We start from the raw sequence: 57,445 nt of genomic DNA on the forward strand, positions 1-57,445 counted from the left end.
CACCACCCCTGGCCGATGAAGACGATCAGTCCCGCGGTCTGGCTGCTGTTCCCGATCGTCACCGGCAACCTGGTCCGTCTCCAGCGGGCCTACGTCGACGCCGTCCAGGCCCGCGCCGAGTACGCCGAGCAGGGCCGCGAGGAGGAGGCGCACCGCCGCGTCGTCGAGGAACGGGTGCGCATCGCCCGTGAACTGCACGACGTCGTCGCCCACCATCTGGCTCTCGCGAACGCCCAGGCGGGTACCGCGGCGCACCTCGCGCGCACCCATCCCGACCGCGCCCACGGCCTCCTCACCGACCTGGCGGGCACGACCTCCTCGGCGCTGCGCGAGCTCAAGGCCACGGTGAATCTGCTGCGTCGGTCGGACGAGGGCGACGCGCCGCTCGCCCCGAGCCCCGGTCTGGCGCAGCTGACCGAGCTGACCCGGACGTGCGCGGGCGCGGGCCTGGATGTGCGGGTCGCGACCGAGGGCACGGCACGGCCGCTCACCCCGGGCGTGGACCTGACGGCGTACCGCATCGTGCAGGAGGCGCTGACCAACGTCACCAAGCACACCGGCGCGCGAACGGCCCGGGTGCTGCTGTGCTTCGACCGCGACCGGCTGACGATCACCGTGACCGACGACGGAACCGACGGAACCGGCGGGCCCGCCGGGCCCGTCACGGTCGAGGACGGCCGCGGGTTCGGCCTGATCGGTATGCGCGAGCGCGCCGAGTCCGTGGGCGGTGCCCTCCGGGCCGGGCACCGCCCCGAGGGCGGCTTCCAGGTCACCACCCGGCTGCCCCTCTACCCCGACGCTCCCGCACCTCCCGCACCTCCCGCACCTCCCGCACCCACAGAACGGACGCCATGACCATCCGCGTGCTGCTCGCCGACGACCAGGCCCTGCTCCGGGCGACCTTCCGGATCCTCATCGACACCTGCGACGACATGGAGGTGGTGGGCGAGGCCGGCGACGGCGCCCAGGCGGTCGACCTCGCGCGGCTGCACCGCCCCGACGTGGTCCTGATGGACATCCGCATGCCCGGCACCGACGGCCTCGCCGCCACCGCCGACGTCTGCGCCGACCCGGGCCTGTCCGACACCCGGGTGCTGATCCTGACGACCTTCGAGATCGACGAGTACGTCGCCCGGGCGCTGCGGGCCGGCGCGAGCGGCTTCCTCGGCAAGGACGTCACCGCCGACGCCCTCCTCGACGGGATCCGCACCGTCGCCTCCGGCGAGTCGCTCCTCTCCCCGCTCGCCACCCGCTGTCTGATCGCCCGCTTCCTCGCCTCCCCCGCGGAGGGCGCCCGGCTCGGCTTCCCCGACGACCTCGCCGGGCTCACCGCCCGCGAGCGCGAGGTGACGGCCCGGGTCGCCGAGGGCCGCTCCAACGAGGAGATCGCCGAAGAGCTCTTCGTCAGCCCGCTGACGGTCCGCACCCATGTGCACCGCGCCATGACGAAACTCGGCGCCCGGGACCGCGCCCAGCTGGTCGTCATCGCCTACCAGTCGGGGCTCGTCCGGGCGCCCGAGCCGCTGCCCGGCGACCACTGAGCGCACGACCGGCACAGCGCCGTTCAGGCGAAACCGCGGCCTCTTCCGCGTGCTTCGGCCCGACCGCGTCCACAACTCACCCGTGACCCTCCCTCTCATCGCCCCCATGCTCGCCACCCCGGGCCGACTGCCGCCCGCCGCCCAGGACGCGCGCTGGGCCTACGAGACCAAGCAGGACGGGCAGCGGGCCGTGCTGTACCTCCCCGGAGACGGGAGCGTCACCCTGCGCGCCCGTTCGGGGGAGGACATCACCGGCGCCTATCCCGAGCTGCGGCCGCTGGCCGGAGCGCTCGGCGCCACGCCGGCCGTGCTGGACGGTGAGGTCCTCGCCCTGGACGGACAGGGCCGGGCCGACTTCCAGCTGCTCCAGTCCCGGATGGGCCTGGTCCAGGCGCCGGGCAAGGCCGCACGGCTGGCGGCGACGGCACCCGTGCACCTCGTGCTGTTCGACGTGCTGCATCTGGGCGGGCAGTCCCTCCTCCCGCTGTCGTACACGCGGCGCAGGGCCCGGCTGGAGGCGCTGGCGCTGGAGGGGCCGTTCTGGTCGACGCCGCGTGCCCTGGTCGGACACGGGCGGGAGGCCCTGGAGGCGACCCACGCCCACGGCCTGGAGGGACTGGTCTGCAAGCGGCTGGACTCGGTGTACGAGCCGGGGGTGCGCTCCCGCGCCTGGATCAAGATCCGGAACATGCGTGTCGCGGACGTCCTGGTCGGCGGCTGGCTGCCCGGCAAGGGACGGCTGACCGGGCTGCCCGGCGCCGTCCTGGTGGGGCAGCGGGCCGCGACGGGACTGCGGTACGTCGGCGGGGTGGGCACCGGCTGGAGCGAGGCCGAGCGGGTCGAACTCGCGGCCCTCCTGCGGGCCGCCGCGACCGACGAGTGCCCCTTCGATGCCGTACCGCAGGCGCCGGGCGCGCGCTGGGTCGTGCCCCGGCTGGTCGGAGAGGTCCGGTACAGCACACGGACCCGGGCGGGGCTGCTGCGCCAGCCGTCCTGGCTTCGGCTGCGGCCGGACCTGACGCCCGAGGAGTCGGCGGCGGATCTGCCGGACATTTCCGCCTGACCTCGCCTCAGCAGCCAAGTATTGGGCTGTGCTTCACCACTGATACGCCTGCGACCTCTTGGCGTGGAGGGGAAAACCGGGGAAGCTGAGCTGCTTTTCAACTCCCTCTCCCCACACAGCCGTTCGGCTGCGCCCGAAACCCCGAGGAGGACGCAGTGTCGTCATCGAAGTTCAAGGTCCACGGCAGGAGGTGGCTGACCGGGTTCGCCGGTGCCGCCGCACTCGTCGTCGCCCTCCCGTCGGTTGCCTTCGCCGCCCCGCCGACGGCCCTGCCGTCCAACGCCGAAGCCGCCGAACTGACGTATCAGCCCGCGTTCGACTACGACACGGACGGCTGCTACTCGACCCCCGCCATCGGCCCCGACGGCACGATCAACGGCGGGCTGAACCCGACCGGCGCCCTCAACGGCAGCTGCCGGGACGCCTCCGACCTGGACAACACCAACAGCTACTCGCGCTACAAGTGCAACAACGGCTGGTGCGCGTACCTGTACGGCCTCTACTTCGAGAAGGACCAGGCCATAGCGGGCAGCAGCATCGGCGGGCACCGGCACGACTGGGAGCACGTCGTGATCTGGGTGCAGAACGGCCAGGTCCAGTACGTCTCGACGTCCAACCACGGCTCGTTCACCGTGACCGCGGCCTCCGGGGTCCGCTTCGACGGCTCGCACGCGAAGATCGTCTACCACAAGGACGGCATCAGCACGCACTGCTTCCGGCTCGCGAACTCGAACGACGAGCCGCCGGAGAACCACAAGGGCACCTGGCAGTACCCGCCGCTGGTCGGCTGGAACGGCTACCCGGCGGGTCTGCGGGACAAGCTGAGCGCGTACGACTTCGGCAGCGCCAACTTCGGCCTGAAGGACGCCAACTTCAACAACCACCTCTCCTCGGCGAAGCCGTCCGGGATCGCCTTCGATCCCGCCGCGTGAGCCTCGGCCGCCGTCCGCGGGTCGGGGTGCGGACTCCCCGACCGTGGACGGCGGCGCACGCACGCCCCATGATGTCCGGATGGATCTTCACGACGAACTGCCGCCGGCCGTGCCGGCGAAGGAGCTGCTCGCCCTCGCCGAGGATCATCACGCCCGCACCGCCCGGCCGTTGGGTGCCCGAGAGGTCGCCGGGCACCTGGTCAAGGCGTACGCGCTCGAGGCGCCGGGGCGGACGGTGACGGAGCCCGCCGCCCGGGAGGCGCTGCGGGTCGCCGCCGGCCACCTGGAACTCGGGGCGCTGCGGGGATCGCTCGGCCTCGCCGTCGTGCTGGTGCACGCGGGCGGCGACGGGGACTATCTCCTGGTCCACACCTGGATCGAGGGCCATATGTCGGACCTCGCGGTGTTCACGGGTCCGGCCGGCCGGCCCGAGGACCTGCGGCCGGGGCGGGTGGGGCTGGCGCCATGTGTGTGGGAGGCGGCCGTCCTGGCCCATGAGCGCGACGCCTTCGTACGGCACGTCCTGGACGGCACCGGCCCCCTCGTGGAGCGGCTCGCCGCCTGGGGCGCGGACACGGTCGAGGGGGACGTCAGGTGAGCGCCGCAGCACGGGTCCGGCACGCCGAACGGTCCGATCTGCCGCGCGTCGCCGAACTCGCCGCCCAGCACGCGGAGTACGAGCGCGCCGCCCCGCCCGTGCCCGACCTCGCGAAGCGGCTGGCCGGGCTCCTCTTCGACGCCCCGACGCCCCGGCTGTACTGCCTGGTCGCCGAACTGCCCGACGGCGAGGTCGTCGGCTACGCGACCTGCGCGCCCGAGCTCTCCACCTGGGAGGCCCGCGAGTACCTCCACATGGACTGTCTGTTCCTCACCCCCGGCCACCGCGGCCTGGGTCTGGGCGCCCTGCTGATGAACGCCGTGGCTGCTCAGGCCCGGAGTCTGGGCATGAGCGAGGTGCAGTGGCAGACCCCCGCCTGGAACGAGGGGGCGATCCGCTTCTACGCCCGGCTCGGCGCCCTCGGCACCGACAAGCGGCGCTTCGTTCTCGACGTGACCTCGCGGACGTGACCTCCCGGACGTGACCTCCCGGACGTGACCTTCTGACGGCGCAGAACCGACGAGCGGCACGGCACGCGGTCCGCGAGGGTCTATCGTGTCCCGCATGTCCGTTCCGGAAATGATCCGCATCGTCTCCCGTGACTCGCCCATGGCGCTGGCCCAAGTGGAGCGCGTGCGCTCGGAGTTGGCCGTCCTGCATCCCGGTGTGCGCACCGAGGTCGTCCCGGTGAAGACGACCGGCGACAAATGGATGGGCGACCTGTCCAAGGTCGACGGCAAGGGTGCCTTCACCAAGGAGGTCGACGCGGCGCTGCTGGCCGGTGCGGCGGATCTCGCGGTGCACTGCGTCAAGGACGTGCCGGCGGACCGGCCGCTGCCCGCGGGCACGGTGTTCGCCGCGTTCCTGAAGCGGGACGACATCCGCGACGCCCTCGTGCACCCGGGTGGCCGCACCCTGGACGAGCTTCCGGCCGGGACGCGTATCGGCACCTCCTCGGTGCGCCGGGTCGCCCAGCTCGCCGCCACCCATCCCCACCTGGAGTGCGTGCCGTTCCGGGGCAACGCCAACCGGCGGCTGGAGAAGCTGGCGGCGGGCGAGGCGGACGCGCTGCTGCTCGCCGTGTCCGGCCTGGAGCGCATCGAGCGGCGGGACGTGATCACCGAGGTGCTGTCGCCGGAGACGATGATGCCGCCGATCGGCGCGGGCGTCCTCGCCCTCCAGTGCCGCGAGGGCGACACCGACGTCATCGACGTCGTCAGCGGGCTCGGCGATCCGGCCACCCATCGGGAGGCCACGGCGGAACGCATGTTCCTGCATGTGCTCCAGGGGCACTGCAACAGCCCGATCGCCGGCTTCGCGCGCGTGGACCGCAGTGGCGAACTGTCGCTGCGCGCCTGCGTGTTCACCCCGGACGGGAAGACCCGGCTGAACGCCCACGAGTGGGCCGGCCGGCTGGACCCGGCGACGCTCGGCACGTCGGTGGCGGTGTCGCTGCTGCGTCAGGGCGCACGCGAGATCATCGACGGCATCCCGCACTGACCGTCCGCCGCCCCGTCGACCCGTCGACGGGCGCGGCACCCCTCAGGCGCTGCCCTCTTCGGCCTGGTCGCGCAGGAAGTTGCTGACCTGGCGGGCCAGGCTGTCGCGTCCCGCGCCGGCCGGGGCCCCGCCGGATCCCTCGGCCAGGCCGATGCCGCCCGTCCACAGCCGGCGGTCGGCCCAGTCGTCGTCGACCCGCAGCTGGACCTGGACGTCCACCTGGGCGAGCGACGCCTCGGGTCCCGCCGCGTACAGCACGGCGGTGGCCCGGCGCAGCGGGTAGACGTCGAAGCCCTCGATGAACTGCGAGTTGCGCCAGTCGATGAACGCGCTCTCGCCCTCGGGCCCGAGCCGTACGTCGATCTGGCCGTCCTCGAGGTGGATCGTGGAGTGGTTGCCGCCCCGGTTCTCGACGGTCACCCGCAGGCAGAAGTACGTCAGCCCCTCGGCGGCGTCGTCGCGTCCCCTGGGCGGCTCACTCTGCTCCAGGCGGTGGACGCGGACCCGCAGACCGGCATGCTCGTCGTACTCCTGCCAGTCCCCGACCACGTTCGGCTCGTACACAGTCCACCTCTCGACTTCTACCGGCTGCTTCCTATCCGTGCGCCGATCGCACTGTCAAATGAGCAGAATGCGCTGTGGCCAGGGAATTCATCCCTTTTGATCGCTGATCAAGCCGTGCGCAGGCAGAATCCGCCGACAGGCCTGGAAAGGGCTTGTCGCGGGCGTGCCGCACATCACGTTCCCGGGCGGGCTCAGCGGGCCAGCCGGCCCAGGAGGGAGGAGGCCGCGGCGATGCCGAGCGCGGCGGCCACGATCAGCACCCCGAAGTCGAGGGCGAGGTGCGCGGGCGTGCCGAGGAGCAGCCCCCGCAGCGCGTCCACCTCGTAGCTGAGGGGGTTGACCTTGCTGACGGCCTGGAGCCAGCCCGGCATGATGTCGACCGGGTAGAGCGCGTTGGAGCCGAAGAACAGCGGCATGGTGATCGCCTGCCCGAAGCCCATGAGGCGGTCGCGGCTGAGGACGATGCCCGCGATGGTCATCGACAGGCAGGAGAAGAAGGCCGAGCCGAGGACGACGATCACGGCGACCCCGAGCAGCTTCAGCGGGTTCCAGGTCAGGGCGACGCCGAGCAGGGCGGCGATGACGACCACGACGACCGCCTGGATCACCGACTTCACCCCGGCCGCGAACGCCTTGCCGGTGATGAGCGCGGAGCGCGGGGTCGGCGTGACGAGCAGCTTGTTGAGAACGCCCGCGTCCCGCTCCCAGATGATCTGGATGCCGTAGAAGATCGCGATGAACATCGCGGACTGGGCGATGATGCCGGGCGCCAGATAGTCGATGTAGGGGATGCCGTCGGTCGGGATCGCCTTGATGCGGGTGAAGGTCTGACCGAAGATCAGCAGCCACAGGGCGGGCTGGACGGCCCGGGTGTACAGCTCGGTGCGGTCGTGGCGCAGTTTCTGTAGTTCGACGGCGCACAGGGCGGCGACCCGGGCCGGCAGCAGTCGCCAGCCGACGCGGGGCCGGGGCGGCCGCAGCAGCAGGTCGATGTTCTGCGGGCGGGCGCGGTCAGCCGACGCGCTGAGCGGTACGGCGGGTGCTTCGGACATCGCGGAAATCTCCTGCCTGCTCGTCGAGGCCGCTGCCGGCGACGTCCCGGAAGACGTCCTCCAGGGTCGGCAGCGGGGCCGTGGCCGGCGCGCCCTCGGCGCGTCGGCGTTCTCCGAGCCCCTGCCGGAGCTCGGCGGGTGTGCCGAGGGCGCGGATCCGGCCGTGGTGCATCAGGCCGACCCGGTCGCAGTACTGGTCGGCCTCGTCCATGTAGTGCGTGGTCACCAGGACGGTCATGCCGGTGGCCTCGCGTACGGCGGTGATGTGCTCCCAGACACCCGTTCGGGCGATCGGGTCGAGGCCGATCGTCGGCTCGTCGAGAATCAGCAGCCGGGGCGCGCTGACCAGGGCCTGGGCGAGTTCGAGACGCCGGACCATGCCGCCGGAGTAGGTGCCGGCGAGCCGGTCGGCGGCGTCCGTGAGACCGACGGCGCCCAGCGCCTGGTCGACGCGTTCGGCACGCTCGCGCCGGGACACGTCGAAGACGCGGGCGAAGAGGGAGACGTTCTCCCTGCCGGTGAGCCCCGAGTCGGCGGACAGCTGCTGCGGGACGTAGCCGAGCAGCCGTCGTACGGCCATGCGGTCGCCGGCGGCGTCGTGACCGAAGACGCGCACCATGCCGGACGGGACCGGCAGCAGGGTCGTGATGCAGCGGATGGCGGTGGTCTTGCCGGCGCCGTTGGGTCCGAGCAGGCCGAAGACCTCGCCCTCCCGGACGGTCAGCTCGAGCCCGTCGACCGCCTTCGTGTCACCGAAGGCGTAGGCGAGCCGGGTACAGGCGACGGCGTCCGTGCCAGTGTCGGTCGTCATGACTCCTCGGCCTCCTCGTGCAGGTTGACGGCGAGCGCGCGCAGGGCCGGGAGCGCCGCGCGCAGGGCCTCCCGGTCGGCGGGGTCGAGGCGGGCGACGTGCCGGCCGACGAGCGCGGCGCGCCGCTCCCGCCACGCCCGCAGCCGGGCCTCGGCCGCCTCGGTGAGCAGCAGTCGGGCGACGCGCCGGTCGGCGGGGTCGGTCTCGCGGACCAGGTAGCCGTCCTTGACCAGCTGGTTGACGAGGGTCGAGACGGAGTTGCCCGCCAGGTACAGCTCCCTGGCCGCGTCCGAGACGCCGATGCCGGGCCGCGTCTCGACCAGGCGCAGCAGCTCGACCTCGGCACCGCGCAGCCGCGGCACGGTCAGACCGGCCCGCAGCCGCCGCCTGAGCAGCCGCTGGACGCCGACGAGCGCGTCGGCGAGCTCTTCCGGGAACGTCTCCTGGTCCCACCGTTCCTGCTCCACGGGGACGAGATTACCTCTGTGTCAGAGGTAATCGACCCAAGGAAGAGTCAAGGGTGAGAGCCGAGGGTGAGAGTCAAGGAGCGGCACGGAACAAATAGGGAGAAACTGTTTCAAGAGGCTCAATGGCGGGCATTCGGACAAGAGTGCTTCGGACAGGAGGCACGTCCGTGGGATCCCGCCGTGCGGTCGGTCCCGGGTGTTCTCCCGTCAGCCCGAGTGCGCGGTTCCCACGGTGCCCGGCCCTCCATCGGCATCCTTCTGAGGAAGGCGCGCGTGATGCGTAGCACCGTCAGAACGAAGCAGCACCCCCACGACGACGCGCCGGACACCGGCGAGTCCTTCGTGCGGCTCACCGGTCTGCCCGACGGGCCGGAGCGCCAGGCGCTCAAGGACGAGCTGGTGCGCCTGTGGCTGCCCATGGCCGAACGTATCGCCGTCCGGTTCCGGGGGCGCGGCGAGAACCTCGAGGACCTGTACCAGGTCGCCGCCCTGGGACTCGTCAAGGCCGTCGACCACTACGACCCGGAACGCGGTCGCGCCTTCGAGGCGTACGCGGTCCCGACGATCACCGGTGAGATCAAGCGGCACTTCCGCGACCACATGTGGACGCTGCACGTGCCTCGCCGGGTCCAGGACCTGCGCAACCGGGTACGGAGCGCCGCGAAGGAGCTGTCGCAGACGACTCCGGGGCGCCCGCCCACCGTCGCCGAGATCGCCGCGTACGCGCAGCTCACCGAGGACGAGGTGCGCACCGGCACGGAGGCGCTGGAGTGCTTCTCCGCGCTGTCGCTGGAGGCGGAGCTGCCCGGCACCGACGGCTACGCGCTCGAGGACGCCCTGGGCGACCCCGATCCCGGTTACGACGCCGTCGTCGACCGGGTGGCCGTGGCGCCCTGTCTGCGGGCCCTGCCGGAGCGCGAACGGACGATCCTGTACATGCGGTTCTTCGCGGGCATGACCCAGAGCCGGATCGCCGAACAGCTGGGCATCTCGCAGATGCATGTCTCACGCCTGCTCAGTGGCTGCTTCGCGCGGCTGCGCGAGGAGATCGCCGCCGACGCGGACTGACTCTCGCCCCGAGGGGCCTCACCCCAAGGATCCAACGGCGGCGCGCCGGAAATCCTGGTGGGGCCGTCGTGGAGCGCCAAGATCCGGGCCGTTTCATCAGTCGTTCCCTGCGGTACTCGTGCCACCGCTCCATCGTGTCGGCGGGTCGCTCGGCAGGCGGCCGGGACGGTTCCGGCCGGACACTGGTGGTAGCCCCGCCCGCCGGCCGAGAGACCAGGAACGCGAGTGCCATGAACCGTCGCCCGACATCCGCCCCCGGTACGCGGGGATCCGTCTCCACGCACTCCGTGTTCGGTGCGCCCTGCTGGGTGAGCCTGACCAGCCGCGATCTGGATGCCACGCAGAAGTTCTACGGGGCCGTCCTGGGCTGGGAGTGGCGCCGGGGCGTGCTCGGCGACCACTTCAGGACGGCGCTGGTCGGCAGCGTCCCGGTCGCCGGTGTGGCCGCCGTCGCCTCGATGTGGCAGATGGCGGTCGCCTGGACGCCGTACTTCGCCGTCCCCAGCGCGGACGACGCCGCCTCCCGGACCCGGGAACGCGGCGGGACGGTGGCCGTGGGCCCGATCTCGCTGCCGCCGGGCCGTGCGGCACTGCTGGCCGACCGGGACGGCGCGACCTTCGGTGTCTGGGAGGGCGAGCTGCTCGGCAACTGGGAGGCCTGGCGGCAGGACGCGCCCGCCTTCATCAGGCTCCACACCCGCGACGCCTTCGACTCCGCCATCTTCTACGGCGAGATCCTCGACTGGGCCACGGACCACCCCGGCTGCGTCGAGGTCCACTACGAGCGCGGCGAGGTCGTGCTGCGCAGCCGGGGCGATGTCGTCGCCCGGATCGAGTCGGGCGCGCTGGAGGCGGCGCCCGACCCCACGATCCGTCCGCACTGGCAGATCCACTTCGCCGTCGCGGACGTGACGGCCTGTGCCCGGGCGGCCGAGAAACACGGCGGCAGCGTGCTGATCGAGACCGCCCACGAGGCCGTGCTGCGCGACCCGGACGGCGCCCAGTTCACGGTGACCTCGAGCCGGGGGCGCTGAGCGCCCCCGGTCTCAGTCGGAACGGCGCGGGGGCCGGGCCAGCACGATCAGGCCGCGATCCTCCAGCGTCACCTCCGCGCCGGCCTTGTACTCCGTCTCGTCCGGGCCGCCGTCGGGCTCCGTGGTGTCGGCGCACACCGTCCAGCGCTCGCCGTACGCGGCGTCGGGCAGCCGGAAGACGACGGGTTCCCAGTAGCTGTTGAACAGCAGCAGGAACGAGTCGTCCACGACGGGCCGGCCACGGGGGTCGGGTTCGGCGATGGCGTCGCCGTTGAGGAAGACAGCGACGCTGTGCGCGTCGGCGCGCTGCCAGTCGCGATCCGTCATCTCGCGCGCGTCCGGCAGCAGCCAGACGAGATCGGGCAGCGGCTGCCGGGCGTGCCTGACGGTCTCGCCCCGGAAGAAGCGGCGCCGCCGCAGCACGGGGTGGGCGGCGCGCAGGGCGACGAGGCGCCGGCAGAAGTCCGCCAGGCCCCGCTGCTCGTCGGTCAACCGCCAGTCGACCCAGGAGACTTCGCTGTCCTGGCAGTAGGCGTTGTTGTTGCCGCCCTGGGTGCGGCCGAGTTCGTCGCCGTGACCGATCATCGGGATGCCCTGCGACAGCAGCAGCGTGGCGAGCAGGTTGCGCTGTTGCCGGGCCCGCAGTTCGAGGACCGCCGGGCGCTCGGTGGGCCCCTCGGTCCCGCAGTTCCAGGAGCGGTTGGCGCTCTCGCCGTCCCGGTTGCCCTCACCGTTGGCCTCGTTGTGCTTGTCGTTGTACGAGACGAGGTCACGCAGGGTGAAACCGTCGTGCGCGGTGACGAAGTTGACGCCGGCGCGCGGCCGGCGTCTGCTGTGGGCGTAGAGGTCCGAGGAGCCGGTCAGCCGGGAGGCGAACTCGCCCAGCGAGCCGGGTTCCGCGCGCCAGAAGTCGCGTACGGCGTCGCGGTAGGGGCCGTTCCACTCCGACCACAGCGGCGGGAAGTTGCCCACCTGGTAGCCGCCCTCGCCGACGTCCCAGGGTTCGGCGATGAGCTTGACGCGGCTGATCACGGGGTCCTGCTGGATGAGGTCGAAGAACGCGGACAGCCGGTCCACCTCGTGGAACTGGCGGGCGAGGGTGGCCGCGAGGTCGAAGCGGAAGCCGTCGACATGCATCTCCGTCACCCAGTACCGCAGCGAGTCCATGATCAGCTGAAGGACGTACGGGTGCCTCATGAGCAGGCTGTTGCCGGTGCCGGTGGTGTCGTAGTAGTGCGACCAGTCGCCGTCCACGAGCCGGTAGTAGGAGGCGTTGTCGATGCCGCGGAAGGAGAGGGTGGGGCCCTTCTCGTTGCCCTCGGCGGTGTGGTTGTAGACGACGTCGAGGATCACTTCCAGGCCGGCCGCGTGCAGCGCCTTCACCATGGACTTGAACTCGGTGACCTGCTCGCCTCGGGTGCCGTGGGCGGCGTACGCGTTGTGCGGGGCGAAGAAGCCGATGGTGTTGTAGCCCCAGTAGTTGGACAGGCCCCGGTCCGTCAGCACACCGTCCTGCACGTACTGGTGCACGGGCATCAGCTCGATCGCCGTCACGCCCAGCGAGATGAGGTGCTCGGTCACCGCGGGGTGCGCGAGACCGGCGTAGGTGCCCCGCAGGTCGGGCGGAACCTCGGGATGGGTGCGGGTCAGGCCGCGTACATGGGCCTCGTAGATCACCGTGTCGGCGTAAGGGCGCCGGGGCGGCTCGTCCTCACCCCAGTCGAAGGCGGCGTCGGTGACCACGCCGAGCAGGGTGTGCCCGGCGCTGTCCGCCGGGTCGGGGCGGTCACCGGCGCGCTCGAAGAGGGAGGCGTGGTTGTCGATCTGGCCGTCGACGGCGCGCGCGTAGGGGTCGAGGAGCAGCTTGGCCGGGTTGCACCGGTGGCCGGAGCCGGGGTTCCACGGGCCGTGCACCCGGAAGCCGTAGCGCTGCCCGGGACCGATCCCGGGCAGGTACGCGTGCCAGACGAAGCCGTCGACCTCGGTCAGCGGGACACCGCGGGTGGCGCCGTCGTCGTCGACGAGGACGAGGTCGACGCGTTCGGCGACCTCGCTGAACAGCGCGAAGTTGGTGCCCTGTCCGTCGAAGTCGGCGCCCAGCGGGAAGGGATGCCCGCTCCAGGCGGGCACCCCGGCACTCCGGTCCGTCCGGTTCCTGCGGTCCTTGCGGTCCTTCCGGTTCGGCCGTGAGGTCACCGAGCGGCCTCCAGGACGCCGTGTGCCTCGCCCGCCGGGGCGGCCAGGGCCGCCACCGGCAGTTCGCGGGGCACTTGACGCACCTCGCGCAGGCTCGGCGCGGGCGCGGTCGGCACCAGCGGGACCCGTTCGCCGGAGCGGGCCCGCTGGGAGAACCAGATCACCTGGCTTCCGGTGCCGGTGGCGCAGCACCCCCAGCCGTCGCTCATCACGGCGATGCGCTCCAGACAGGCTCGCAGGTCCTGGTCGGGACGCAGCCCGTGGTCCTGACCCCCGATGGCCGTGATCAGGTGTTGTCCGTTCCACCACATCTCGATCGAGGTGTGCTTGTCCGTGGCGTGCTCGTCGATCGCGGTCAGCAGCATCTCGGCGCCGCGGCAGACGGTCTCGACGTGTGTCTCGAGCTCCCAGTAGGACAGATGGGCGGCCAATATGCGCCTGACCTGTCCGACCCGTTCCGGACAGACGTCCACATCGAGGTGGTAGTAGCAGGGGACTGCTGTCTTCATCGTCGTTCGCTCCTCACCGGCGAGGCTCCCACTCCTGCTCGGCCCGACGGGCCAGAGTTCCCCAATACGAAGCGTGAGCGGTAATCGCTTCAGAGTCACAACCACAGTGGGGCTGCTACGCCATTCGTGCAACACGAGCACACCACAACCAAGATCCAACAGGACGTTGGGTGATGCGCCGTGCACCATAAGTGAAGGCCTCACAAGGTCGGACACTTCGCGCCTCCGCGCAACGGGCCGACCCGGCCGCCTCGAGCGACCTCCCCTTGCTTGAACTCCCGGAAGGTGCACAGCGCGATGCTGCAACCAGCGAAGACAGAAGTCGCCAGGACCTTGCGCAATTACCGGGCCTGGGAGCGGGACATGCTGGCGCGACCCGACGACCGCACGGCGCGGGCCGCGTTCGAGGACTGCGGCTACACCCTCTGCGTGCTGATGGGCAAGCGCTGCGCACGGGAGGCCGCGGACGCCGCCGACCAGTATCTGCGGGCCGGTGTGGACGCCCTCCACCGGGAGCGCTGGGGCCTGAGCCGGAGAAACGGCGTCGCGCGGCTCTCCGTGACGCGGCCCCTCCCCTGCCTGCCCGCGGAGACGTAGCGCTCCACGCAGGTGCAGTCCGTTCGCCCAACACCGGGCGGACGAAGCCATTTTCGAGCTAGCGGAGGTGCAAGGGTGAAGTCCACCAGGGCGATCGGCCGTATCCCGGTGCGGGACGTCGAACCGCGCGTGGAGTGCGGTAGGCGGCCGGCGAAAGCCGTGACCGGGGAGACGGTGCGGATCTCCGCGACGGTGTTTCGCGAGGGCCACGACGCCATCGGCGCCAACGTGGTCCTCAAGAACCCGGACGGCGGCCGCGGGCCCTGGACGCCGATGCGCGAACTCACCCCCGGCAGCGACCGCTGGGGAGCCGATGTGACCCTGGAGGCCATGGGCCGCTGGACCTACACCGTGGAGGCCTGGAGCGACCCGATCGCCACCTGGCGCCACCATGCGGAGATCAAGATCCCGGCCGGGATCGACCCGGGTCTGGTTCTGGAGGAGGGCGGACAGCTCTACGAGCGAGCGGCCGCCCGGGCCCCGCGCGGACCGGAGCGCACCCTGCTGCGGGACGCGGCGAAGAAGCTGCTCGACGACTCCGCTGCGGTGGCCGAGCGCTACGCGGCGGCGCTTACGCCGCAGGTCGACGCCGTGCTCGGCCGGTATCCGCTGCGGGAGCTGGTCACCGCGTCCGAGCCGCTGCCGCTGCTGGTCGAGCGGGAACGCGCCCTGTACGGCGCCTGGTACGAGTTCTTCCCGCGCTCCGAGGGCACCGCCGAGCGCCCGCACGGCACCTTCCGCACCGCCGCGCGCAGGCTCCCCGCCATCGCCGCGATGGGCTTCGACGTCGTCTACCTCCCGCCCGTCCACCCCATCGGCACGACCTTCCGCAAGGGCCGCAACAACGCGTTGAACGCCGCGTCGGGCGATGTCGGGGTGCCCTGGGCGATCGGCTCGCCGGAGGGCGGTCACGACGCCGTCCACCCGGAGCTGGGCACGCTGGAGGACTTCGCCTGGTTCGTGGAGCGGGCGGCTGAGCTCGGCCTGGAGATCGCCCTCGACTTCGCCCTCCAGTGCTCCCCCGACCACCCCTGGGTGCACAAGCACACCGAGTGGTTCCACCACCGCCCCGACGGCACCATCGCGTACGCCGAGAACCCGCCGAAGAAGTACCAGGACATCTATCCGATCGCCTTCGACGCCGACATGAAGGGCCTGGTCTCCGAGACCGTGCGGGTCCTGCGGCACTGGATGTCGTACGGGGTGCGGATCTTCCGGGTCGACAACCCGCACACCAAGCCGGTCGTGTTCTGGGAGCGGGTCATCGCGGACATCAACCGCACCGACCCCGACGTGATCTTCCTCGCCGAGGCCTTCACCCGCCCCGCGATGATGCACACCCTCGCGCAGATCGGCTTCCAGCAGTCCTACACCTACTTCACCTGGCGCAACACCAAGGACGAGCTCACCGAGTACCTCACCGAGCTCTCGGGGGACGCCGCCTCCTACATGCGGCCCAACCTGTTCGCCAACACCCCCGACATCCTGCACCCCTACCTCCAGCACGGCGGCCGTCCCGCCTTCGAGATCCGCGCCGTCCTCGCCGCCACCCTCTCGCCGACCTGGGGCGTCTACAGCGGCTACGAACTCTGCGAGAACACGCCTCTGCGCGAGGGCGGCGAGGAGTACCTCGACTCGGAGAAGTACCAGCTCAAACCCCGTGACTGGGCGGCCGCCGAGCGCGCGGGCCACAGCCTCGCCCCGCTGCTCACCAGGCTCAACGAGATCCGGCGGGCGCACCCGGCCCTGCACTGGCTGCGGAACCTCCGATTCCACGGCACGGACAACCCGTCCGTCATCGCGTACAGCAAGCGCGCGGGTTCGAACACGGTTCTGGTGGTCGTCAACCTCGATCCCCACCACACCCAGGAGGCGACGGTCTCGTTGGACATGCCGCAACTCGGCCTGGACGACGGCGCGTCCCTGAGCGTGCACGACGAACTGACCGGCGAGACGTACGCCTGGGGCAGGACGAACTACGTGCGCCTGGAGCCCGGCCGGACACCTGCCCACGTGTTCCACGTCCGGTGACCCGCACCGCCGATCGGAGGCCCCAGACCGCCATGACCGTCAACTCCCCTGTCCCGGACACCTTCGAGGACACGCCCGCCAAGGACCGCGACCCCGAGTGGTTCAAACGCGCCGTGTTCTACGAGGTCCTCGTCCGTTCCTTCCAGGACAGCAACGGCGACGGCGTCGGCGACCTCAAAGGCATCACCGCCAAACTCGACTACCTCCAATGGCTGGGAGTCGACTGCCTCTGGCTGCCGCCCTTCTTCAAATCACCCCTACGGGACGGCGGATACGACGTATCCGACTACACCGCCGTCCTCCCCGAATTCGGCGACCTCGCCGACTTCGTCGAATTCGTCGACGCCGCCCACCAACGCGGCATGCGCGTCATCATCGACTTCGTGATGAACCACACCAGCGACCAGCACCCGTGGTTCCAGGAATCGAGGAAAGACCCCGACGGCCCCTACGGCGACTACTACATGTGGGCCGACGACGACAAACAGTACGGCGACGCCCGCATCATCTTCGTCGACACCGAAGTCTCCAACTGGACCTTCGACCCCGTCCGCAAGCAGTACTTCTTCCACCGCTTCTTCTCCCACCAGCCGGACCTCAACTACGAGAACCCGGCCGTGCAGGAGGAGATCCTGGCCGCCCTCCGCTTCTGGCTCGACCTCGGGATCGACGGCTTCCGACTGGACGCGGTGCCCTATCTCTACGCGGCCGAGGGCACCAACTGCGAGAACCTGCCGGCCACCCACGAGTTCCTCAAACGGGTCCGCCGCGACATCGACATCCACTACCCGGACACGGTGATCCTCGCCGAGGCCAACCAGTGGCCCGAGGACGTGGTCGACTACTTCGGCGACTACGCCTCCGGCGGCGACGAATGCCACATGGCGTTCCACTTCCCCGTCATGCCCCGCATCTTCATGGCGGTCCGCCGGGAATCCCGCTACCCGGTATCGGAAATCCTCGCCAAGACCCCCGCGATCCCCTCCCGCTGCCAGTGGGGCATCTTCCTGCGCAACCACGACGAGCTCACCCTCGAAATGGTCACCGACGAGGAACGCGACTACATGTACGCGGAATACGCGAAAGACCCGCGTATGCGCGCCAACATCGGCATCCGCCGCCGGCTCGCCCCCCTCCTCGACAACGACCGCAACCAGATCGAGCTCTTCACCGCCCTGCTGCTCTCCCTCCCCGGCTCGCCGATCCTCTACTACGGCGACGAGATCGGCATGGGCGACAACATCTGGCTCGGCGACCGCGACGCCGTCCGCACCCCCATGCAGTGGACACCGGACCGCAACGCGGGCTTCTCGTCCTGCGACCCGGGCCGGCTGTCCCTTCCCGTGATCATGGATCCTGTCTACGGATACCAGGTCACCAACGTCGAGGCGTCGATGTCGTCGCCCTCCTCACTGCTGCACTGGACCCGGCGAATGATCGAGATCCGCAAGCAGAACCCCGCCTTCGGCCTCGGCACCTACACCGAACTCCAGTCCTCCAACCCGGCCGTCCTCGCCTTCCTCCGGGAGGCACCCCTGACGGCCGACGGAGGGGACGACGTGGTGCTGTGCGTGCACAACTTCTCGCGCTCCGCGCAGCCCACCGAACTCGACCTGCGCCGGTTCGACGGCCGCCATCCCGTCGAGCTCTTCGGCGGGGTCCGCTTTCCGGCCATCGGGGAACTGCCCTACCTGCTCACCCTCGCGGGACACGGCTTCTATTGGTTCCGGCTCACCAGAGCCGCGTCCCGGATCGGCCGCCGCCCGTGAGCGAGCGCCGGGGAAAGGATGGGTCACCGTGACGAAGACCGCACCCCTGCGACCGAACAGCGCGAGCGGCGTCCGCTCCGTCGGGCCGCTCGCCGCGCTGCTGTGCGAGTGGCTGCCGCGGCAGCGCTGGTTCGCCGGCAAGGACCGGCCCCTCACCGACCTGCGCATGCTGTCGATGACCGAGCTGTACCCGGGCTGTCTGCATCTGCTCGTGCACGCCGATCAGTCGGGCGTCCCGACTCCCGGGGGCACCCCCCCGGCCGGCGACTGCTATCAGCTGCTCCTGGGCCTCCAGGAACACCTGTCGCCGCGCCTGGGACGGGCACTGATCGGCAGGGTGGAGGACGGGCCACTGGCCGGTCTGACGGTCCATGACGCGCTTCAGGACCCCCGGTCGGCGCATCTGCTCCTGGAGCGGATGAGGCACCCCGGCACGCTGGGCCCGCTGTGCTTCGAGTCCGACCCGTCCGTGTCGCTGCCCGCCGGGCTCGCCCCCCGGCTGCTGGAGGCCGAGCAGTCCAACACCTCGCTGGTGTACGGGGACGCGCTCATCCTGAAGATCTTCCGGCGTATCCAGCCCGGGGTGAACCCCGATCTGGAGGTACCGGTCGCGCTGGCCGGGCAGGGGTGCGGGCGGGTGCCCGCACCCGTGGCCTGGTTCCGCACGACACATCCGCAGGAGGCGACCCTCGGCGTGCTCCAGCCGTTCCTGCCCGACGCGTCGGACGGCTGGACGCTGGCTCTGCGGGCCCTCGCCCGCGGGGAGGACTTCACGGCGGAGGCCGAGGAACTGGGGCGGGCCACGGCGGACGTCCACCTCGCGCTGGCCGCGGCGCTGCCGGCCGGTCCGGACGCCGAGGACGGGCGGACGGCGGCGGCGATGACCGAGCGGCTGGAGGCGGCCGCGCACCACGTGCCGGCGCTGCGCCCGTTCGTGCCGGGCCTCACCACCGCCTTCGGCGCGCTCTCCGTGTGCGACGCCGGCCCGCCCGCCCAGCGCATCCACGGGGACCTGCACCTCGGGCAGGTCCTGCGCGCCGGACGCGACTGGTTCGTCATCGACTTCGAGGGCGAACCGTCCCGTCCGCTGGCCGAGCGCCGCAGTGCCCACTCCCCGGTCCGGGACATCGCCGGGATGCTGCGCTCGTTCGACTACGCCGCCCGCCAGCGCCGTCCGTGGCGGCCCGAGTGGGCGCGCCGCTGCCGGGAGGCATACTGCGCCGGCTACGCGGCCCGCGCGGGCTGGGACCCCCGCAAGAAGCATGCCCTGCTGCGTGCCTACGAGACGGACCGAGCCGTGTACGAAGTGCTGTACGAGGCCCGTAACCGTCCCGACTGGCTGCCCGTACCCATGGCGGCGATCGAACGACTCGCCGTCCGAGGAGGCTGACCCCTGTGGCCCTGCGTGACACCTCTCCGCCCGAGTCGGCCGGTCCCCGCGCGCGCACGGCGCCCGCGCTCGATCCGGCCGACCGTGGGCGCCTGCTCTCGGGCGCCCACCACGATCCGCACGCCCTGCTGGGCGCGCACCCGGTACCGGGCGGGATCGTCTTTCGGGCGTTGCGGCCCTTCGCGGACGCCGTGAGTGTCGTGATCGACGGCGATCCGACCCCGCTGGTCTCGGAGGGCGACGGTCTCTTCTCCGCCGTCCTGCCGCTCGACGCGGTGCCCGCGTACACGCTGCTGGTGTCGTACGAGGGCGCCGAGCACAAGGTGGACGACCCCTACCGTTTTCTGCCGGCCCTCGGCGACCTGGATCTGCATCTCATCCGTGAGGGGCGGCACGAGGAGCTGTGGAAGGCGCTCGGCGCGGAGCCCATGGCCCACCAGGGCGTGATCGGCACCCGGTTCACGGTGTGGGCGCCGAACGCCCAGGGGGTGCGCGTCGCCGGGGACTTCTGTTTCTGGGACGGGACCGCCTTCCCGATGCGGTCCCTCGGTTCGTCCGGGGTGTGGGAGCTGTTCCTGCCCGGGATCGGCGAGGGCGCCCGGTACAAGTTCGAGATCACCTCGCGTCACGGCCACCGCTTCCTCAAGGCCGACCCGATGGCCCGGCGCGCGGAGGTGCCGCCGGACACCGCCTCGATCGTGCACGCCTCGCGCTACGAGTGGGCGGACGAGGAGTGGATGGCGCACCGGGGCGACATCCCCGTGCATGTGGCGCCGTTCTCCGTCTACGAGGTCCATCTGCCCTCCTGGCGTCCGGGACTGACGTACCGTCAACTCGCCGAGGAGCTGCCGCCGTACGTCAGCGACCTCGGCTTCACGCATGTGGAGTTCATGCCGGTCGCCCAGCATCCATTCTCGGGTTCCTGGGGCTACCAGGTCACCGGGTTCTACGCGCCGGCCTCGCGTCTGGGCACGCCCGACGACCTCAAGTTCCTGGTGGACGCCCTGCACCGGGCCGGGATCGGGGTGATCGTGGACTGGGTGCCGGCGCACTTCCCCAAGGACGATTGGGCGCTGGGCCGGTTCGACGGGGACCCGCTGTACGAGCCGGGCGACTCGCGGCGGGCCGAGCATCCGGACTGGGGGACGTACGAGTTCGACTTCGGGCGCGTCGAGGTGCGCAACTTCCTCGTGGCGAACGCCACTTACTGGTGCGAGGAGTTCCACGTCGACGGGCTGCGGGTGGACGCCGTCGCCTCCATGCTCTACCTCGACTACTCGCGGGACTCCGGACAGTGGTCGCCCAACGTGTTCGGCGGCCGGGAGGACCTGGACGCGATGGCGTTCCTCCAGGAGATGAACGCGACGGTCTATCGCCGCAACCCGGGGGTGGTGACGATCGCGGAGGAGTCCACCGCGTGGGAAGGGGTGACCCGGCCGACCGACAGCGGCGGTCTGGGGTTCGGGCTGAAGTGGAACATGGGCTGGATGCACGACTCGCTGGAGTACATCGCCAAGGAGCCGGTGCACCGCAAGTACCACCACAACGAGATGACCTTCTCGATGGTGTACGCCTGGAGCGAGAACTACGTGCTGCCCATCTCCCACGACGAGGTCGTCCACGGCAAGCAGGCGCTGGTCTCCAAGATGCCCGGCGACTGGTGGCAGCGGCGCGCCAACCACCGCGCGTACCTGGGGTTCATGTGGGCCCACCCCGGCAAGCAACTCCTCTTCATGGGGCAGGAGTTCGCCCAGGGCGCCGAGTGGTCCGAGGCCCACGGCCCCGAGTGGTGGCTGCTGGACCCGGGGTACGCGTCCGCGGGCGATCACCGGGGGGTGCGGGACCTGGTGCGTGATCTCAACACGGTCTACCGGGCCACCCCGGCCCTGTGGGAGCGGGACACCGATCCCGGCGGTTTCCGATGGGTGGTCGGCGACGCCGCGGAGGACAACGTCTTCGCGTTCCTGCGCCACGACGCCCACGGCGCTCCGCTCCTCGCCGTCAGCAACTTCTCCCCCGTCGTGCGCCACGACTACCGGCTCGCCGTGCCCGACGGGGTGCCGGCCTGGCGCGAGCTGCTCAACACCGACGCCGAGTGCTACGGCGGCAGCGGCGTCGTCCACCCCGCCCCCGTCGTGGCGCGGGACGGGGGGATCGCTCTCACACTGCCGCCCCTGGCCACGGTGTGGCTGGCGCCGTCGTCCGTGTGAACAGCCCCGGGCGGGGCATTCGGGTGCGTACCACCCGCCAGAGAGAGGCCGCATCCCGTGCGCACCGTCGGAGTGGAGGAAGAACTCCTCCTGGTCGACCCGGAGACCGGGGAGCCCCAGGCCCTGTCCTCGGCCGTCCTCGCCCGCGCCTCCCGGCGCGGGGCGGAGGAGGACGTCTTCGAGAAGGAACTGCACAGCCAGATGCTCGAGTTCAACACCCACCCGCAGTCGGGCATGGGCGAACTCGGTGCGGAGATCGTCCGCATACGCGGCGAGGCGGCCCGGCACGCGGGGGAGGCCGGGTGCGCGGTCGCCGCGCTCGCCACGTCCCCGTTGCCGGTGCGCCCGTCCATCAGCATGAACCGGCGCTACCAGTGGATGGCGGAGCAGTACGGCATCGCGACGCGTGAGCAGCTGGTGTGCGGCTGCCATGTCCATGTGTCCGTCGACTCGGACGAGGAGGGCGTGGCGGTCGTCGACCGGATCCGGCCCTGGCTGTCGGTGCTGACGGCGCTGAGTGCCAACTCGCCGTTCTGGCAGGGCCGGGAGACGGACTACAGCAGCTATCGCAGCCGGGTGTGGCAGCGCTGGCCGTCGGCCGGGCCGACCGAGCTGTTCGGATCGGCGGACCGCTACCACCAGCGGGTGGCGGACATGGTGGCCACCGGCGCGATCCTCGACGAGGGCATGGTCTACTTCGACGCCCGGCTGTCGGCGCGCTATCCGACGGTGGAGGTGCGGGTGGCGGACGTCTGTCTGCACGCGGACACCGCCCTGCTGATCGCCACGCTGGTCCGCGGCCTCGTCGAGACGGCCGCCCGGGACCGGGAGGCCGGGCGGGAGCCGCTGGACCACAGCGTGAGCCTGCTCCGGCTGGCCGGCTGGCGGGCCGCCCGCTCGGGGCTCACCGAGGACCTGCTGCACCCCGCGACCATGCGGCGCACGCCCGCCGAGACGGTCGTACGGGCTCTGCTGGAGCATGTCGAGGACGCGCTGGCGGACAGCGGCGACCTGGAGCGGGCCCGCACGTCCTGCGCCGAACTGCTGCGGCACGGCAACGGTTCCCATGTCCAGCGCGAGGTGTGGAAGCGCACCGGCAGCCTGCGCGAGGTGGTCACCACCTGCGTGCAGCACACCCAGGCCTGAGGCCACCCCCGTACCGCCGCTGACGTGGCTCGTGCTCTCCGAGTCCCCCCGGACCGCCTGCTTCACCGGTGGCGGGCCGTCGGAAGTGCCGGGCGCCGGCAGGCCGAGATCATCAACGCGGATTACTTATTCGTTCCAGGCCACAACCGGTCCCACCTGGGCTAGATTCGACCACCGTCGATAACGGTTCCCGTCGGCGGAGTCACAGCCCGTACACCTCAGGAGCAGCGCATGCGCGACTTCGCCCTCGCTCCCCCAGCCACCACGCCCCTGACCGGAGGGCTCGCCGACACCGTCTTCGAGACAGCCGCCCGCAGTCCCACACTCCCCGTGCTCTCCCGCCGTCCGGACGGCGCCTCCGCCGACTGGGAGGAGGTGACGGCCGTCGAGCTGCGGGACGAGGTGATCGACCTGGCGAAGGGGTTCGTGGCGTCCGGGATCTCGCCCGGCCACCGCGTCGCGATCATGGCGCGTACCCGGTACGAGTGGACGGTCCTCTCTCACGCGCTGTGGGCGGTGGGCGCCGAGGTCGTCCCCGTCTATCCGACGTCCTCGCGCGAGCAGGTCGAGTGGATCCTGCGGGACTCGAACTGTGTGGGCGTCGTCGTCGAGGACGAACAGAGCGTCATGACCGTGGGGTCGGTGTGCGCGGCCCTGCCCTCGCTGCGCAACGTCTGGCAGTTGGACGCCGGAGCGTTCGAACAGCTCGCGAAGCGCGGCGAGTTGGTGCCGCTCACCACGGTGGACTCGCTGCGCCGGATCGTGCTGCCCGACTCCACCGCGGTGATCGCCTACACCTCCGGGACCTCGGGCCGGCCGTTGGGCTGCGCGCTGAGCCATCGCAGCCTGGCCAGCCCCTGCGACACGCTGCTGGCGGGCTGGGGGCACACGGCCGCCCCCGTCGGCCGGCAGCCGAGCGTCCTCGCCTTCCTGCCGTTCTCCCACGTGTACGGGCTGATGATCCAGGGCCTGTGTCTGCGCGGCGGCATCCTGATGGGCCACGAACCCGATATCGGCGCGGAGGCGCTCGCGGAGTCGCTGCGCACCTTCCGTCCGACGTATCTGTACGCGGTGCCGTCGGTGTTCGAGAAGATCTACAAGAACTTCCTGCGGGCGGCCCAGGAGGCCGGCCGCGGCGCCCTGTTCGAGCGGGCGGCGGAGACGGCCCGGGACTTCGCGGCCGCCGTCGAGCGGCAGCGGCTGGGCCGCGGCTCGGGGCCCGGTTTCGACCTGCGGCTCCAGCACGCCCTGTTCGAACGGACGGTGTACCGCAGACTCCGGGCGGCGCTCGGCGGCCGCGTCCACCGCGCCACCTCGGGCGGCTCCCCCCTCCACCGCGATCTGTCCCTCTTCTACGAGGGCATCGGCATCTATGTGCACGACGGGTACGGCCTGACCGAGACCAGCGGCGGGATCACGATGCAGCCGCTCGGCCGGGAGAAGTCGGGCACCGTCGGACAGGCGCTGCCGGGCATGGACATCCGGGTGGCGGACGACGGGGAGATCCTGGTGCGCGGCCCGTCGGTGTTCCAGGGCTACGTCAACGACGACGCCGCGACACGGGCCGCGCTGTGGGGTGGCTGGCTGGCCACGGGTGACCTCGGGTTCCTGGACTCCGACGGCTACCTCACGATCACCGGCCGCAAGAAGGACGTCATCATCACCAGCAGCGGCAAGAGCGTGGCGCCGGCCTCGCTGGAGCAGCGGTTGCGGATGCATCCGCTCGTCCATCAGGCCGTGGTCGTGGGTGACAACCGGCCCTGCGTGGGCGCGCTGATCACCCTGGACCCCGACTTCCTGGCGCACTGGCGCGGAAACCTGATGCTGCACGGCGACACCCAGAGCCGGGAGGCGCGCGAGGAGAACGCCCTGCGGGAGGAGGTCGGGCGGGCGGTGGCCGCCGCGAACAGCACGGTGTCCCGCTCGGAGTCGATCCGTGCCTTCCGCATCCTGCCGCAGCCGTTCGACCAGACCAACGGCCTGCTGACGCCCTCGATGAAGCTGCGCCGCGACTCGATCGTGGCGCACTACGCGGCGGAGATCGAGGCGATGTACCAGGCCCGGGCGCGGCTGCCCCGGCAGAGCGCCCCGGAGGAGGTGCTGGGCTGGGACGACGCCGACGACGTGTTCCGGTGAGCCGGACGGCCGGTGGGCGGCGGGGGACGGCCGGGGCCGCACACGCTGCGTGGTCGGACAGCCGGCGATCGTGTTCCGCCGTGACCATATGCCGTCGGATGACGGACGCGTAGCCTGGGAGCCCTCGGGAACCCTGTAGGGGCGACGCCAGAGAGCCGTACGAGAAAGGACGACGGTCCCGGAGACTCAGGGGCCGCACTGACGACATGGCAACCGAGCCGCGTGGAAACGACGCACTGTCCGCCTGGGCGATTCCCAGCCGCACGGCCCGCTTCGCGGGCGAACCCCAGGACGTGACGGGTGCCCGGCTGGCCACGGAGGAGTTCCTCCATGAGCTGGCCCGCACCGTGCCGCCCACGGCACCGGAGTGCTGGCACGACATCGTGCTGATCGTGACGGAGCTGGCGGCCAACGCCGTCCAGTACGCGCCGGGCCCCTTCGAACTGTGCCTGCGCCCCACCTTCGACGGCGTGCACGTGACGCTGCACGACACCAACAGCACTCCGCCGTCCCCCCGGCCGTTCCACCCCGACAGCGGGGGTGGCGGCATCGGCTGGTACCTGGTGCACACCCTGTGCAGTCAGGTCAGCGTGGTGGCGAACGAGGCGGGCCAGGGCGAGGGGAAGGACGTGCACGTCTTCCTGCCGTGGTGACCCGCCGACGAGGGCGGGACGAAGGGTCCCGCCCGTCCCGTCAGGCCGGTCTGTCGGTGGTCCGGATCGGCACGAACACGCTGATCGTCTTCCCGCCCCCGGACCGTTTCTCGATGGCGATGTCCCGGGCCAGGCGGACGACCAGCGGCCAGCCGTAGCCACCCACCCGGTGGCCGGCCGGACCCGAGCCCGGCCCGCCCACCGCGGCGGGCACCGCGTCGCTGTGGTCGCGCACGGCCAGCCGGACCCCGTCCCGCACCGGCGTCATCTCGAACCCCGCCAGTCCGCCGCCGTGCCGGAGGGCGTTGGCCACCAGCTCCGAGACGACCAGCAGCAGGTCGATGACGTCCTGCTCGCACGCCGGCCGGGCGGAGCGGTTCCATCGGGCGTCCACCACCGCGCGGGCGTGGGCCCGGGCCGCCGCGGCGGTCTTCACCGGAGTCCCCGGCGCCCCCCGGACGGGCACCGGGCGCGCGGGCGCGAGTCCCTCTTCCCTCATACCGATGGCGTTCCCCGTGGTGTCAGCCGGCGATAGTGATCACCGACGGCGGTGAGGTACGCCGGGTCCGTCGTCTCGCTGTCGGTGTGGAAGCGGGGTGCCTCCTTGACCTCGTCCCCGGTACAGCCCAGGGTCACCTTGCGGTCCGCGTGGTCGACACCCGTCACGATGCCCACCGGGACGACGGCGCTTCTGCCGAACAGCCACACGCCCGTGTCGACGACCAGGTGCCGCATTCCGTGGGGGTCGGCCTCGCGTTCCACATGGCCGAGGGTGCCGTCGGCCGTCAGGACGGCGTAGTCGGTCAGGTCCTGTCCTTCGGCATGTCCACTGTCCGGCGTGTACGACCAGATTCCGTCGATGGTCACACTGCTCCCTTCTCGCGCTCCACAGCTGCCATTACCCGCCCGTGGCTGACGCATTCGGGGCGTGTCTGTCCGTTCCGGACCGAAGGGGGTGGGTATCTGCACCCGTTGGAAAAGTCTGTGCGAAACAACCGGCATGAGATGCGGAACCCGGGGCAGACGGACTCCGTCATCGACCGGCTCGACGAACGGAGTGAGCGGCATGAATGCCGTGACGGCACACGCAACGACGGCCACGGCAGTGCGGGCGGGCACGGAGAGCCCGCAAGGAGGGGTTCCGCTCATCGAGATGCCCACCCAGGTGAGCCCGAAGGACGCGCGCGAGCTCTCGCGCCGCTTCTTCGACCGGCTGGCCGTCGTGGAGGAGGGCACCCACGAGTACCAGTACGTACGCAACACCCTGATCGAGATGAACCTGTCCCTGGTGCGGTACGCGGCCTCCCGCTTCCGCGGCCGGGGCGATTCCATGGAGGACATCGTCCAGGTCGGCACGATCGGGCTGATCAAGGCCATCGACCGGTTCGAGCTGACCCGCGAGGTCGAGTTCACCTCGTTCGCCATTCCGTACATCGTCGGCGAGATCAAGCGGTTCTTCCGGGACACGAGCTGGGCCGTGCACGTGCCGCGCAGGCTCCAGGAGGCACGGGTCGAACTGGCCAAGGCCACGGAGGAGTTGCAGACGCGGCTGGGCCGGATGCCCACCACGCGTGAGTTGTCGCAGCTGATGTCGCTGTCGGAGGAGGAGGTCATCGAGGCGCGCAAGGCGTCCAACGGCTACACCTCCGCCTCCCTCGACGCGGCCCTGACCTCCGACGGCGGCGCGGACGGCGAGTCCGTGCTGGCCGACTTCCTCGGCGCCGAGGAGCCTGCGCTGGAACTGGTGGAGGACTTCCACTCGTTGGCCCCGCTCATCGCCGAACTCGACGAGCGGGAGCGGCGGATCATCCATATGCGGTTCGTCGAGGAGCGGACGCAGGCGGAGATCGGCAGGGAGCTCGGCATCTCCCAGATGCATGTGTCACGACTGATCAGCCGCATGGTGCAGCGGCTGCGGACCGGTCTGCTGGGATCCGAGGTCGCCTGACCCCGGAGAACCGGTCGTGACATTGCCCGGGACGGCTGTCGCCGTCCCGGGCAAAGCTGTCCGTGTACCCCGCTTCCGTTCGTGTATGCGTGGTGCCCGTCTTCTGGAATTCCTGTGTGCACGAAGTGACGTGAGGCTTTGTTGCACCGCGCTCCGGTGGGTTAGCCTGCGGCGGATTTCTCTCATCGCGCACATCTGTGAACTGCGGAAATCCACGCACGACATGCGGGGCCGTCCACCCGGGCGGCCCGGTTTCGAGCCCCCGCCCGGGGGCTCCTGGGGAGCGGAACGAGGGTAGGCATGACCAGCAACGCGACCGAGTCCCTGGACACGGTTCCCGGTGACCACGAGCTCAGGCAGCTCCTGGCCGGCCTGACGGCCGTACGCGACGGGGACTTCGGTACCCGGTTGCCCACCGACGGCGACGGCCTGCTGGGTGACATCGCCACCGTTTTCAACGGCATGGTCGACCAGCTGTCCGTCTTCACCTCCGAGGTCACCCGGGTGGCCCGGGAGGTGGGCACCGAGGGCACCCTGGGCGGCCAGGCGGAGGTGCCGGGGGTCTCCGGGACCTGGGCCGACCTGACGGACTCCGTGAACGCCATGGCGGGCAACCTGACGACCCAGGTGCGGGACATCGCCCAGGTGGCGACCGCGGTGGCCAAGGGCGACCTCTCACAGAAGATCGACGTGCCGGCCCGGGGCGAGATCCTTCAGCTGAAGGAGACCGTCAACACGATGGTCGACCAGCTCTCCGCCTTCGCCGACGAGGTCACCCGCGTCGCCCGCGAGGTCGGCACCGAAGGCCGCCTCGGCGGCCAGGCGCAGGTGCCCGGAGTCGCCGGGGTGTGGCGGGACCTCACCGATTCGGTCAACTTCATGGCCGGAAACCTCACCAACCAGGTCCGCAACGTCGCCCAGGTGACCACGGCGGTGGCCAAGGGCGACCTCTCCCAGAAGATCACCGTCGACGCCCGCGGCGAGATCCTCGAACTCAAGAACACCATCAACACGATGGTCGACCAGCTCTCCGCCTTCGCCGACGAGGTCACCCGCGTCGCCCGCGAGGTCGGCACCGAAGGCCGCCTCGGCGGCCAGGCCGACGTCAAGGGGGTCAAGGGCACCTGGCGGGACCTCACCGATTCGGTCAACTTCATGGCCGGAAACCTCACCAACCAGGTCCGCAACGTCGCCCAGGTGGCGACCGCGGTGGCCAAGGGCGACCTCTCCCAGAAGATCACCGTCGACGCCCGCGGCGAGATCCTCGAACTCAAGAACACCATCAACACGATGGTCGACCAGCTCTCCGCCTTCGCCGACGAGGTCACCCGCGTCGCCCGCGAGGTCGGCACGGCGGGCAACCTGGGTGGACAGGCCACGGTCCGCGGGGTCTCGGGCACCTGGAAGGACCTCACCGACAACGTCAACGTCATGGCGTCGAACCTGACGGGCCAGGTGCGCTCCATCGCCCAGGTCGCCACCGCCGTGGCCCGCGGCGACCTCTCGCAGAAGATCACCGTCGAGGCCAAGGGCGAGGTCGCCGCGCTGGCGGACGTCATCAACACGATGGTGGACACGCTGTCCGCGTTCGCCGACGAGGTGACCCGCGTGGCCCGCGAGGTCGGCACCGAGGGACGGCTCGGCGGTCAGGCGCAGGTGCCGAACGTGGCCGGCACCTGGAAGGACCTCACCGACAACGTCAACTCGATGGCCAACAACCTCACCGGCCAGGTCCGCAACATCGCGCTGGTGACCACGGCGGTGGCCAAGGGCGACCTGTCGAAGAAGATCGACGTGGACGCCCGCGGCGAGATCCTCGAGCTCAAGACGACCATCAACACCATGGTCGACCAGCTCTCCGCCTTCGCCGACGAGGTCACCCGCGTCGCCCGCGAGGTCGGCACCGAAGGCCGCCTCGGCGGTCAGGCCGAGGTGGAGGGCGTCTCGGGCACCTGGAAGCGCCTCACGGAGAACGTCAACGAGCTGGCCGGGAACCTGACCCGGCAGGTGCGCGCGATCGCGGGGGTCACGAGCGCCGTCGCGGAGGGCGATCTGACCCGGTCGATCACCGTGGTCGCCTCCGGCGAGGTCGCCGAGCTCAAGGACAACATCAACTCGATGGTGGAGTCCCTGCGCGAGACCACCCGGGCCAATCAGGAGCAGGACTGGCTCAAGACCAACCTGGCGCGTATCTCCGGCCTCATGCAGGGCCACCGCGACCTGCCCGTGGTCGCCGAGCTGATCATGGACGAGCTGGTGCCGCTGGTGTCGGCCCAGTTCGGTGCCTTCCATCTCGCCGAGGACGGCGAGCAAGGCCCGGAGCTGCGGCTCGTGGGCGCCTACGGCTACCCCGCCGACGACGACCGTCCCACCCGTATCCCGTTCGGCCGCTCGCTGGTCGGCCAGGCCGCGCGCAGCCGCCGGACGATCATCGTCGACGAGCTGCCGGCCGGTTACGTCACCATCTCCTCGGGCCTCGGCCAGGTGGAGCCCAGCGCCCTGGTCCTGCTGCCCATCGTCTTCGAGGGGCAGGTGCTCGGCGTCATCGAACTGGCGTCGGTCGGCTCGTTCACGCAGATCCACCGGGACTTCCTGGAACAGCTGAGGGTGACCATCGGCGTCAACGTCAACACGATCGTGGCGAACGCCCGCACGGACGAGCTGCTCGACGAGTCCCAGCGGCTGACCGCCGAACTCCAGGCCCGGTCCGCCGAGTTGCAGTCCCAGCAGGAGGAGCTCCAGCACTCCAACGCCGAACTGGAGGAGAAGGCCTCCCTGCTGGTCGCGCAGAACCGTGACATCGAGGCGAAGAACCTCCAGATCGAGCAGGCCCGGCAGGAGCTGGAGGCGCGGGCGCAGCAGCTGTCCCTGGCGTCGAAGTACAAGTCGGAGTTCCTGGCGAACATGAGCCACGAGCTGCGCACCCCGCTCAACAGCCTGCTCATCCTGGCCCAGTTGCTGGCCCAGAACCCCTCGCGCAACCTCACCCCGAAGCAGGTCGAGTACGCGGGCATCATCCACTCGGCCGGCTCGGACCTGCTCCAGCTGATCAACGACATCCTGGATCTGTCGAAGGTCGAGGCCGGCAAGATGGACGTCTCGCCGGAACAGGTGTCGCTGCGGCAGCTCATCGAGTACGTCGAGGCGACCTTCCGGCCCATGACGACGCAGAAGAGCCTCGAGTTCACGGTGAGCACGGCCACCGGCGCCCCCGCCGACCTGCTCACCGACGACTCCCGGCTGCGCCAGGTGCTGCGCAACCTGCTGTCCAACGCGGTGAAGTTCACCGAGCAGGGCAGTGTCGAGCTGCGCATCGAACCGGCCTCCGACGAGGAGGTGCCGAGCAGCGTGGTCCGCGGCAGCACCGTGGTGGCGTTCCGGGTGAAGGACACCGGCATCGGCATTCCGGAGCAGCAGCTGGAGACCATTTTCGGCGCCTTCCAGCAGGCGGACGGCACGACCAGCCGCAAGTACGGCGGCACGGGCCTGGGGCTGTCCATCACGCGGGAGATCGCGCATCTGCTCGGCGGCGCGGTCACCGTGGACAGCACACCGGGCCGGGGCAGCACCTTCACGCTCTACCTGCCGGTCGCGCGGCGGGACTTCCAGGAGGTCGTCGAAGGGGGCGGGCCGGTGGAGCGCGCCCTCGCCGGGCCGCCCGCGGCGATCCCCCTCGGCTCCCCCGGTACGCCCACGGTCACCGGAACGGCACGTCGGCCGCGTCGGCTGCTGGTGGTGGAGGAGCGGCCCCGCGGCCTGCTGACCCTGGTCGCCGAGAGCGTCGTGGCGGACATGGCACGCGGCCGGGAGGACGGCACGTCGGCCGCGCCGGTCGACATCGTCACCGCCGTCGGGGCGCACGAGGCCGCGGGCGCGCTGGCCGCCGAGCCCTGCCACTGCGTCGTCCTGGAACTGGGCATGCCCGACGCGGAGGCGTCCCGGTTCCTGGAGGCCCTCCACGACGACTCGGTGCTGACGGGCGTGCCGGTGCTCGTGCACAGCGGACACCGCGCGGACCTGGCCCAGGAGGAGAGTCTCCAGTCCCGGGCGGCCGGCAAGCCGATGGAGTTCCTGTCCAGCCTGGACGAGCTGCGCGAGCGCATCACTCTGCATCTCTCGGCCGAGCAGCCGGGGGACGTGCTCGCCCTGGTCCGTCCGGACGAGCCCCAGCACGTGGCGCCGCACCTCCCGGACGACGCCGTCGTGGGCCGGACGGTGCTGGTCGTCGACGACGACGCGCGCAACCTGTTCGCGCTCAGCGGGATCCTGGAACTGCACGGCATCCGGGTCCTGCACGCGGAGAACGGGCGCGAGGGGATCGACACACTGCGCAACAACCCGGACATCGCGCTGGTGCTGATGGACGTGATGATGCCCGAGATGGACGGGTACACCGCCACGGCCGAGATCCGCCGTATGTCCGAGTACGCCGACCTGCCCATCGTCGCGGTGACCGCGAAGGCCATGCCCGGGGACCGGGAGAAGAGCCTCGACTCGGGGGCCAGCGACTATGTCACCAAGCCCGTCGACACCCATGACCTCATGTCCTGCGTCCGACGCTGGCTGACCGTCTGAGGACGTTCGCCCCGCCCGAGCCACCAGGCGTCCCAGCCGAGGAGTCCGCACACCGTGAGCATTCCCGCACAGCCCACCAAACCCGGTGAGGGCCGACCCCTGCCCGCACCGACCGGAGAGCAGCCCGGGCCCGAGGAGGGCGTGAGCCCGCCGAAGCCGGAGGGCGCCGCCACGCCCTCACCCGTGGGCCGGCTCGCCGCCACCGTGGACCGGCTGCGCCGGGAGGTCCTGGAGGCCCAGGCGGAGGCCGACGGGCGCGCCCTGGTCGAACTCGCGAAGGGCATCCTGGTGGAGCGCCTCGGATGTGGCCCGAGCGAGGCGGCACAGCAGCTGTCCGTGCTGGCCGGGCAGTCCGGCCTGAGTCCGCTGGAGTTCGCGGTGGACGTCATCAACCAGGCGGCCAAGGACCGGGTGTCGGAGGTGACGGAGGCCTTCCTGGCGGCCGTCGGAAGGCCGGAGGATCCCGCGGAGCAGTCGGCGGCCGTGCGGCTGCGGGCGGCCGAGAGCGGGGCGCTGGCGGCGGCGCACGACACCCAGGCCGTCGCCGACTCCCTGCTCCAGCACGCGCTGGGGCCGCTGGGCGCGGTCGCCGTGGCGATCTGGGCGGCGGGCTCCGACGGTTCGCTGACCCTCGCCGGCAGCGCGGGGTTCTCCCCCGGTGAGGCCGAGCGCTGGCGGTACGTGCCGCCGGACGTCGCCACGGTGGCACGCAGCAGCCTCACCGAGGGGGCGACCCAGTGGATCGAGTCGCTCGCCCGGACCGGGCTGCCCACCATCGGCCGCCATCTGCACCCGGACGGCGGCCGGGCGGCCGTGCCCGCCGGCAGCGCGGGACGCGTGGACGGGATCCTGGAGATCGCCTGGCCGGCCCCGCTGGACCGGCAGCCGCCCGCGGTGGTGCGACAGGTGGAGGCCCTGGCGGACCTGTGCGCCCACACGCTCCAGGCGTACGCGCATGTCCGGGGCCCCGACCAGCAGCCGCTCCTCCTGCCGGACACGGCGGAGCTGATGGACCTGACGGACGGGCTGCACGACCCGGCGCTGGTCCTGGTGCCGCACGTCGACGCGGCGGGAAAGCTGGTCGACTTCCGCATCCAGCACGTCAACGACCGCTTCCTCGACCCGGCGGGCCGGCCCCGCGCCGTGGTCAACGGGGCGCTGCTGCTCGAGGCCTATCCGATGGCCGCCGGAGGCGGTGACCTCTTCCAGCGGATCGAGCGCGTGCATACCACCGGCGAGCCGTTCCGGGCGCGCCGGATGAGCCTGACCGCGTTGGTCGGCGAGGTGCCGCTGGCCGCGGTCGCGGACCTCAGCATCAGCCGGCACGGCAGTTGCGTGCTGCTGATCTGGCGGATCGAGGACGAGACGGCGCGCCTGGCCAGCCTGTTGCAGAACGCCCAGCGACTCGGCCGCATCGGCGGCTTCGAGGAGGACCTGCTCACCGGCGAGACCACCTGGAACGGGCAGCTGTTCACCCTGTACGGGCGGCCCGAGTCGAGCCCGCCGGTGCCGTTGGAGGAGCTGGCGGCGCACACCCATCCCGATGACGCGGTCGTCGTCGGCCGGCTGCTGCGCACGCTGCTGCACGGCCGCCGTCCGGCTTCCGCCGCCTTCCGGCTCCAGCGGCCGGACGGGGTGACCCGGCACATGCGGATCGTCGCCGAGCCGGTGCTCGACGCCGACGAACGGCTGGTCGCCGTGCGCGGCGCGTACCAGGACATCTCCGCGCAGCACTGGACGGAGGTGGCGCTCGCCGCCACCCGCGACCAGCTCGCGCAGAGCGAGCAGCACGCGAGCGAGCGCAGCAGGCTGGCCCTCCAGCTCCAGCACGCCATCATGCCGCCCACCCGGGCGCCGCTGGAGGCCCCCGGGCTCCAGGTGGCGGTCCGCTACCGGCCTGCCGAGGAGGAGCACCTGGTGGGTGGCGACTGGTACGACGCCGTCGTGCTGCCCTCCCGGCTGGTGATGCTGTGCGTGGGCGACGTGGCCGGGCACGGCATCGAGGCGGCGACCAGCATGGTCGTGCTGCGCAACGCGCTGCGCGGACTGGCGGTGACCGGGGCGGGGCCCGGTCAGCTGCTGTCCTGGCTCAACATCGTCGCCCACCATCTGACCGGTTCGATCACGGCCACGGCCGTGTGCGGCCTGTACGACCCCTCCCGGCACACCCTGCGCTGGGCGAGGGCGGGCCATCTGCCGCCGGTGCTGGTGCGGGACGCCCAGGCGGCGCCGCTGCCCCTGTTGAAGGGGATGCTGCTGGGCGCCGTACCGGAGACGGTGTACGAGGAGGAGGAGGTCCAGCTGGCGGCCGACGACACCCTGCTGATGTACACCGACGGCCTGATCGAGCGGCGCGACCGGTCCGTGGAGGAGTCGCTGACCCAGTTGCTGGTGCAGGCCCGCACGGTGCCGCCGACGCTGGACCAGCAACTGGACCGGCTGCTCACCTACAGCAGGTCCGACACGGACGACGACACGTGCATCGTGGGCATCCGGCTGCGCTAGCGCGTCCTCTCGCGGTCTTCCGTCGGGTGTGCATGGTGGAGAGGTTCGGGGGTATCCGCCTGTGCGCGACACCAGGTCGGGGATCCGCAGGCGGAAGGGCAGGACACACGGAACATGACGATCGTCCCGTGCGGTCTCCCGCGCGTCCTCGCCGGCCGTCGCCGCGCATCGAAGTCGCCCACCGGGGTAGACGCTCCCGACCGTCAGCTTTCGGAGGTACGTGTGTCCATTGCCCAGAACCCCCTGTCCGTCGAGGTCACCCTGCCTCGCGAGGACGTCGCCCTGGTCACGGTCGAAGGCCATCTCGACCTCGACACCGCGACCGATCTACAGGCGCATCTGGCCAATCAGCTGCACCACGGCCGACGACATTTCCTCCTCGACCTCTCGGCGGTTCCGTTCATGGACTCGTCCGGCATGAACATCATCCTGCGGGTGTACCAGGAGGCCCGGGGTCTGCCGGGGAGCGTGCACGTGATCGCTCCCACGCCGGCCGTGCGCCGGGTCCTGGACCTCACCGGGGTCAGTCTCACGGTGCCCATATCCGAGAAGGTCGACGAGGCACTGGAGCTCGTCGACCGGCAGCAGCTCTCGGAGGGCTCGCAGGACTGACCCGCGGCCTTGCGGCGGCCGTTCGGCGGACATCGGAAAACGCGCAGGAACGGTCGACTGCCGTCCAATACTTGTCATTTGACAACTGTGTACATAAGGCAACAGAGTGAGCGGGACAGTGATGCGGGAGGGAAGACGGATGTGCCTGTGGGCGAACCCCATCAACCGGGGGCACCGTCAGGCGGTTCGGGCGTCAGTGGCGTCGGAGTCGTGGATCTGTTCGGCCGCGGCCGAACAGAACGCCTCCAGCCCTCTCAGCAGCGCGGCCCGCTGCGCGGCGGGCATCTGCTCCAGCACACTTTCCAGCGCGGCCTCACGGCGTGATCTGAGGTCGGCGAGGAAGGCACTCCCACGACGGCTCAGGAAGAGTTCCAGCTCCCGGCGGCTCTCGGCGGCGACCCTCCGCTCGATGAAGCCGACGGCCTGGAGGCGGTCGCACAGGCGGCTGGTGGAGGGCGGCGTGGAACCGAGGAACTCGGCGAGGGTGCGCAGGTTGATGCCTTCGTGGTGCTCCAGGATGAACAGCACGCGCAACTGGGAGGCGGAGACCGGTGCCGTCGAGGCACGGCCCCAGAGGACTTCCAGCAGCTCCGCCGCCTCTGAGGTCACACGCGCCACCTGGAGTGGCTGCGGACGCGAGGAGGGGGACATCACCGTCACACTCTCGCAGGCTTCTCGACGGCTGTCAGCCCGCCCCCGCCGCCGGGGGCGCCACGGGCTCGACGCCACGGCATTCCGGGGAACACGGTGACCGACCGCGTGAACAGACTCGTCTCCGCCGGGCGCGCCCTGCGCTCCGCGGCCCCGCACCAGCTTCCGGACGCCCTGAGCCAGGTGCTGCGCACCCAGTACGCGGCGGAGGCCGTGGAGCTGCGGCTGGCCGACTACGGGCTGACGGTACTGCTGCCCGTGCCGCCCGCACCGAGCGGCACGAAGTCGGCGCCCGTGCAGGGCAGCGCGCCCGGGCGGGCCTTCGGGTCGCAGCAGCCGTGCGTCGAGGAGCCGGCCGACGGCCGGGTGCGGGCGCATCTGCCCGTGACCGTGCGCGGCGACCGGCTGGGCGTGCTGTCCCTGACGCTGCCCGCGCGGACCCGGGAGTCCCTCGCCGAACTCACCGAGCTGGCGGAGCTCCTGGGGCACGAGCTGGTGGTCGCCGAACGCGACACCGACCTGTACGCGCGGGCCCGCCGCAGGGAACGGCTGACGCTGGCGGCGGAGATACAGTGGCAGCTGCTCCCGGCCCGCTCGTGTGCCCGGGAGGAGTACGCCCTGGGTGCCCAACTCGAGCCCGCTTACGCCATCTTCGGCGACAACTTCGACTGGGAGGCGTCCGCCGACCATCTGCTGGTCTACGTCACCAACGGGATGGGCGAGGGCATCGAGGCATCCCTGCTGACCAGCCTCGGCATCAACGCGCTGCGCAACGCGCGCCGCGCCGGCATCCCGATCGAGGACCAGGCGGCCCTGGCCGACCAGGCGCTCTACGCCCACTACCGGGGCGAGGCGCATCTGTCGGTCCTGCTGGTGGACATCGAGCTGTCCACGGGGCGGATGCGGGTCGTCGACGCGGGCTCACCGCAGCTGCTGCTCCTGCGCGACCGGGTCCTGTCCCTCGTGGACCTCGACGCGCAGCTGCCGCTGGGCATGTTCGAGGAGACCGACTACGTGGCTCAGGAGCTCACCCTGCTGCCCGGCGACCGGCTGCTCTTCGTCAGCGACGGCGTCCACGGGGTCGCGGCGCCGGGCGGCGAGTCGTACGGCGAGCACGCCCTCGCGCGGGCGGTCGGCAACGCCTCCCTGCTGCCGGCGGCGGACGTCCCGGCCGCGGTGCTGCGCGGGCTGACCGGGCACCGGGGAAGGCCCGAGCCGGACGACGACGCACTGGTCGTGTGTCTCGACTGGTTCGGGAAACGGCCCGCGTCGTAGCCCGCCGCCCACCGACCGCCTCCGGCGGGCTCGCGGTGGCGACAGAGAAGCCGACCAGGAAGAGGAGAGAAACAGGTGCCGGAGCACGAAACGGCCGCAGAGCACACCACGCCGGCGAGCGATGTCGGGAAGTTCCTGCACCGCCGCCGTGAGCAGATCGCCCAGCGCTGGGCCGACGAACCCCTGTTCCGCACGGTGTTCACCGTCTCGCGGGACGAGGCGGTGGAGGCGGGGCGGGTCGTCGTCGACGCGCTCGCCCAGGTGGCCGAGACCGGCCGCGTGGCGGACACGGACGCGGCCGGATTCACCGCGGTCCGCGAGCAACTGGCCGGGATGGTGGCCTCCCGCGCCCGCTTCGGGCTCACCTCCGGCCAGGTGTCCACCGAGGTGGACGGGCTCCGCCCGCCCGCCGTGAACCTGCTGGTGGCCGACCTGCCCGAGGCGACGCCCGAGCACCTCATGGAGTGCACGACCCTGCTGACCGTGCTCATGGGCACCCTGCGGCTGGTGGTCCTGGAGACCTCGCTGAGCGAGGGCCAGGCCCTCATCGACCGGCAACAGGTGGAGCTGCTGGAGGCCGCCACCCCCGTCATCCGGCTGTGGGACGGCATCGTCGCCGTACCGCTCATCGGGACGCTCGACAGTGCCCGCAGCCAGGTCGTGATGGAGACGCTGCTGACGTCGGTCGTCGACCAGCAGGCCCGCTTCGCGATCCTGGACATCACCGGTGTGCCGATGGTCGACTCGCTGGTGGCGCAGCACCTGATGAAGACCGTCGCGGCCGTCCGGCTGATGGGCGCGGAGTGCGTCGTCTCCGGCATCCGGCCCGCCATCGCGCAGACCATCGTGCACCTCGGCCTGGACCTGGGCACGGTGGTCACCCGGTCGAGCCTCGCCGACGCGCTGGGGTACGCCCTGCACCGGCTGGGTGCCGACATCGTGCTCGCGACGCCCGGCGGTGCGGGTCCCCGGTGAACCACGACCTTTCCCTCTCGGCCACGGCCCACGTGCCGGTGCTCCGGCTCGGCGACGTCCTGCTGATCACCCTCCAGGGCGACCTGCACGACGGTACGGCGGAGCAGCTCCAGCAGGACATCGCCGAGCAGATCGTCCGCAACCGGGTGACCGGCGTGGTCATCGACATCTCCGGGGTGGAGATCGTCGACTCCTTCCTGGGGCGTGTCCTGGCCGAGATCGCGGCGAGCTCCCGGCTGCTGGCCGCGCGGACCGTGGTGGCCGGCATGCGCCCCGCGGTGGCGATCACGCTGGTGGAGCTGGGGCTCTCGCTCCCCGGCCTGCGGACCGCGCTCAACACCGAGGCGGCCCTCGATCTGCTCGCCATGACGGCTCCGGGCGGCCCGCGCCGGGAGCCTCGGTGAGCGGGACGGTCGCGGGCGTCGAGGCCCGCCTGCCGATCCGCTCGGACCTGGACCTGGTGTGGGTACGGCAGCACGTGCGCCAGGCCGCCGCGGCGCTCGGCTTCGGCCTGGTGGACCAGACCAAACTGGTCACCGCGGCCAGCGAACTGGCCCGCAACACCCTGGTGTACGGCGGTGGCGGTGAACTGGCGGCGGAGCACGTGTGCGACGGGCGGGTCCAGGGGCTGCGGCTGACGTTCACGGACCAGGGGCCGGGCATCGCCGACCCGGAGCGGGCGCTGAGCGACGGCTACACCTCCGGCGGCGGGCTGGGTCTCGGCCTCGGCGGGGCGCGTCGTCTGGTGCACGAGTTCTCCCTCGACAGCACGCCCGGTGTCGGCACCACGGTCACGGTGACCTCCTGGGCGGCCCGCTCGCCGCGGCAGCGTGAGGAGTCACGATGACGCACGTGTGGGACGTCCCGGTGCACGACTCGACGCGGGTGCGCGACGCGCGGGTGGCGGCGGAGGGCGCGGCGGAACTGGCGGGCCTGGACCGGTCGCGCACCGCCGACGCCGCCCTCGTGGCGACCGAGCTGGCGACGAACCTGCTCAAGCACGCGCGCGGCGGACAGCTCCTCGTGGAGGCGGTCACCCCGCCGAGCGGACGGCCGGAGGGCCTGCTCGTGCAGATCGCCGCCGTCGACCACGGGCCGGGCATGTCCGACGTCCCCGCCGCCCTGGGCGACGGGTTCTCCACGGCGGGCTCGCTGGGCGCCGGCCTGGGCACCTGCCGGCGGCTCGCCGACGACTTCGACCTGCACAGCGCCCCGGGCCGCGGGACGGTCGCGCTGGCCCGGATCGGCGGCCCGGCCCGCACCCGCGGCCGTCGTGAGCCGGCCCCCGGGCAGGCCGGGGCCACCGCGCCGGACGACACCTCCTCCGCGTCCGCCTTGTTCTCCGCGCGGGTCGGCGGCGTCAACATCCCCTTCCGGGGCGCCGCGTGCTCGGGGGACGCCTGGACCTGTGTCCGTGAAGGCGACCGGCTGACCCTGATGCTGGCCGACGGGCTGGGCCACGGCCCCGAGGCCGCCCGTGCCTCGACCACGGCGGTCCACGAGGTCCAGCGCTCGCCCCACCTGCCACCGGCCGAACTGCTGCGCCGGCTCGACGCCGCGCTGCGCGGTACGAGGGGCGCCGCGGTCGCGGTGGCCCAGCTCGACCTGCGGACCGGACGGCTGCTGTTCGCCGGCGTCGGCAACGTGGGGGCGCGGCTGCGCGAGGGCGACTCCTGGCGCCATCTGCTGTCCCGGCCCGGCATAGTCGGTGCGCACCGGCCCACGACCCTGCCCGAGACCGAGGCGGCCTGGGCCCCGGACCGTCTGCTCGTCCTGCACAGCGACGGGCTGCCCAGCCGCTGGGCGCCGCCGGTCGACCCCCGCCTGCTGTCCTGCGACCCCGCCGTCACCGCGGCCGTGACGGTCCGCGACGCCGGCAGCTCCGCCCGCCCGGTGCGTGACGACACCGCCGTGGCCGTCCTGTCCCCGACGCCGCCGGATGGTCCATGAATCACACCTGGCCGATCAGCACCGTCAGTGAAGCGGCACGCGCGCGGATCACCACCGCGCGGGTGGCCGCCGCGTACGGTGTACCGCCGCTGGAACGCACCCGGCTGGCCGCCGCCCTCAGCGCGCGGCTGCGCCAGTGTCTGACCAAGGGCGGCAGCTGGCAGTTCGTCCTGACGGTGGCCGCGGGCTCGCTGCGGGTCGAGGTCTCCCCCTCCCCCGCCGACGGCGAGCGGCCGTGGTGCGTCACCGCGCCCTGCCCGGAGCCGGCCGCGGGCCCCGTCTGCGACGCCGTGGCGGGTGACGCGACCGCCCTCTCGGAGGCCCTGCTCGGCGCCGACGAGGACACCGCCCTGGTGCTGGAGCGACTGGCCGAGCAGGAGGAGCTCGTCGCCTTCCACCGGGAGGAGCTGCACCAGACCAACCAGGGTGTGCTGGCACTGCACGCCGAGCTGGACGCCGCCGGACGGGCGCAGCGCGAGGCCTTCGCGGCGGAGCGCGCGGCGCGCCGGGAGGCGGAGGACGGCCGGCGCAGGCTGACGTTCCTCGCCGACGCCAGCGCGGCGCTGACGGCCTCGCTCAACCACGAGGAGATCGCCCGCCTGCTGCCCGAGCTGCTGGTGCCCGAGTACGCCCGCACGGCCGACGTCTGGCTCTTCGACGCCGAGGACGAGCGGGTGTCGTCCGTTCCGCGTGCGGCGGCCGCCGTGATCGCGGCCCGCACCGGACGGCCGCAGTACGCGGCCGCGGACCCCGGGGGCCTGCCCGGGGTGGACGACCAGCCGCCGTCGGCGCTGCATCCCGGCCGGTCCCTGCTGTGCGTACCGCTGCCGACCCGCAGCGCGCCCCTGGGCGTCGTGACGCTGACCCCGCCCGGCGAGCGCTGGAACCCGGACGACGCCGTCATGCTCGTGGAACTCACCCGGCGGGCGGGCGGCGCGCTCGACAACGCCCGCCGTTTCGAGCACAACCGGGACATCGCCGAGACCCTCCAGCGCGCCCTGCTGACCGATCTGCCGACCACCCCCGGCCTGCGGCTGGCGGCCCGTTACCTGCCGGCGACGTACGGGCTGAACATCGGCGGCGACTGGTACGACGCGTTCCGGCAGCCCGACGGCAGCCTGATCACCGTCATCGGCGACGTGACGGGGCACGGGCTGCACGCGGCGGTGATGATGAGCCAGCTGCGCACCGCACTGCGCGCCTACGCCGTGGACGGCGGCAGCCCGGGCGAGCTGCTGACCCGGCTGCACATGTTCCTGCACCACCTCCAGCCCGACCTGTACGCCACCGCCGTGATCGCCCGCTTCCAGCCCGGCGAGCCGGTGCTGACGTGGGCGGCGGCGGGTCATCCGCCGCCCGTGCTGCGCGGCCCGGACGGGCGGGTGCGCACCCTGGACGCCAAGCCGGGGGCGATGCTCGGCATCCCGCTGCACCAGGAGATCGCCGACCACACGGTGCCGCTGGAGCCGGGGTCCACGCTGGCGCTCTACACCGACGGGCTGGTGGAGCGGCGGGCCCAGGGCATAGACCCCGGCATCGAGCGGCTGGCGGCGGAGCTCGGGAAGTTCCGTGCCGAGGAGCTGGACGCGGACCTGGACGGCTCCGCGGAGCGCATCCTGGAACCGATGCTGAGCGACTCCGAGCGGGACGACGACGTCTGTCTGCTGCTGTGCCACATGGACGGTCAGGCCGGCAGCCACGCCGACAGCCGCGCCCGGCCCGGGTCCTGAGGAGCGGTCAGCCGTCCGCCGACTCCTCGGATCCCCGGCTCGACGTGTGTGCCTGGTGGAAACCGGAGAGCCCGTGTTCCAGCGCGGTGCGCTGAGCCGGGGTCATCGCCTCGAACACGGACGCGAGGCGCCGTACGCGGCGCTCGGCGACGTCGGTGAGGAGGCGTTGTCCGTAGACGGTCACCACGAGCTGTACCTCGCGCCGGTTGCTGGGCTGCACGGTCCGCTCCAGCAGCCCCGCGGCCTCGAGCCGGTCGCAGAGTCGGCTCGCGGTGGGCAGACCGACGCCCAGGTGCTCGGCCAGGGCCGTCAGATTGAGTTCCGGACGGCTCCTCACCGTCCGCAGCGCCAGCAGCTGCCGCGCGGGCAGCCGGGGTCTGGTCTCCTCCGCGGCCGTGAGCCAACAGGCCACCAGGCTCTCCACCGCCTCGGCGAGTTGCCCGGCCTGTGTCCGACGACTCTCCCACCGGCCGTCGTCGGAGCCGTCCGCGCACCACACCGCCACTATCCTCCGGCCTCCGCGATTGTCATGTACGTCGGCCTACCCGAAGGCAACGGGCGTACACAGGCCCATCGGGGGGTACGACGGTGACCTCAGGAGAAACGTTCGTCTGCATGCCTCGCCCGGCTGGCGGAACCAGTCCGGGCGCGGTGGGATCGATGAGGTGCGAGGCGCCCGCGGGCGGGGCACGCGCATGACGTCGGGGCAGACCGCCTGGAGCCGCAGAAAGGGATGGACATCGTGACACGACCCAGGATCCTGGTGGTGGGAGCGGGCTTCGCGGGAGTGGGGTGCGTTCGACGTCTGGAACGCGCGCTCTCCGCCGCGGAGGCCGACGTCACTCTGGTGACGCCATTCGCCTACCAGCTCTATCTGCCGCTGCTGCCACAGGTCGCCTCAGGGGTGCTGACGCCCCAGTCGATCGCCGTTTCGCTGCGCCGCAGCAAGAAGTACCGCACCCGGATCATTCCGGGCGGTGCCATCGGCGTGGACCTCAAGTCGAAGGTCTGCGTCATCCGGACCATCACCGACGAGATCGTCAACGAGCCCTACGACTACATCGTGCTCGCTCCCGGCAGCGTGACGCGCACCTTCGACATCCCGGGGCTGACCGAGCACGCCTTCGGGATGAAGACCCTCGCCGAGGCCGCGTACATCCGCGACCACGTCATCAGCCAGCTCGACCTCGCCGACGCCAGCCACGACCCCGCCGAGCGGACCTCGCGGCTCCAGTTCGTGGTCGTCGGCGGCGGCTATGCCGGCACCGAGACCGCCGCCTGTCTCCAGCTCCTCACCCACAACGCGGTCAAGCGCTATCCGAACCTGGACCCGAGCCTGATCAAGTGGCATCTGATCGACATCGCGCCGAAGCTGATGCCGGAGCTCGGCGACAAGCTCGGCCGCAGTGCGCAGGAGGTGCTGCGCAAGCGGGGCATCGACATCTCGCTGGGCGTGTCCATCGCCAAGGCGGGTCCGGAGGAGGTCACCTTCACCGACGGGCGGGTGATCCCGACCCGGACCCTGATCTGGACGGCGGGAGTCGTCGCGAGCCCGCTGATCGCGACCCTCGGCGCGGAGACGGTCCGCGGGCGGCTCGCCGTCACCGCGGAGATGAACCTGCCCGGGAACGACGGGGTGTTCGCGCTCGGGGACGCCGCCGCCGTACCCGACGAGGCCAAGGGCGAGCAGGGCGCGATCTGCCCGCCGACGGCGCAGCACGCCATGCGGCAGGGCAAGGTCGTCGCCGACAACGTCATCGCAACGCTGCGGGGCCGGGCGATGCGGCCTTACGTGCACAAGGACCTCGGTCTGGTCGTCGACCTCGGCGGTACCGACGCCGTCTCCAAGCCGCTCGGCATCGAGCTGCGCGGGCTGCCCGCGCAGGCGGTGGCCCGCGGCTACCACTGGTCGGCGCTGCGCACGGGGGTGGCCAAGGCGCGGGTGCTGACGAACTGGACGCTCAACGCGGTCGCGGGCGACGATTTCGTACGCACCGGCTTCCAGGCGCGCCGGGCGGCGAGGCTGAAGGACTTCGAGTACACGGACAGCTATCTGACGCCCGAGCAGGTGCGGGCGCAGATCGAGGGGCCCGGGTCGGAGACCGCCTGAGGTCGGACCGTGGGAGAGAGTACGGCGGCGTGAGGGCGGCGGCACGGTCGTTCGGTGCACGGTGGCGGGATCGGATCGCGGCGTCCGACCCCGGGCTGCTGCGTCTGGCGGCCGGGTTGCGCACGGTCGGTGCGATCGCCCTCACGCTGGCCGTGCTCTCGCTGCTGGGTGCGGACGTCTCGCACCTGGTGGCGGGGGCCATCGCCGCGATGGTCGCCACGTTCGCGATCCGGGAGAAGCAGCGCGACCGGCAGGCCGTCACGCTGGCGCTGGGTCTGCCGGTGGCGTTCGCCTCGATGTCGCTGGCGGCGCTGCTCAGCTCCCGGACGGTGGCGGGTGACGTCTTCTTCGTGGCCCTGATCTTCTGCGCCGTCTACGGCCGCCGGTTCGGTGACCGGGGCACGGCGCTCGGGCTGGTCGGCTTCCAGGTCTACTTCCTGTCCCTGTTCGTCGGGGTCACCGGAGCGAGCCTGCCGGGGTTCTACGGGGTGCTGGCCGTCGCCTTCGTGTGCAGTGCGGTGGCGCGCTTCGTGCTGGTGCCGCAGACGCCGGCCGGTATCCTCCAGCGGCTGCGCGGGGCCTTCCGGGCGCGGCTCGCGCAGTTGCTGGCCGCCCAGCTCGATCTCCTCGACGCCGGTCCGGACGACGTCGAGAAGGCGCTGGCCCATGTGCGCGAGGGCACCGCCCGGCTGCACGAGACGGCGATGCTGATCCAGGGCCGGCTGGAGGAGGGCACTCCGGACGAGGCGACGGCCCGACTGGTGCAGCGCCGGATCGCCGACGCCGAGATCGCCGCCGAGCGGCTCGGCCTGCTCCTGCTGACCGCCCGCAGCGCCGAACGGGCGGACACCCTGACCATGCACCTGCCGGGCGCGCCACTGCCGGAGGGCGGCCATCTCCCCGTCCGGGACGAGGCCCTCGCCGCCCTGCGCCGTGATCTGGGTGCCCTGCGGCTGCTGGTCCGGATCCCCGTCGCGGAGGGCGCGGCCACGGCACACGTCCGCAACCGGCTGCTCGGCTACCGGGACGAGGAGAACCTGCCGAAGGCGTCGCCCGCCGTCCAGGACGTCTTCCGGGGCGTCGGTGAGGCGGCGCGCGCGGTGCTGGGGTTGCGGATCGCGCTCGACGGGCCGCAGGACGAGTCCGAGGACAGCCCGGAGACGGCGCGCTCCCGCGAGGAACTGGACGCGGAGGACGCCGCGATCGGCGGGGGCGAGGGGGACGAAGACTCCGACGCGGCCGGGAAGGAGACGGGGCTGCGGCGGCCGACCACCCGGGCCGCCGTGCAGGTCGCCGTCGGGTCGTCGCTGGCCATCGTCGGCGGTGAGCTGCTCTCCTCGCACCGCTGGTACTGGGCGGTGCTGACCTGCTGGATCGTGTTCATCAACACCGCCTCCACCGGGGAGATCCTGGTCAAGGGCTACCGGCGGCTGCTGGGCACCGTGCTCGGGGTGGTCGCCGGCATCCTGCTGGCGGGGCTGGTCGGGCACCACACGTGGACGGCGTTCGCGGTGGTGCTGCTGTGCGTGTTCGCGATGTTCTACACGGCGCCGCTGTCGTACACGCTGATGTCGTTCTTCGTGACGGCCGCGCTGGGTGTGCTGTACACGCTGCTGCACACCTACAGCATGTCGGTGCTGGTGCTACGGGTGGAGGAGACCGCGCTCGGGGCGGCCTGCGGAATCGTCGCGGCGGCGCTGGTGCTGCCGGTGCACACGGACCGGCGTACCAACGAGCTGCTGACGACCGTGCTGGAGCGGCTGACCGATGTCACCGAGGCGGCCGTGGAGCAGCTGAGCGGCGGTCCCCCGGCCGAGCTGCTGGACCGGGCCCGTGACCTGGACCAGGCACTGGCCGATCTGCGGGCGGCGACGCAGCCCCTGACGCACCCGGTCACGCCGTTGCGGACCCGGCGGGACACGGCCCGGTACGTCGTCGCGCTGCTCGAGACCTGTGCGTACCACGCGCGGACCCTGGCGGCCATGGCCGAGCTGCTGCCGACTCAGCGGTCGATCGTGGCGGACCCGGGGCTGCGCCGCGCCGGGCAGCGCATCCGGCACAACATCGGGGCGATCTCCGCGCGCGTGGCTGGTGAGCGGAGTACCGCCGAGGTGCTGACCGGGCCGAGCATCGCCTCGCTGCTGATGCCCGGCGGGCCGGGAACGCCGCGCTACGGCCGGGTGACCGACCGCGTGCTGCGCCACCTTCAGCGCCTGGACGAAGCGGTGGTCGGTCTGGCCCGGCCGCTCGGCGTGCCGGTGGCTCCGCCGCCGAAGTGACGGCGGGTCCGTCCACGGTCAGAAGTCCGTGGACATGTCGCTCGCCGCCGCGATGCCCCGCAGCTCCTCGGTGTCCTGGTGGCGCTGTCGGATGCAGCCGGCGATCTCGGCGAGACGGGTGGGGTCGGACGCGGTGCCCGCGTCGGTGACCACCCGGACCGGGCCGGTTCCGTCGACGTCTATCTCCACCAGCTGGTTGTCCAGCCGGCCGGTGACGGCGGTGGCGATGACCAGGGCGGCCTCGTCGCGGATCTCCTGGGGCAGTTGTTGGGTGTCCTGCGGGTCGAGGGCGAAGTCGAGACTCTCGGGGGGCTGCTCCTCGAGTGCGCGCAGCGCGGGTGCGACGACCTTCAGCAGCAGCTGGTAGTCCTCGCTGTCCATGCGGACGCGCAGTAGGTCGAGGTACATGTCCACGGGTCGTCCGTCGCGCGGGAACTCTGATTCGTTCATCTGGTCCGTGTTCCCACGCATCCGGACGTCAGACCTTGCGCCAGCGGGCCATGGCGAACGAGAACAGTCCGAAGAGCACGAGCCCGGCGGCGACGCAGGCCAGGAGGCCCGGCCCGGCGGGCGTGCCGGCGAAAGAACGCAGTGTGTCGTCGATCCCCTTGGCCTCGTTCGGCCGGTACTCGACGGCGGCCCGTACGGCGAAGGCTCCCGCGGCGGCGAACACCACGCCACGGGCGGCGCCGCCGCCCACCCCGGTGATGTCCACCAGCCGCCGCATGCGCGGGGACATCTCCCCCAGCCGCAGCTTCTTCCGGTAGGAGCGCATGACGGCGCGGGCGCCGATCCACACGCCCGCCACGATGATCCCCACGCCTCCCGCGCCGACGATCCACTGGCCCCCGGGAAGCTCGAGCGCCCGGGCGGTGACGTCCCGGGACTGCTCGTCACCGGAACCGCCTCCGCTGCCCGATCCGGCGGCGAAGGCCAGCACGGAGTAGGCGACGAAGGAGTAGAAGGCGCACCGGACGAACGAGAGCAGCCGCTTCTTGGCGCTGCGCCCGTCGGCGCCGACTCCGCCGAAGACGACCTCCGACAGCCGCCACAGCGCCATGCCGACCAGTCCGACGCCCAGTGCCCACAGCAGTACGGCGCCGAACGGCTTCTCCGAGATCTCCGCCAGGGCCCCCTGGCGGTCGGCCTGCTGACTGCCGTCGCCGAAGGCGATCTGTAGCGCCAGCAATCCGACCAGCAGATAGATCACACCTCGCGCGGCGAGCCCCGCCTTGGCGGCGCCCTTCGTCACCGAGCCCCGTGCCGCTCGCTCCACCTCGACCCGGCCGTTGCGCGCCAGAGCACTCGTGTCCATTTCGCCCTCCCCGAAGTCTCCCCGATTCCTGCGGGATCCGCTTGCCCCGGCTCTCGCCGTACACACGTCCGGCGCTCCTGGACCATGCCCCGTCCACAAAAGGGCGGCGGGGTGGACGCGGGATCCGGCGCGTCCACCCCGCCCGTCAGGCGTACACGTGTGGATCTCTGTCGGTCGGCGGCCGTATCGCCGCGTCGGCGGCCGACGCCGCCTCGAGCCATTGATGTGCCGTCTCCAGGGCGTGCCTCACGTCGCGCGTGCCGGTGGACACGCACAGCGTGTAGGCGAGATCACGCGCCTGTGCCTGTGCCTGTGGCGGCGCCTCGGTGGATCCGGGTCGCGTCAGCGCCTCGTACTCCTCGACGAGTCTGCGCAGGACAGCGGGATGCGGCATGAGCATCGGTCTGCTTCTCCTCCGTTCGGAATGGGTGAATGCGGTGCCGTCAGCGCAGTGCTTCCTGGCGCACCCGCTCGCAGCTGCGGCTGATGAGCCGGGACACGTGCATCTGGGAGATGCCCAGTTGGTCGGCGATCCTGCTCTGTGTCATGTCCTCGAAGAACCGCATGTAGAGGATGGCGCGCTCGCGTTCCGGCAGCCGGCGCAGGCCCTCCTTGGCGGACTCGCGGTCGACCACGACATCGAAGGAGGAGTCGGAGTCGCCCAGGGTGTCGGCGAGGCTGTAGCCGTCGTCACCGGCCGAGGTCTCGGCGTCCAGCGAGAGGGTGCTGAAGCTCTCCAGCGCCTCCAGGCCGGCGTTCACCTCGTCCTCGGTGAGCCCGGTGTGGGTGGCGATGTCGGCCACCGAGGGCTCGGACGCCCCGGGATTCTGGGTGAGTTCCCGGCGGGCGACGCGCACCTTGTTGCGCAGTTCCTGTACCCGGCGGGGCACGCGCAGCGCCCACATCCGGTCCCGGAAGTGCCGCTTGATCTCACCGGTGATGGTGGGCACGGCATAGCTCTCGAAGGCCCCGCGCTCGGGGTCGAAACGGTCGACGGCCTTGACCAGTCCCAGCGCCGCGACCTGCCGCAGGTCCTCGATCGCCTCACCACGGTCGCGGAAGCGACCGGCGATGCGGTGGGCCATGGGCAGCCAGGCGGTGACGAGCTCGTCGCGTACGGCGTCCCGCTCGGGGCCCTCCTCCAGGGTGACCAGCCGGGCGAACCGGCTCATGGTGTCGGGCGCATCGGCGTGGGTGCGCCGCAACTGCGCGGTGGCGGGGGCGGATGCGGAAGGACGGCTTGTCGACATGTCGATAGGCATGCGGTATCGCTCTCCTGAACGGTGGTTTCAGGGACTGGCGACGAGAACTCCTGCCGTCCGGAGCGCGTGCGGCGCCCCGGAGCGGACAACTCGCTCCCGTCGGCGCGCCTCCGGTCCGAAGCACGAACCTCCGTCTGCCCTGCCCCTGGAGGTACAAACTCCGCCTGCGCGAAAGGCGTTCACAGGTTCGCGGTCCACGTCCCGGACCGGTCGGCGCCGGGGTCAGAACACGGGGACGACGGCGGTGATGCGCTTACCGCCGGAGGGCAGACAGGCCACCCTGACATTGCGGGCCAGCCGGCAGACGATCGGCCAGCCGCGACCGCCGGTGCGCTGTCGACCTTGTTCGTCGAGCGGGTCGGTGGTGGCCGGCAGCCGGTCGCTGCGGTCACTGACGGAGACGCGCACGGCCGGCCCGTCCATGTCGACGTCGAATCCGGTGATGCCGCCGCCGTGCAGGATGGCGTTGGTCGTCAGTTCCGAGGCGACGAGCAGGGCGTCCGAGAGCCCGTCCTCGTCGTACGGGCAGCCGAGGGTCCCGCAGCGCCCGGTCACCGCCCGTCGTACGGCACTGCGGACGTCGGCCGGCCGACACTGCTCGTGCCCGCCGTGCCCGAAGACTCCGTCCTGGGCGTCCTCACGGTCGGTCGAGTCGTTCGTACGCATCCCTTCGCTCCCCTGGCTGGTGCCGACTGGTCGGATGGCCGAAGCGGGCCCGCCGACCGGCGGTGGACCGTCGATCGGCCGGCCGCACCTCCGCGGTGGGCTCGGCGCCCCTTCCGCACCCGGCGCTCTTCCACCGGACGGTGCGGTTGTCTCCCTTTCGGCTGGCCGCCCCCGCGGCGGCCAAACCTCCCGGACGAGGGGCATTCGTCCCGCCGGATCCGGGTACGCGAACCAGATGACCGATGTGGTGGACTCGGACGAACTGCTGCGGCGCATCCAGCGGGCGAGGGCCTGCGCCCACGAGGAACTGCTGGCCTGGCGGGCCCGGAGCGCGGACCTCGCCCGGGCCGGCACGGAACGCGCGGAGGACGCGCGGGACGCCCGGACCCGGGGTCTCGCCTACGAAGCCGTGCTCAGAGTGCTGGACGAGATCGTGACGCCCGGCCGGAGCACCGAACCGCACTGACCCGGGACCGGCCCCGATCGGCGCCGGCCGTCACGGGCACTCGGAGTGAAACGGGTCACGCGACCGGGTTTCGGGTACACAAAATCTCCCCGAATGGTTTACGGTTCATTCATACCTGGTGAGCGGGGTCGAAGCCACTCCTCCTCCGTGCACCACCCTTTGCTGCCCTGGCTGGCCTCCCCCGTCCAGCCAGGGCTTTTCCATGCCCTCGTGGCCCTCGTGCGGAAAGTGCGGACCGCCGAGGTGCCCGGTGCGTCGGCAGCGGCTGAAATGGGAAGGGGAAGCACCCCCACCGAACGTCGGCGAGGAGCTCCGGGCCATGACCAAAGCGACGAAACTGCTGACCGCGCTGCCCCCGCCCCAGCGTCAGCGCCTGATGACGCTCGCCCGTGAGGTGTCCTTCCCGGAGGACGCCCGGATCTTCGACGCGGGCGGCACCGCCGACCGCTTCTGGGTCATCCGCTCCGGCGCGGTCTCGCTCGTCCAGCAGGTGACGTCCCTGCGGCGGGTCACCGTCGCGAGCCTCGGCGCCGGCGACCTGCTGGGCTGGTCGTGGCTGTTCCCGCCCTATCAGTGGGACTTCGGCGCGGAGGCCTTCAGCCCCGTACGGGCCTACGAGTTCGAGGCGCCACCGGTGCTCGCCCTGTGCGACGAGGATCCGGCGCTCGGGATGTCGCTGATACGGATCGTGGCCGAGATCCTCGCGCACCGGCTGGAGACGACCCGGGGCAAGCTGATGGAGCACTACGGAACGCACCGGCGCGGGGATCTGTAGACCCAGCGCCCCGCTCAGACGCGGTACCGGCGCAGCGCGGGCACGGCGACCGCCAGGCCCAGCATCGAGACGACGACCAGCAGACCGCCGCCCGCGACCGCGACACGGGGCCCGAAGGCGGCGCCCGCCGTGCCGTGCAGGGCGTCGGCCAGCCGGGGGCCGCCCGCGACGACGACCGTGAAGACGCCCTGCATACGGCCGCGCATCTCGTCGGTGGCGGCGGACAGCAGGATCGCCCCGCGGAAGACCATGGAGACCATGTCGGCGACCCCGGCACAGACCAGGAACACCACGGCGAGCCACAGACTGCCGCTCAGTCCGAACCCGGCGATCGCCGCGCCCCAGGCGACGACCGCGCCGATGACCATCCAGCCGTGCCGCCGGGCTCGCGAGAACGTGCCGGAGAACAGTCCGCCCAGCACCGCGCCGATGGGGATCGCCGCGAACAGCAGGCCCAGGGCGAGCCCTTCGCCGTAGGAGGCGTACGTCTCGGCGGCGAGCTGCGGGAACAGGGCCCGGGGCATGCCGAAGACCATGGCGATGACATCGGCGAGGAAGGACAGCAACAGGACCTTGTGCCGGGAGATGTAGCGGAAGCCCTCCACGATCTCCCGCACTCCGGCGCGCCGGGCGGTGGCACTCGCCAGGGGCGGCAGCGCGGGCAGACGGGCCACCGCCCACAGCGTCACGCACAGCGCGACGGCGTCGAGGAGGTACAGCTCGGGCAGGCCGATGACGGGGATCAGGGAGCCCGCGAGCAGCGGCCCGGCGACCAGACCGGTCTGCATGACGGTCGAGCCGAGGGCGTTGGCGGCGGCGAGTTCGCCCGCCGGGACCAGCCGGGCGATGGAGGCGTTGCGGGCGGGCGCGTTGAGGCCGAAGAACGCCTGCTGGGTGGCGAGCAGCACCATCAGCACGGCCACCGAGTCGAGTCCCGAGACCGCCTGGAGCCAGAACAGCACCGAGGTGACGGCGATACCGCTGTTGGTGACCAGCAGCAGTTTGCGCCGGTCGACGGTGTCGGCGACCGCGCCGCCCCACAGCGCGAACAGCACCATCGGCACCAGCCCGGCGAGGCTCGCGTAGCCGACCCAGGCGGAGGAGCCGGTGATGTCGTAGATCTGCTTGGGTACCGCGACGGCGGTGAGCTGGCTGCCCACGGCCGTGACGATGGTCGACGACCACAGGCGCCGGTAGGCCGGCCGGCGCAGCGGTCGGGTGTCCATCGCCCAGCGGCGCCAGCCGCGCCGGGGCCGGTCCTGCGGACTCGGGTCGGCCTCCTCGGCCTCGGGTGCGGTGCTGCTCTCGCTCGTGTCCACGCGATTCCTGGTTGCTCGTTACATCTTTCGGTCCGGAGGTCACTATCCCAGCACCTGCTGTGCTTTCACCGCTCAGTGGACGCGGGATCTCAGATTCCGGACTCCGTATGACGAGCCGGCAGCGGGTCACGCCCCGACGACGAGCGTCACGCCGAGGACGATCATCGTGGCGGCGACGAGCCCGTCCAGGACGCGCCAGGCGGTCGGCCGGGTCAGGAACCGGCCGAGCAGCCGGGCGCCGAAGCCCAGCGCGGCGAACCAGCACAGGCTGGCGAGGGCGGCGCCGAGACCGAAGGTCCAGCGCAGCGGGCCACGGTCGGCGGCGACGGAACCGAGCAGGAAGACCGTGTCGAGGTAGACATGCGGGTTGAGCCAGGTCAGCGCCAGACAGGTCAGCACGGCCCGGCGCAGGGAGCCCGCGCTCTCCCCCTCGGCCGCCAGAGCACCCGTGGGCCGGAACGCCCGCCGGGCCGCCAGCGCCCCGTAGCAGAGCAGGAACAGACCGCCGATCCAGCCGACCGCGGTCAGCGCCCCGGGCCAGGCCACCACCAACGCGCCCACCCCACCCACACCCAGAGCGATGAGCAGCGCGTCGGACAGGGCGCAGATCCCGACGACGGCGAGGACGGCGTCACGGCGGATGCCCTGACGCAGGACGAACGCGTTCTGGGCGCCGATGGCGACGATGAGCGACAGACCGGTGCCGAATCCGGCGGCCGCGGCGGTGAGGGTGTGGGACATGACGTCCACGCTAGGGAAGCGATCACTGGACGTACAGCTAAAGATTCTTACGTATCATTAGTGTTCGTGATGATCGGATGATGACGGACCTTCCGCTCGACCAGGTGCGCACCCTGCTCGCGGTGGTGGACGAGGGCACCTTCGACGCGGCCGCCGCCGCCCTGCATGTGACGCCGTCGGCGGTCAGTCAGCGCGTCAAGGCACTGGAGCAGCGCACGGGCCGGGTGCTGCTGCTGCGCACCAAGCCGGTGCGGCCCACGGAGTCGGGCGAGATCGTCGTCCGGTTCGCCCGCCAGCTGGCCCGGCTCGAGCGCGACACGCGGTCCGAGCTGGGCATGAGCGGCGAGGGCGAACCTGCTCGGGTGACGGTCGCGGTGAACGCGGACTCGCTCGCCACCTGGTTCCTGCCGGCCCTGAGCCGGGTGCCGCGGGAGCCGCAGCTCTGCTTCGAACTGCACCGCGAGGACGAGACCCGCACCGCGGAACTCCTGCGGGAGGGGCTGGTGATGGCCGCGGTGACCTCGTCTCCCGAGGCCGTGACCGGCTGCTCCGTGCGGACGCTGGGCACGATGCGCTACCTGGCCGCCGCGACCCCGGACTTCGTCTCCCGCCATCTTGGCGACGGCCCGCTGCACGAAACCCTCGGCCGGGCACCCGTGATGACCTTCGACCGGAGCGACGACCTCCAGGACGCGTTCGTGCGCGGACTGCGCCGGGGCGCCGGCGGCGCGAGTCCGGTACGACAGGCCGTGCCGACCTCGGAGGGTTTCGTGACCGCTGTGGTCGCCGGCCTGGGCTGGGGCATGGTGCCCGAGGCGCAGGCAGGCCCACTGCTGCGCTCCGGCAGCCTGGTCTCCCTCGCCCCCGAACACCCGCTGGACGTCCCGCTGTACTGGCAGCAGTGGAAGCTGGACTCCCCGGCGCTGGCGGCGGTGGCGGACGCCGTAGCGGCGACGGCGGCCGAGGCCCTCAGGAGCTGAGCCCGGCCAGCGTCGCCTGCGCACTGTCCAGCAGCATCTCCAGCGCCGTCGGATAGGCGCTGGTCACCATGCGGGTCGACAGCAGCGGGGCCGCCTCGGCGATCCGGGGGTGGGTCTCGGCGGGCAGCCGGGCGTACGTCGAGCGCCACACCGCGTCGTCGGCGCGCCGCACGGCGCGGGGCAGGGCCAGGGACGCGGCGTCCAGGGCGGCGAAGGCCAGCGTCTGGTCGATGAAGGCGTGGTAGATCCGCACGGTGTCCGGCAGCGGGAACCCTGCGGTGCGCAGCACGTCCAGGACGGCCTCGTCGGCGGCGAGTTCGTTGGCCCGGCCGGTCACCCGGCTCGCGGTGAGCTGGGCGGCCTGCGGGTGGGCGACGTACGCGGCGTGGATGCGCAGCCCGACGGCGTGCAGATCCGTGCGCCACTCCCCCGTCGGCCGCCAGCCGCGCAGCGCCTCGCCGACGAGCGCGTCACCGATGGCCAGGGTCAGCTCGTCCATGCCCCCGAAGTACCGGTAGAGGGTGCTGGGGTCGCAGTCGAGGGCGATGCCGAGACGGCGGGCGGACAGGCCGGCGCTGCCGTGCTCGCGCAGCAGGCGCAGCGCCGCCTCGACGATCAGCCGCTCGGACAGCACGGTGCCGCTCCTGGTGGGCCGGCGCCGACGCCGCTTCTCCTCGGGTACGACCTGCTTGGCCACGGTTCCTCGCCCCCTCTCCCCTTCTGCGGGCCTGCACTCTTATGCCAACACCATTGACCTTACGCCGACGCACGGAGTTGTATCTGCCTCAGGGCCCCTTAGCACGCTTTCGCATACCTTCGTTCAGCTTGTTCACCTTCGTTCGCATTCTCAGCCGAGGGAGTTCTGTCCATGCGTGTCCTTCTCGTGGGCGCCGGCGGTGTGGGTACCGCCATCACCCGGATCGCCGCCCGCCGTCCGTTCTTCGAGGCGCTGGTGGTGGCCGACTACGACCCCGCCCGCGCCGCTGCCGCCGTCGCGGCGCTCGACGGCGACGACCGCTTCCACGCCGAGCGCGTCGACGCCGGCGACGAGGCGGCCGTGGCCGAGCTGCTCGCCCGCCACCGCTGCGACGTCCTGCTCAACGCCACCGACCCGCGGTTCGTGATGCCGCTGTTCCACGCGGCGCGCGGCGCCGGGGCCACCTATGTCGACATGGCGATGTCGCTGTCGCGGCCGCACCCGGACCGGCCGTACGAGGAGTGCGGCGTCCGGCTCGGCGACGCGCAGTTCGCCGAGGCCGACGAGTGGGCCGAGGCGGGCGCCCTGGCCCTGGTCGGCATGGGGGTCGAGCCGGGTCTGTCGGACGTCTTCGCCCGGTACGCCGCCGACGAACTCTTCGACGAGATCGAGGAGATCGGCATCCGCGACGGCGCGAACCTCACCGTCGAGGGCCACGACTTCGCGCCCTCCTTCAACATCTGGACCACCATCGAGGAGTGCCTGAACCCTCCGGTGGTCTACGAGGCCGACCGGGGCTGGTTCACCACCGCGCCCTTCAGCGAGCCCGAGGTCTTCGACTTCCCCGAGGGCATCGGGCCGGTGGAGTGCGTGAACGTCGAGCACGAGGAGGTGTTGCTCGTGCCGCGCTGGGTGAAGGCGCGCCGGGTCACCTTCAAGTACGGCCTGGGCAACGAGTTCATCGAGACCCTGAAGACGCTGCACCTCCTGGGGCTGGACCGCACCGCGCCGGTGACCGTGCCGAGCGCGTCGGGGCCGGTGCCCGTCTCGCCCCGGGACGTGGTGGCCGCCTGTCTGCCCGACCCGGCGACCCTGGGCGAGCTGATGCACGGCAAGACCTGCGCGGGCACCTGGGTGCGGGGCGTGAAGGACGGAGCGCCGCGCGAGGTGTACCTGTACCACGTGGTCGACAACCAGTGGTCCATGGCCGAGTACGGCAGCCAGGCCGTGGTGTGGCAGACCGCCGTCAACCCGGTGATCGCCCTCGAACTGCTCGCCACGGGCGCGTGGTCCGGCGCGGGCGTCCTGGGCCCCGAGGCGTTCCCGCCCCGTCCGTTCCTCGACCTGCTCACGGCGTACGGCTCCCCGTGGGGGCAGCGGGAGCAGTGAACGCTTTTCCGGGTCCATCCTGTTTCACCGCCGCCCCTCCGGTGACCCGAGCGGGAGCAACTCATCCGGAAAAGCGCATACGACGAGATCGCAGGTGACTTCGATGGACAACTGGCGAGAGCATGCCGAGTGCCGCAACGAGGACCCCGACCTCTTCTTCCCGATCGGTACCTCCGGTCCGGCACTGCTCCAGACGGAGCAGGCGAAGGCGGTCTGCCGACGCTGCCCCGTGCGGGAGCAGTGTCTGGAGTGGGCCATGGAGACCGATCAGACCCTCGGGGTATGGGGCGGCACGAGTGAGAACGAACGACGCGCCCTCAAGCGGCGGACAAGGGCCGCCCGACGCAGTTCGTGAGCTGTGCCGGGGCCGGGGCCGGGTGGGCCCATGGGCCAGGAGAGCCGGGGCCGGGGGCCTGGCGGCCGGACGCAGCGGCAGGACCATGGTTCCGTGCCCGGACCGGCCGCTCACCGGCCGGTCCGGCGCGACGGCCCGCACCCGGGAGGGGCGACGCTCGTCCCCCTCGACCCGCTCGACCGGCGACCGCCTGCCGGAGCGTCTCGGCCGCACGGCCCGGGTCCCCCGGTTCGGTCCAGGCCCGCGGCGACCTCGGTCGTGCCGCCTCAGCCGTCTCCGGGGGCCGTCGCCGCGGGCAGTCGCAGGGTGAAGACGCTGCCCGTGCCCGGGGTGCTCTCCGCCTGCGCCGTGCCGCCGTGAGCGGCCGTCAGCTGGCGGACGATCGGCAGGCCCAGGCCGCTGCCGCCGGTGCGGCGGCTGCGTGACTTCTCCGCCCGCCAGAACCGCTCGAAGACATGCGGCAGGTCCTCGGCGGCGATGCCCGTGCCGGTGTCGGCGACCTCCAGGACTACGCGCTCGCCGTCGCCCCGGGCGGTCAGGGTGACCGTGCCGTCGGGCGGGGTGTGACGTACCGCGTTGGTGACGAGGTTGCCGAGCGCCTGCCGCAGCCGCACCGGGTCGGCGTCCAGCCAGGGAGCGCCCTCGGTCTCGGTGCGCAGGCGCACGCCGGCCGTGTCGGCGGCGACCCGGTGGGCGGCGGTGACCTGGGCGAGCAGGTCGTCGGCGGGCACCGGTTCGCGGTGCAGACGCAGGGTGCCCGCGTCGGCGTCCGCGAGGTCGCGCAGGTCGTCGATGACGCGCTGGAGGAGCAGGGCCTCCTCGTGCAGGGCGCCGAGCAGTTCGGTGTCGGGTTCCACGAGGCCGTCGCGGGTGACCTCCAGCCACCCCCGGATGTTGGTGAGCGGACTGCGCAGTTCGTGGGCCACATCGCTGACGAGGGCCTTGCGCTGGGCTTCCAGTCGCTCCCGGCGTTCGGCCAGGTCGTTGAAGGCCTCCGCGAGGATCCCGGTCTCGTCGCGCGTCGTGACGGGCACACGGGCGTGTCGGTCCGGGGGCTGTTGCGCCGCCTCGGTCAGGGCGCGCAGGGGCCGGACCAGGCGGGTGGCGACGACGGCGGTGACGGCGACGGTGACGGCCAGCACCAGCCCGGCCGCGCCGATCACCTTCGCCTTGTTGGCCGGGGACATGACCCAGCGGGGAGCCGCGCCGTCGTCCCCGACGCCGAGGAACAACTCGGCGACCGGGGCGACGTACGGGTCGAGCTGGGCGTGCCGGGCGGTCTCGAAGCAGGTCTGTGCCGCGCGCAGGGCCGCCTTGCCGTCCCCCGGCCTGTCGATGCCGTCCACCGCCTCGGCGAACACGGGCGCCAGGGTCGGGGTCCGGGCGGAGGTGCCGGGGAGGCCGGTGAACATCAGGGGGACGTCGGGATCCAGGCCCGCTCGGGTCAGACAGCCGCCGGCGCGGCCCTGAAGCGCGGTCAGTGCCTTCTCCTCCGTGGGCGCGGGCGTGTCGAGCTGCCCGTCCCCGCACTCGTCGAGCGCGTATGCGGAGACGGTGGTGGAGTCCGTGGCGGTGACCACCGGGCGCCCGCTCGGGGCGTGGG

The 57,445-nt window shown here is 71.9% G+C and carries 53 protein-coding genes (2 of these 53 cut by a window edge); 34 read left to right on the top strand and 19 right to left on the bottom strand.

Features of this window, described 5'->3' with window-relative positions; genetic code table 11:
- The 7 genes from G9272_RS03635 to hemC form a co-directional block, all read left to right on the top strand.
- Positions 1-855 carry the 3' portion of a sensor histidine kinase gene (locus G9272_RS03635; RefSeq protein WP_171395166.1) on the top strand. The gene continues 402 nt to the left of window position 1, outside the view, so the window shows 855 of its 1,257 coding nt (coding positions 403-1,257); the start codon falls outside the window, past its left edge; it ends in the stop codon at positions 853-855.
- Positions 852-1,541 carry a response regulator gene (locus tag G9272_RS03640; protein ID WP_171395167.1) on the top strand — a complete coding sequence of 230 codons (690 nt, stop codon included), beginning with the start codon at positions 852-854 and terminating at the stop codon, positions 1,539-1,541. Before G9272_RS03635 ends, G9272_RS03640 begins: the two co-directional genes overlap by 4 nt.
- Before the next feature lie 82 nt (positions 1,542-1,623).
- The gene (locus tag G9272_RS03645) at positions 1,624-2,604 is read left to right on the top strand and encodes an ATP-dependent DNA ligase (RefSeq protein WP_171395168.1); all 981 of its coding nucleotides are present in this window, start codon (positions 1,624-1,626) and stop codon (positions 2,602-2,604) included.
- 155 nt (positions 2,605-2,759) lie between these two features.
- Positions 2,760-3,536: an NPP1 family protein gene (locus tag G9272_RS03650; RefSeq protein ID WP_142268651.1), complete on the top strand. Its 777-nt coding sequence runs from the start codon at positions 2,760-2,762 to the stop codon at positions 3,534-3,536.
- Positions 3,537-3,615: 79 nt separating this feature from the next.
- Complete coding sequence (locus tag G9272_RS03655; RefSeq protein WP_171395169.1) at positions 3,616-4,134, top strand: hypothetical protein; 519 nt, start codon at positions 3,616-3,618, stop codon at positions 4,132-4,134.
- Positions 4,131-4,604 (top strand): GNAT family N-acetyltransferase, encoded by a 474-nt coding sequence (locus G9272_RS03660; RefSeq protein WP_171395170.1) that lies wholly within the window; start codon positions 4,131-4,133, stop codon positions 4,602-4,604. The genes G9272_RS03655 and G9272_RS03660 overlap by 4 nt, the downstream gene beginning before the upstream one ends.
- A 94-nt stretch (positions 4,605-4,698) precedes the next feature.
- Positions 4,699-5,634, top strand: a complete 936-nt coding sequence (gene hemC / locus G9272_RS03665; RefSeq protein WP_171395171.1) for a hydroxymethylbilane synthase — start codon at positions 4,699-4,701, stop codon at positions 5,632-5,634.
- Positions 5,635-5,676: 42 nt separating this feature from the next.
- Here hemC and G9272_RS03670 read toward each other — a convergent pair whose 3' ends face one another.
- The 4 genes from G9272_RS03670 to G9272_RS03685 form a co-directional block, all read right to left on the bottom strand.
- Entirely contained in the window at positions 5,677-6,198 is a 522-nt protein-coding gene (locus G9272_RS03670) for a hypothetical protein (RefSeq protein ID WP_171395172.1), read from the bottom strand.
- A 191-nt stretch (positions 6,199-6,389) separates the two neighbouring features.
- Entirely contained in the window at positions 6,390-7,250 is an 861-nt protein-coding gene (locus G9272_RS03675) for an ABC transporter permease (RefSeq protein ID WP_171395173.1), read from the bottom strand.
- Positions 7,210-8,061, bottom strand: coding sequence for an ABC transporter ATP-binding protein (locus G9272_RS03680; RefSeq protein WP_171395174.1), 852 nt, complete (start codon positions 8,059-8,061; stop codon positions 7,210-7,212). Before G9272_RS03680 ends, G9272_RS03675 begins: the two co-directional genes overlap by 41 nt.
- A complete protein-coding gene (locus G9272_RS03685; protein ID WP_171395175.1) occupies positions 8,058-8,528 on the bottom strand; it encodes a MarR family winged helix-turn-helix transcriptional regulator in 471 nt (156 codons plus the stop codon). The genes G9272_RS03680 and G9272_RS03685 overlap by 4 nt, the downstream gene beginning before the upstream one ends.
- A 276-nt stretch (positions 8,529-8,804) precedes the next feature.
- On the opposite strand from G9272_RS03685, the gene G9272_RS03690 reads away from it, so the two are divergent.
- Positions 8,805-9,596: a SigB/SigF/SigG family RNA polymerase sigma factor gene (locus G9272_RS03690; protein WP_171395176.1), complete on the top strand. Its 792-nt coding sequence runs from the start codon at positions 8,805-8,807 to the stop codon at positions 9,594-9,596.
- 230 nt (positions 9,597-9,826) lie between these two features.
- Positions 9,827-10,630 carry a VOC family protein gene (locus tag G9272_RS03695; RefSeq protein ID WP_171395177.1) on the top strand — a complete coding sequence of 268 codons (804 nt, stop codon included), beginning with the start codon at positions 9,827-9,829 and terminating at the stop codon, positions 10,628-10,630.
- Positions 10,631-10,642: 12 nt separating this feature from the next.
- Here the strand turns inward: G9272_RS03695 and glgX are convergent, their stop codons facing one another.
- Both glgX and G9272_RS03705 read right to left on the bottom strand, forming a co-directional pair.
- Positions 10,643-12,760: a glycogen debranching protein GlgX gene (gene glgX, locus G9272_RS03700; protein ID WP_171401827.1), complete on the bottom strand. Its 2,118-nt coding sequence runs from the start codon at positions 12,758-12,760 to the stop codon at positions 10,643-10,645.
- A 62-nt stretch (positions 12,761-12,822) separates the two neighbouring features.
- On the bottom strand, positions 12,823-13,335 hold the full coding sequence (locus G9272_RS03705) for a pep a2 (protein ID WP_171395178.1): 513 nt from the start codon (positions 13,333-13,335) through the stop codon (positions 12,823-12,825).
- A gap of 297 nt (positions 13,336-13,632) precedes the next feature.
- On the opposite strand from G9272_RS03705, the gene G9272_RS03710 reads away from it, so the two are divergent.
- From G9272_RS03710 to G9272_RS03745, 8 genes are all read left to right on the top strand, one after another.
- Complete coding sequence (locus tag G9272_RS03710) at positions 13,633-13,932, top strand: DUF5133 domain-containing protein (protein WP_171395179.1); 300 nt, start codon at positions 13,633-13,635, stop codon at positions 13,930-13,932.
- Between the two features lie 75 nt (positions 13,933-14,007).
- Positions 14,008-15,963: an alpha-1,4-glucan--maltose-1-phosphate maltosyltransferase gene (locus G9272_RS03715; protein ID WP_171395180.1), complete on the top strand. Its 1,956-nt coding sequence runs from the start codon at positions 14,008-14,010 to the stop codon at positions 15,961-15,963.
- A 32-nt stretch (positions 15,964-15,995) separates the two neighbouring features.
- Positions 15,996-17,732: a maltose alpha-D-glucosyltransferase gene (gene treS / locus G9272_RS03720; RefSeq protein WP_171395181.1), complete on the top strand. Its 1,737-nt coding sequence runs from the start codon at positions 15,996-15,998 to the stop codon at positions 17,730-17,732.
- A 28-nt stretch (positions 17,733-17,760) separates the two neighbouring features.
- Positions 17,761-19,122 (top strand): maltokinase N-terminal cap-like domain-containing protein, encoded by a 1,362-nt coding sequence (locus G9272_RS03725; protein WP_171395182.1) that lies wholly within the window; start codon positions 17,761-17,763, stop codon positions 19,120-19,122.
- Positions 19,123-19,127: 5 nt separating this feature from the next.
- Positions 19,128-21,332, top strand: coding sequence for a 1,4-alpha-glucan branching enzyme (gene glgB / locus G9272_RS03730; protein WP_171395183.1), 2,205 nt, complete (start codon positions 19,128-19,130; stop codon positions 21,330-21,332).
- Between the two features lie 57 nt (positions 21,333-21,389).
- Positions 21,390-22,478 (top strand): glutamate--cysteine ligase 2, encoded by a 1,089-nt coding sequence (locus G9272_RS03735; protein WP_171395184.1) that lies wholly within the window; start codon positions 21,390-21,392, stop codon positions 22,476-22,478.
- Between the two features lie 231 nt (positions 22,479-22,709).
- Positions 22,710-24,614 carry an AMP-dependent synthetase/ligase gene (locus G9272_RS03740; protein WP_171395185.1) on the top strand — a complete coding sequence of 635 codons (1,905 nt, stop codon included), beginning with the start codon at positions 22,710-22,712 and terminating at the stop codon, positions 24,612-24,614.
- A 206-nt stretch (positions 24,615-24,820) separates the two neighbouring features.
- Positions 24,821-25,267, top strand: a complete 447-nt coding sequence (locus G9272_RS03745) for an ATP-binding protein (RefSeq protein ID WP_171395186.1) — start codon at positions 24,821-24,823, stop codon at positions 25,265-25,267.
- Between the two features lie 40 nt (positions 25,268-25,307).
- Here the strand turns inward: G9272_RS03745 and G9272_RS03750 are convergent, their stop codons facing one another.
- The gene (locus G9272_RS03750) at positions 25,308-25,766 is read right to left on the bottom strand and encodes an ATP-binding protein (RefSeq protein ID WP_171395187.1); all 459 of its coding nucleotides are present in this window, start codon (positions 25,764-25,766) and stop codon (positions 25,308-25,310) included.
- A complete protein-coding gene (locus tag G9272_RS03755; RefSeq protein WP_171395188.1) occupies positions 25,763-26,134 on the bottom strand; it encodes a PRC-barrel domain containing protein in 372 nt (123 codons plus the stop codon). The genes G9272_RS03750 and G9272_RS03755 overlap by 4 nt, the downstream gene beginning before the upstream one ends.
- 199 nt (positions 26,135-26,333) lie before the next feature.
- Here G9272_RS03755 and G9272_RS03760 point away from each other — a divergent pair, with 199 nt between their 5' ends.
- From G9272_RS03760 to G9272_RS03775, 4 genes are all read left to right on the top strand, one after another.
- Positions 26,334-27,215: an RNA polymerase sigma factor SigF gene (locus G9272_RS03760; RefSeq protein ID WP_171395189.1), complete on the top strand. Its 882-nt coding sequence runs from the start codon at positions 26,334-26,336 to the stop codon at positions 27,213-27,215.
- Positions 27,216-27,515: 300 nt separating this feature from the next.
- A complete protein-coding gene (locus G9272_RS03765; protein WP_171395190.1) occupies positions 27,516-31,790 on the top strand; it encodes a HAMP domain-containing protein in 4,275 nt (1,424 codons plus the stop codon).
- Between the two features lie 54 nt (positions 31,791-31,844).
- Positions 31,845-34,295, top strand: coding sequence for a SpoIIE family protein phosphatase (locus tag G9272_RS03770; RefSeq protein WP_171395191.1), 2,451 nt, complete (start codon positions 31,845-31,847; stop codon positions 34,293-34,295).
- Between the two features lie 222 nt (positions 34,296-34,517).
- Positions 34,518-34,907, top strand: a complete 390-nt coding sequence (locus G9272_RS03775; RefSeq protein WP_171395192.1) for an STAS domain-containing protein — start codon at positions 34,518-34,520, stop codon at positions 34,905-34,907.
- 177 nt (positions 34,908-35,084) lie between these two features.
- Here G9272_RS03775 and G9272_RS03780 read toward each other — a convergent pair whose 3' ends face one another.
- Positions 35,085-35,558 (bottom strand): MarR family winged helix-turn-helix transcriptional regulator, encoded by a 474-nt coding sequence (locus G9272_RS03780; RefSeq protein WP_171395193.1) that lies wholly within the window; start codon positions 35,556-35,558, stop codon positions 35,085-35,087.
- A 108-nt stretch (positions 35,559-35,666) separates the two neighbouring features.
- On the opposite strand from G9272_RS03780, the gene G9272_RS03785 reads away from it, so the two are divergent.
- From G9272_RS03785 to G9272_RS03810, 6 genes are all read left to right on the top strand, one after another.
- Positions 35,667-36,833 (top strand): PP2C family protein-serine/threonine phosphatase, encoded by a 1,167-nt coding sequence (locus tag G9272_RS03785; protein WP_171395194.1) that lies wholly within the window; start codon positions 35,667-35,669, stop codon positions 36,831-36,833.
- A 75-nt stretch (positions 36,834-36,908) separates the two neighbouring features.
- Positions 36,909-37,808, top strand: coding sequence for an STAS domain-containing protein (locus G9272_RS03790; RefSeq protein ID WP_171395195.1), 900 nt, complete (start codon positions 36,909-36,911; stop codon positions 37,806-37,808).
- A complete protein-coding gene (locus G9272_RS03795) occupies positions 37,805-38,212 on the top strand; it encodes an STAS domain-containing protein (RefSeq protein ID WP_171395196.1) in 408 nt (135 codons plus the stop codon). The genes G9272_RS03790 and G9272_RS03795 overlap by 4 nt, the downstream gene beginning before the upstream one ends.
- A complete protein-coding gene (locus G9272_RS03800; protein WP_171395197.1) occupies positions 38,209-38,655 on the top strand; it encodes an anti-sigma regulatory factor in 447 nt (148 codons plus the stop codon). Before G9272_RS03795 ends, G9272_RS03800 begins: the two co-directional genes overlap by 4 nt.
- Entirely contained in the window at positions 38,652-39,758 is a 1,107-nt protein-coding gene (locus G9272_RS03805; RefSeq protein WP_171395198.1) for an ATP-binding SpoIIE family protein phosphatase, read from the top strand. Before G9272_RS03800 ends, G9272_RS03805 begins: the two co-directional genes overlap by 4 nt.
- Positions 39,755-41,488, top strand: coding sequence for a PP2C family protein-serine/threonine phosphatase (locus G9272_RS03810; protein ID WP_171395199.1), 1,734 nt, complete (start codon positions 39,755-39,757; stop codon positions 41,486-41,488). The genes G9272_RS03805 and G9272_RS03810 overlap by 4 nt, the downstream gene beginning before the upstream one ends.
- A 7-nt stretch (positions 41,489-41,495) precedes the next feature.
- Here G9272_RS03810 and G9272_RS03815 read toward each other — a convergent pair whose 3' ends face one another.
- Complete coding sequence (locus tag G9272_RS03815; RefSeq protein ID WP_171401828.1) at positions 41,496-41,987, bottom strand: MarR family winged helix-turn-helix transcriptional regulator; 492 nt, start codon at positions 41,985-41,987, stop codon at positions 41,496-41,498.
- 234 nt (positions 41,988-42,221) lie between these two features.
- On the opposite strand from G9272_RS03815, the gene G9272_RS03820 reads away from it, so the two are divergent.
- Both G9272_RS03820 and G9272_RS03825 read left to right on the top strand, forming a co-directional pair.
- Positions 42,222-43,598 (top strand): NAD(P)/FAD-dependent oxidoreductase, encoded by a 1,377-nt coding sequence (locus G9272_RS03820; protein WP_171395200.1) that lies wholly within the window; start codon positions 42,222-42,224, stop codon positions 43,596-43,598.
- A 29-nt stretch (positions 43,599-43,627) separates the two neighbouring features.
- Positions 43,628-45,877 (top strand): FUSC family protein, encoded by a 2,250-nt coding sequence (locus G9272_RS03825; RefSeq protein ID WP_171395201.1) that lies wholly within the window; start codon positions 43,628-43,630, stop codon positions 45,875-45,877.
- An 18-nt stretch (positions 45,878-45,895) separates the two neighbouring features.
- Here the strand turns inward: G9272_RS03825 and G9272_RS03830 are convergent, their stop codons facing one another.
- The 5 genes from G9272_RS03830 to G9272_RS03850 form a co-directional block, all read right to left on the bottom strand.
- On the bottom strand, positions 45,896-46,327 hold the full coding sequence (locus tag G9272_RS03830) for a hypothetical protein (protein WP_171395202.1): 432 nt from the start codon (positions 46,325-46,327) through the stop codon (positions 45,896-45,898).
- Between the two features lie 28 nt (positions 46,328-46,355).
- Positions 46,356-47,192 carry a DUF1206 domain-containing protein gene (locus tag G9272_RS03835; RefSeq protein ID WP_171395203.1) on the bottom strand — a complete coding sequence of 279 codons (837 nt, stop codon included), beginning with the start codon at positions 47,190-47,192 and terminating at the stop codon, positions 46,356-46,358.
- A 145-nt stretch (positions 47,193-47,337) separates the two neighbouring features.
- Positions 47,338-47,592, bottom strand: coding sequence for a DUF5133 domain-containing protein (locus tag G9272_RS03840; protein WP_171395204.1), 255 nt, complete (start codon positions 47,590-47,592; stop codon positions 47,338-47,340).
- Between the two features lie 43 nt (positions 47,593-47,635).
- The gene (locus G9272_RS03845) at positions 47,636-48,454 is read right to left on the bottom strand and encodes a SigB/SigF/SigG family RNA polymerase sigma factor (protein ID WP_171395205.1); all 819 of its coding nucleotides are present in this window, start codon (positions 48,452-48,454) and stop codon (positions 47,636-47,638) included.
- A gap of 222 nt (positions 48,455-48,676) precedes the next feature.
- Complete coding sequence (locus tag G9272_RS03850) at positions 48,677-49,120, bottom strand: ATP-binding protein (RefSeq protein WP_171395206.1); 444 nt, start codon at positions 49,118-49,120, stop codon at positions 48,677-48,679.
- A gap of 235 nt (positions 49,121-49,355) precedes the next feature.
- Between G9272_RS03850 and G9272_RS03855 the strand changes: the two genes are divergently transcribed.
- Both G9272_RS03855 and G9272_RS03860 read left to right on the top strand, forming a co-directional pair.
- Positions 49,356-49,586: a hypothetical protein gene (locus tag G9272_RS03855; protein WP_171395207.1), complete on the top strand. Its 231-nt coding sequence runs from the start codon at positions 49,356-49,358 to the stop codon at positions 49,584-49,586.
- Between the two features lie 319 nt (positions 49,587-49,905).
- Positions 49,906-50,361, top strand: a complete 456-nt coding sequence (locus tag G9272_RS03860; RefSeq protein WP_171395208.1) for a cyclic nucleotide-binding domain-containing protein — start codon at positions 49,906-49,908, stop codon at positions 50,359-50,361.
- 14 nt (positions 50,362-50,375) lie between these two features.
- Here G9272_RS03860 and G9272_RS03865 read toward each other — a convergent pair whose 3' ends face one another.
- Positions 50,376-51,680, bottom strand: a complete 1,305-nt coding sequence (locus G9272_RS03865; protein WP_171395209.1) for an MFS transporter — start codon at positions 51,678-51,680, stop codon at positions 50,376-50,378.
- A gap of 126 nt (positions 51,681-51,806) precedes the next feature.
- Positions 51,807-52,421, bottom strand: coding sequence for a LysE/ArgO family amino acid transporter (locus tag G9272_RS03870; protein WP_171395210.1), 615 nt, complete (start codon positions 52,419-52,421; stop codon positions 51,807-51,809).
- A 77-nt stretch (positions 52,422-52,498) separates the two neighbouring features.
- Here G9272_RS03870 and G9272_RS03875 point away from each other — a divergent pair, with 77 nt between their 5' ends.
- The gene (locus tag G9272_RS03875) at positions 52,499-53,401 is read left to right on the top strand and encodes a LysR family transcriptional regulator ArgP (protein WP_171395211.1); all 903 of its coding nucleotides are present in this window, start codon (positions 52,499-52,501) and stop codon (positions 53,399-53,401) included.
- Here the strand turns inward: G9272_RS03875 and G9272_RS03880 are convergent.
- Positions 53,391-54,098 (bottom strand): TetR/AcrR family transcriptional regulator, encoded by a 708-nt coding sequence (locus G9272_RS03880; protein ID WP_171395212.1) that lies wholly within the window; start codon positions 54,096-54,098, stop codon positions 53,391-53,393. The genes G9272_RS03875 and G9272_RS03880 overlap by 11 nt on opposite strands.
- Positions 54,099-54,269: 171 nt before the next feature.
- On the opposite strand from G9272_RS03880, the gene G9272_RS03885 reads away from it, so the two are divergent.
- Positions 54,270-55,487 (top strand): saccharopine dehydrogenase family protein, encoded by a 1,218-nt coding sequence (locus G9272_RS03885; protein WP_171395213.1) that lies wholly within the window; start codon positions 54,270-54,272, stop codon positions 55,485-55,487.
- A 103-nt stretch (positions 55,488-55,590) separates the two neighbouring features.
- Positions 55,591-55,842: a WhiB family transcriptional regulator gene (locus G9272_RS03890; RefSeq protein ID WP_057605100.1), complete on the top strand. Its 252-nt coding sequence runs from the start codon at positions 55,591-55,593 to the stop codon at positions 55,840-55,842.
- Positions 55,843-56,108: 266 nt separating this feature from the next.
- On the opposite strand, the gene G9272_RS03895 is transcribed toward G9272_RS03890, so the two are convergent.
- Positions 56,109-57,445 carry the 3' portion of a sensor histidine kinase gene (locus G9272_RS03895; RefSeq protein WP_171395214.1) on the bottom strand. The gene runs 532 nt beyond the window's last position, so the window shows 1,337 of its 1,869 coding nt (coding positions 533-1,869); its start codon lies off the right edge, out of view; it ends in the stop codon at positions 56,109-56,111.

Source organism: Streptomyces asoensis, from assembly GCF_013085465.1.
Lineage (GTDB): Bacteria > Actinomycetota > Actinomycetes > Streptomycetales > Streptomycetaceae > Streptomyces > Streptomyces cacaoi_A.

What these genes read in the sequence shown, in the direction of transcription:
- hemC (WP_171395171.1), top strand. Translation starts at nt 4,699, where the DNA reads ATGTCCGTTCCGGAAATGATCCGCATCGTCTCCCGTGACTCGCCCATG.
- G9272_RS03885 (WP_171395213.1), top strand. Translation starts at nt 54,270, where the DNA reads ATGCGTGTCCTTCTCGTGGGCGCCGGCGGTGTGGGTACCGCCATCACC.
- G9272_RS03760 (WP_171395189.1), top strand. Translation starts at nt 26,334, where the DNA reads ATGAATGCCGTGACGGCACACGCAACGACGGCCACGGCAGTGCGGGCG.
- G9272_RS03710 (WP_171395179.1), top strand. Translation starts at nt 13,633, where the DNA reads ATGCTGCAACCAGCGAAGACAGAAGTCGCCAGGACCTTGCGCAATTAC.
- G9272_RS03870 (WP_171395210.1), bottom strand. Translation starts at nt 52,421, where the DNA reads ATGTCCCACACCCTCACCGCCGCGGCCGCCGGATTCGGCACCGGTCTG.
- G9272_RS03690 (WP_171395176.1), top strand. Translation starts at nt 8,805, where the DNA reads ATGCGTAGCACCGTCAGAACGAAGCAGCACCCCCACGACGACGCGCCG.
- G9272_RS03780 (WP_171395193.1), bottom strand. Translation starts at nt 35,558, where the DNA reads ATGTCCCCCTCCTCGCGTCCGCAGCCACTCCAGGTGGCGCGTGTGACC.
- G9272_RS03875 (WP_171395211.1), top strand. Translation starts at nt 52,499, where the DNA reads ATGATGACGGACCTTCCGCTCGACCAGGTGCGCACCCTGCTCGCGGTG.
- G9272_RS03840 (WP_171395204.1), bottom strand. Translation starts at nt 47,592, where the DNA reads ATGCTCATGCCGCATCCCGCTGTCCTGCGCAGACTCGTCGAGGAGTAC.
- G9272_RS03695 (WP_171395177.1), top strand. Translation starts at nt 9,827, where the DNA reads ATGAACCGTCGCCCGACATCCGCCCCCGGTACGCGGGGATCCGTCTCC.
- G9272_RS03680 (WP_171395174.1), bottom strand. Translation starts at nt 8,061, where the DNA reads ATGACGACCGACACTGGCACGGACGCCGTCGCCTGTACCCGGCTCGCC.
- G9272_RS03750 (WP_171395187.1), bottom strand. Translation starts at nt 25,766, where the DNA reads ATGAGGGAAGAGGGACTCGCGCCCGCGCGCCCGGTGCCCGTCCGGGGG.
- G9272_RS03820 (WP_171395200.1), top strand. Translation starts at nt 42,222, where the DNA reads ATGGACATCGTGACACGACCCAGGATCCTGGTGGTGGGAGCGGGCTTC.
- G9272_RS03845 (WP_171395205.1), bottom strand. Translation starts at nt 48,454, where the DNA reads ATGCCTATCGACATGTCGACAAGCCGTCCTTCCGCATCCGCCCCCGCC.
- G9272_RS03855 (WP_171395207.1), top strand. Translation starts at nt 49,356, where the DNA reads ATGACCGATGTGGTGGACTCGGACGAACTGCTGCGGCGCATCCAGCGG.
- G9272_RS03745 (WP_171395186.1), top strand. Translation starts at nt 24,821, where the DNA reads ATGGCAACCGAGCCGCGTGGAAACGACGCACTGTCCGCCTGGGCGATT.
- G9272_RS03655 (WP_171395169.1), top strand. Translation starts at nt 3,616, where the DNA reads ATGGATCTTCACGACGAACTGCCGCCGGCCGTGCCGGCGAAGGAGCTG.
- G9272_RS03740 (WP_171395185.1), top strand. Translation starts at nt 22,710, where the DNA reads ATGCGCGACTTCGCCCTCGCTCCCCCAGCCACCACGCCCCTGACCGGA.
- G9272_RS03805 (WP_171395198.1), top strand. Translation starts at nt 38,652, where the DNA reads ATGACGCACGTGTGGGACGTCCCGGTGCACGACTCGACGCGGGTGCGC.
- G9272_RS03705 (WP_171395178.1), bottom strand. Translation starts at nt 13,335, where the DNA reads ATGAAGACAGCAGTCCCCTGCTACTACCACCTCGATGTGGACGTCTGT.
- G9272_RS03890 (WP_057605100.1), top strand. Translation starts at nt 55,591, where the DNA reads ATGGACAACTGGCGAGAGCATGCCGAGTGCCGCAACGAGGACCCCGAC.
- G9272_RS03860 (WP_171395208.1), top strand. Translation starts at nt 49,906, where the DNA reads ATGACCAAAGCGACGAAACTGCTGACCGCGCTGCCCCCGCCCCAGCGT.
- G9272_RS03640 (WP_171395167.1), top strand. Translation starts at nt 852, where the DNA reads ATGACCATCCGCGTGCTGCTCGCCGACGACCAGGCCCTGCTCCGGGCG.
- G9272_RS03835 (WP_171395203.1), bottom strand. Translation starts at nt 47,192, where the DNA reads ATGGACACGAGTGCTCTGGCGCGCAACGGCCGGGTCGAGGTGGAGCGA.
- G9272_RS03765 (WP_171395190.1), top strand. Translation starts at nt 27,516, where the DNA reads ATGACCAGCAACGCGACCGAGTCCCTGGACACGGTTCCCGGTGACCAC.
- treS (WP_171395181.1), top strand. Translation starts at nt 15,996, where the DNA reads ATGACCGTCAACTCCCCTGTCCCGGACACCTTCGAGGACACGCCCGCC.
- G9272_RS03675 (WP_171395173.1), bottom strand. Translation starts at nt 7,250, where the DNA reads ATGTCCGAAGCACCCGCCGTACCGCTCAGCGCGTCGGCTGACCGCGCC.
- G9272_RS03810 (WP_171395199.1), top strand. Translation starts at nt 39,755, where the DNA reads ATGAATCACACCTGGCCGATCAGCACCGTCAGTGAAGCGGCACGCGCG.
- G9272_RS03850 (WP_171395206.1), bottom strand. Translation starts at nt 49,120, where the DNA reads ATGCGTACGAACGACTCGACCGACCGTGAGGACGCCCAGGACGGAGTC.
- G9272_RS03830 (WP_171395202.1), bottom strand. Translation starts at nt 46,327, where the DNA reads ATGAACGAATCAGAGTTCCCGCGCGACGGACGACCCGTGGACATGTAC.